This is a genomic window from Streptomyces sp. SP18BB07 (assembly GCF_036322545.1).
GTDB lineage: Bacteria > Actinomycetota > Actinomycetes > Streptomycetales > Streptomycetaceae > Streptomyces > Streptomyces deccanensis.
In genome coordinates this window covers 1-55361 of record NZ_JAQYWT010000280.1, presented here as the reverse complement: position 1 = coordinate 55361, position 55361 = coordinate 1, and the positions used below count along the sequence as shown (strand labels likewise).

General features: G+C 71.7%; 55 protein-coding genes and 3 pseudogenes. 25 read left to right on the top strand and 33 right to left on the bottom strand.

The annotated features are described in order from the left end of the window. The first annotated feature begins 25 nt into the window (after positions 1 to 25). Positions 26 to 1093, top strand: a complete 1068-nt coding sequence (mraY, locus tag PUR53_RS14450) for a phospho-N-acetylmuramoyl-pentapeptide-transferase (RefSeq protein WP_033526147.1) — start codon at positions 26 to 28, stop codon at positions 1091 to 1093. Positions 1094 to 1209: 116 nt separating this feature from the next. On the opposite strand, the gene PUR53_RS14445 is transcribed toward mraY, so the two are convergent. Both PUR53_RS14445 and PUR53_RS14440 read right to left on the bottom strand, forming a co-directional pair. Then, complete coding sequence (locus tag PUR53_RS14445) at positions 1210 to 1761, bottom strand: DUF6624 domain-containing protein (protein WP_329900881.1); 552 nt, start codon at positions 1759 to 1761, stop codon at positions 1210 to 1212. Positions 1762 to 1775: 14 nt separating this feature from the next. Beyond that, entirely contained in the window at positions 1776 to 2195 is a 420-nt protein-coding gene (locus tag PUR53_RS14440) for an ATP-binding protein (protein WP_329900880.1), read from the bottom strand. Positions 2196 to 2501: 306 nt separating this feature from the next. Here PUR53_RS14440 and PUR53_RS14435 point away from each other — a divergent pair, with 306 nt between their 5' ends. Beyond that, on the top strand, positions 2502 to 3389 hold the full coding sequence (locus tag PUR53_RS14435) for an SDR family NAD(P)-dependent oxidoreductase (protein WP_329908491.1): 888 nt from the start codon (positions 2502 to 2504) through the stop codon (positions 3387 to 3389). Positions 3390 to 3417: 28 nt separating this feature from the next. Here the strand turns inward: PUR53_RS14435 and PUR53_RS14430 are convergent, their stop codons facing one another. Further along, the gene (locus PUR53_RS14430; protein ID WP_329908490.1) at positions 3418 to 4830 is read right to left on the bottom strand and encodes a hypothetical protein; all 1413 of its coding nucleotides are present in this window, start codon (positions 4828 to 4830) and stop codon (positions 3418 to 3420) included. Positions 4831 to 5133: 303 nt separating this feature from the next. Between PUR53_RS14430 and PUR53_RS14425 the strand changes: the two genes are divergently transcribed. The 5 genes from PUR53_RS14425 to PUR53_RS14405 all read left to right on the top strand — a co-directional run bounded on the left by PUR53_RS14425 (position 5134) and on the right by PUR53_RS14405 (position 8359). After that, a complete protein-coding gene (locus PUR53_RS14425; RefSeq protein ID WP_329901069.1) occupies positions 5134 to 5955 on the top strand; it encodes a helix-turn-helix domain-containing protein in 822 nt (273 codons plus the stop codon). Between the two features lie 3 nt (positions 5956 to 5958). Then, complete coding sequence (locus PUR53_RS14420; RefSeq protein ID WP_316731284.1) at positions 5959 to 6210, top strand: DUF397 domain-containing protein; 252 nt, start codon at positions 5959 to 5961, stop codon at positions 6208 to 6210. A gap of 269 nt (positions 6211 to 6479) precedes the next feature. Beyond that, positions 6480 to 6986, top strand: coding sequence for a hypothetical protein (locus tag PUR53_RS14415; RefSeq protein WP_329908489.1), 507 nt, complete (start codon positions 6480 to 6482; stop codon positions 6984 to 6986). Positions 6987 to 7020: 34 nt separating this feature from the next. Next, a complete protein-coding gene (locus tag PUR53_RS14410) occupies positions 7021 to 7830 on the top strand; it encodes an SAM-dependent methyltransferase (protein ID WP_329900876.1) in 810 nt (269 codons plus the stop codon). 103 nt (positions 7831 to 7933) lie between these two features. Further along, a complete protein-coding gene (locus tag PUR53_RS14405; protein ID WP_329900875.1) occupies positions 7934 to 8359 on the top strand; it encodes a MarR family winged helix-turn-helix transcriptional regulator in 426 nt (141 codons plus the stop codon). Here PUR53_RS14405 and PUR53_RS14400 read toward each other — a convergent pair. The 6 genes from PUR53_RS14400 to PUR53_RS14375 are packed head-to-tail and all read right to left on the bottom strand — an operon-like array spanning position 8352 to position 14186. After that, positions 8352 to 10097, bottom strand: a complete 1746-nt coding sequence (locus PUR53_RS14400) for a PP2C family protein-serine/threonine phosphatase (RefSeq protein WP_329900874.1) — start codon at positions 10095 to 10097, stop codon at positions 8352 to 8354. The genes PUR53_RS14405 and PUR53_RS14400 overlap by 8 nt on opposite strands. Next, complete coding sequence (locus PUR53_RS14395; protein ID WP_329908488.1) at positions 10094 to 11164, bottom strand: SpoIIE family protein phosphatase; 1071 nt, start codon at positions 11162 to 11164, stop codon at positions 10094 to 10096. The genes PUR53_RS14400 and PUR53_RS14395 overlap by 4 nt, the downstream gene beginning before the upstream one ends. After that, positions 11164 to 11604 carry an anti-sigma regulatory factor gene (locus tag PUR53_RS14390; RefSeq protein WP_329901068.1) on the bottom strand — a complete coding sequence of 147 codons (441 nt, stop codon included), beginning with the start codon at positions 11602 to 11604 and terminating at the stop codon, positions 11164 to 11166. Before PUR53_RS14390 ends, PUR53_RS14395 begins: the two co-directional genes overlap by 1 nt. Continuing rightward, positions 11604 to 12044, bottom strand: coding sequence for an STAS domain-containing protein (locus tag PUR53_RS14385; protein ID WP_329908487.1), 441 nt, complete (start codon positions 12042 to 12044; stop codon positions 11604 to 11606). Before PUR53_RS14385 ends, PUR53_RS14390 begins: the two co-directional genes overlap by 1 nt. Then, a complete protein-coding gene (locus tag PUR53_RS14380; protein WP_329900871.1) occupies positions 12041 to 12940 on the bottom strand; it encodes an STAS domain-containing protein in 900 nt (299 codons plus the stop codon). The genes PUR53_RS14385 and PUR53_RS14380 overlap by 4 nt, the downstream gene beginning before the upstream one ends. 58 nt (positions 12941 to 12998) lie before the next feature. Continuing rightward, positions 12999 to 14186, bottom strand: coding sequence for a PP2C family protein-serine/threonine phosphatase (locus PUR53_RS14375; RefSeq protein ID WP_329908486.1), 1188 nt, complete (start codon positions 14184 to 14186; stop codon positions 12999 to 13001). Positions 14187 to 14249: 63 nt separating this feature from the next. Between PUR53_RS14375 and PUR53_RS14370 the strand changes: the two genes are divergently transcribed. Beyond that, positions 14250 to 14723: a MarR family winged helix-turn-helix transcriptional regulator gene (locus tag PUR53_RS14370; RefSeq protein ID WP_329908485.1), complete on the top strand. Its 474-nt coding sequence runs from the start codon at positions 14250 to 14252 to the stop codon at positions 14721 to 14723. Positions 14724 to 14905: 182 nt separating this feature from the next. Here PUR53_RS14370 and PUR53_RS14365 read toward each other — a convergent pair whose 3' ends face one another. Together PUR53_RS14365 and PUR53_RS14360 are read right to left on the bottom strand one after the other, a co-directional pair. Then, the gene (locus PUR53_RS14365) at positions 14906 to 15310 is read right to left on the bottom strand and encodes an STAS domain-containing protein (RefSeq protein ID WP_239750242.1); all 405 of its coding nucleotides are present in this window, start codon (positions 15308 to 15310) and stop codon (positions 14906 to 14908) included. A gap of 114 nt (positions 15311 to 15424) precedes the next feature. Continuing rightward, the gene (locus PUR53_RS14360) at positions 15425 to 16252 is read right to left on the bottom strand and encodes an RNA polymerase sigma factor SigF (RefSeq protein WP_329901067.1); all 828 of its coding nucleotides are present in this window, start codon (positions 16250 to 16252) and stop codon (positions 15425 to 15427) included. 381 nt (positions 16253 to 16633) lie between these two features. On the opposite strand from PUR53_RS14360, the gene PUR53_RS14355 reads away from it, so the two are divergent. From PUR53_RS14355 to PUR53_RS14345, 3 genes are read left to right on the top strand one after another with little or no spacing between them, the layout of a single operon-like run. Beyond that, positions 16634 to 17473: a SigB/SigF/SigG family RNA polymerase sigma factor gene (locus tag PUR53_RS14355; RefSeq protein ID WP_329900868.1), complete on the top strand. Its 840-nt coding sequence runs from the start codon at positions 16634 to 16636 to the stop codon at positions 17471 to 17473. A gap of 21 nt (positions 17474 to 17494) precedes the next feature. After that, a complete protein-coding gene (locus PUR53_RS14350) occupies positions 17495 to 17797 on the top strand; it encodes a DUF5133 domain-containing protein (RefSeq protein ID WP_329900867.1) in 303 nt (100 codons plus the stop codon). Positions 17798 to 17845: 48 nt separating this feature from the next. After that, complete coding sequence (locus tag PUR53_RS14345) at positions 17846 to 18304, top strand: ATP-binding protein (protein ID WP_329900866.1); 459 nt, start codon at positions 17846 to 17848, stop codon at positions 18302 to 18304. A 39-nt stretch (positions 18305 to 18343) separates the two neighbouring features. On the opposite strand, the gene PUR53_RS14340 is transcribed toward PUR53_RS14345, so the two are convergent. The 3 genes from PUR53_RS14340 to PUR53_RS14330 form a co-directional block, all read right to left on the bottom strand. After that, positions 18344 to 18778: an ATP-binding protein gene (locus PUR53_RS14340; protein WP_239750236.1), complete on the bottom strand. Its 435-nt coding sequence runs from the start codon at positions 18776 to 18778 to the stop codon at positions 18344 to 18346. 164 nt (positions 18779 to 18942) lie between these two features. Then, positions 18943 to 20670 carry a SpoIIE family protein phosphatase gene (locus PUR53_RS14335; RefSeq protein WP_329900865.1) on the bottom strand — a complete coding sequence of 576 codons (1728 nt, stop codon included), beginning with the start codon at positions 20668 to 20670 and terminating at the stop codon, positions 18943 to 18945. A gap of 224 nt (positions 20671 to 20894) precedes the next feature. Further along, positions 20895 to 21983 carry a glutamate--cysteine ligase 2 gene (locus PUR53_RS14330; protein ID WP_329908484.1) on the bottom strand — a complete coding sequence of 363 codons (1089 nt, stop codon included), beginning with the start codon at positions 21981 to 21983 and terminating at the stop codon, positions 20895 to 20897. A gap of 184 nt (positions 21984 to 22167) precedes the next feature. On the opposite strand from PUR53_RS14330, the gene PUR53_RS14325 reads away from it, so the two are divergent. The 4 genes from PUR53_RS14325 (at position 22168) to PUR53_RS14310 (ending at position 25383) form a co-directional block, all read left to right on the top strand. Continuing rightward, positions 22168 to 22401: a hypothetical protein gene (locus tag PUR53_RS14325; protein WP_329900863.1), complete on the top strand. Its 234-nt coding sequence runs from the start codon at positions 22168 to 22170 to the stop codon at positions 22399 to 22401. A 297-nt stretch (positions 22402 to 22698) separates the two neighbouring features. Then, on the top strand, positions 22699 to 24147 hold the full coding sequence (gene rox, locus PUR53_RS14320; RefSeq protein ID WP_329900862.1) for a rifampin monooxygenase: 1449 nt from the start codon (positions 22699 to 22701) through the stop codon (positions 24145 to 24147). After that, positions 24144 to 24764: a GNAT family N-acetyltransferase gene (locus tag PUR53_RS14315; RefSeq protein WP_329900861.1), complete on the top strand. Its 621-nt coding sequence runs from the start codon at positions 24144 to 24146 to the stop codon at positions 24762 to 24764. The genes rox and PUR53_RS14315 overlap by 4 nt, the downstream gene beginning before the upstream one ends. Positions 24765 to 24990: 226 nt before the next feature. Further along, complete coding sequence (locus PUR53_RS14310; RefSeq protein WP_329900860.1) at positions 24991 to 25383, top strand: hypothetical protein; 393 nt, start codon at positions 24991 to 24993, stop codon at positions 25381 to 25383. Positions 25384 to 25390: 7 nt separating this feature from the next. Here the strand turns inward: PUR53_RS14310 and PUR53_RS14305 are convergent, their stop codons facing one another. The 4 genes from PUR53_RS14305 to PUR53_RS14290 form a co-directional block, all read right to left on the bottom strand. Next, a complete protein-coding gene (locus PUR53_RS14305; protein WP_329908483.1) occupies positions 25391 to 26320 on the bottom strand; it encodes a squalene/phytoene synthase family protein in 930 nt (309 codons plus the stop codon). Between the two features lie 62 nt (positions 26321 to 26382). Beyond that, positions 26383 to 27828 carry a serine/threonine-protein kinase gene (locus tag PUR53_RS14300; protein WP_329908482.1) on the bottom strand — a complete coding sequence of 482 codons (1446 nt, stop codon included), beginning with the start codon at positions 27826 to 27828 and terminating at the stop codon, positions 26383 to 26385. A 324-nt stretch (positions 27829 to 28152) separates the two neighbouring features. Further along, the gene (locus PUR53_RS14295; RefSeq protein ID WP_329908481.1) at positions 28153 to 29190 is read right to left on the bottom strand and encodes a glycoside hydrolase family 5 protein; all 1038 of its coding nucleotides are present in this window, start codon (positions 29188 to 29190) and stop codon (positions 28153 to 28155) included. Positions 29191 to 29325: 135 nt separating this feature from the next. Beyond that, the gene (locus tag PUR53_RS14290; protein WP_329908480.1) at positions 29326 to 30576 is read right to left on the bottom strand and encodes an LmeA family phospholipid-binding protein; all 1251 of its coding nucleotides are present in this window, start codon (positions 30574 to 30576) and stop codon (positions 29326 to 29328) included. Between the two features lie 191 nt (positions 30577 to 30767). Between PUR53_RS14290 and PUR53_RS14285 the strand changes: the two genes are divergently transcribed. Then, on the top strand, positions 30768 to 32102 hold the full coding sequence (locus PUR53_RS14285) for a cytochrome P450 (protein ID WP_329900855.1): 1335 nt from the start codon (positions 30768 to 30770) through the stop codon (positions 32100 to 32102). Positions 32103 to 32525: 423 nt separating this feature from the next. Then, the gene (locus PUR53_RS14280) at positions 32526 to 34124 is read left to right on the top strand and encodes an AMP-binding protein (RefSeq protein WP_329900854.1); all 1599 of its coding nucleotides are present in this window, start codon (positions 32526 to 32528) and stop codon (positions 34122 to 34124) included. A 420-nt stretch (positions 34125 to 34544) separates the two neighbouring features. On the opposite strand, the gene PUR53_RS14275 is transcribed toward PUR53_RS14280, so the two are convergent. The 4 genes and pseudogenes from PUR53_RS14275 to PUR53_RS14260 form a co-directional block, all read right to left on the bottom strand. Further along, positions 34545 to 35618: a glycoside hydrolase family 5 protein gene (locus tag PUR53_RS14275; protein WP_329908479.1), complete on the bottom strand. Its 1074-nt coding sequence runs from the start codon at positions 35616 to 35618 to the stop codon at positions 34545 to 34547. 177 nt (positions 35619 to 35795) lie between these two features. Beyond that, a pseudogene (locus PUR53_RS14270) lies at positions 35796 to 36020 on the bottom strand (RNA polymerase subunit sigma-24); the annotation flags it as partial. 21 nt (positions 36021 to 36041) lie between these two features. After that, on the bottom strand, positions 36042 to 36944 hold the full coding sequence (locus PUR53_RS14265; RefSeq protein ID WP_329900852.1) for a UTP--glucose-1-phosphate uridylyltransferase: 903 nt from the start codon (positions 36942 to 36944) through the stop codon (positions 36042 to 36044). 128 nt (positions 36945 to 37072) lie between these two features. Next, positions 37073 to 37767 (bottom strand): annotated as a pseudogene (locus PUR53_RS14260) (SDR family oxidoreductase). Here PUR53_RS14260 and PUR53_RS14255 point away from each other — a divergent pair. Beyond that, on the top strand, positions 37766 to 38356 hold the full coding sequence (locus PUR53_RS14255) for a GNAT family N-acetyltransferase (RefSeq protein WP_329900851.1): 591 nt from the start codon (positions 37766 to 37768) through the stop codon (positions 38354 to 38356). The pseudogene PUR53_RS14260 and the gene PUR53_RS14255 overlap by 2 nt on opposite strands. A gap of 7 nt (positions 38357 to 38363) precedes the next feature. Here the strand turns inward: PUR53_RS14255 and PUR53_RS14250 are convergent, their stop codons facing one another. The 9 genes from PUR53_RS14250 to PUR53_RS14210 form a co-directional block, all read right to left on the bottom strand. Next, positions 38364 to 38855 (bottom strand): group III truncated hemoglobin, encoded by a 492-nt coding sequence (locus PUR53_RS14250; RefSeq protein ID WP_329908478.1) that lies wholly within the window; start codon positions 38853 to 38855, stop codon positions 38364 to 38366. Then, entirely contained in the window at positions 38852 to 40057 is a 1206-nt protein-coding gene (locus PUR53_RS14245) for a globin domain-containing protein (RefSeq protein ID WP_329908477.1), read from the bottom strand. Before PUR53_RS14245 ends, PUR53_RS14250 begins: the two co-directional genes overlap by 4 nt. A gap of 136 nt (positions 40058 to 40193) precedes the next feature. Further along, positions 40194 to 40634 carry an RrF2 family transcriptional regulator gene (locus tag PUR53_RS14240; RefSeq protein WP_329900848.1) on the bottom strand — a complete coding sequence of 147 codons (441 nt, stop codon included), beginning with the start codon at positions 40632 to 40634 and terminating at the stop codon, positions 40194 to 40196. An 81-nt stretch (positions 40635 to 40715) separates the two neighbouring features. After that, positions 40716 to 41708: a BtrH N-terminal domain-containing protein gene (locus tag PUR53_RS14235; RefSeq protein ID WP_329900847.1), complete on the bottom strand. Its 993-nt coding sequence runs from the start codon at positions 41706 to 41708 to the stop codon at positions 40716 to 40718. A 21-nt stretch (positions 41709 to 41729) separates the two neighbouring features. Then, positions 41730 to 42650 carry a hypothetical protein gene (locus PUR53_RS14230; RefSeq protein WP_329908476.1) on the bottom strand — a complete coding sequence of 307 codons (921 nt, stop codon included), beginning with the start codon at positions 42648 to 42650 and terminating at the stop codon, positions 41730 to 41732. 70 nt (positions 42651 to 42720) lie between these two features. Continuing rightward, positions 42721 to 43380: a nucleoside deaminase gene (locus PUR53_RS14225; RefSeq protein WP_329908475.1), complete on the bottom strand. Its 660-nt coding sequence runs from the start codon at positions 43378 to 43380 to the stop codon at positions 42721 to 42723. 149 nt (positions 43381 to 43529) lie between these two features. After that, positions 43530 to 44408: an SDR family oxidoreductase gene (locus tag PUR53_RS14220; RefSeq protein WP_329900844.1), complete on the bottom strand. Its 879-nt coding sequence runs from the start codon at positions 44406 to 44408 to the stop codon at positions 43530 to 43532. A 117-nt stretch (positions 44409 to 44525) separates the two neighbouring features. Beyond that, positions 44526 to 46157: a phytoene desaturase family protein gene (locus PUR53_RS14215; RefSeq protein ID WP_329900843.1), complete on the bottom strand. Its 1632-nt coding sequence runs from the start codon at positions 46155 to 46157 to the stop codon at positions 44526 to 44528. After that, positions 46150 to 46677, bottom strand: a complete 528-nt coding sequence (locus PUR53_RS14210; protein ID WP_329900842.1) for an SRPBCC family protein — start codon at positions 46675 to 46677, stop codon at positions 46150 to 46152. The genes PUR53_RS14215 and PUR53_RS14210 overlap by 8 nt, the downstream gene beginning before the upstream one ends. A 244-nt stretch (positions 46678 to 46921) precedes the next feature. Between PUR53_RS14210 and PUR53_RS14205 the strand changes: the two genes are divergently transcribed. From PUR53_RS14205 to PUR53_RS14190, 4 genes are all read left to right on the top strand, one after another. Beyond that, a complete protein-coding gene (locus PUR53_RS14205; protein ID WP_329900841.1) occupies positions 46922 to 48367 on the top strand; it encodes an eCIS core domain-containing protein in 1446 nt (481 codons plus the stop codon). 2 nt (positions 48368 to 48369) lie between these two features. Then, positions 48370 to 49263: an amidohydrolase family protein gene (locus tag PUR53_RS14200; protein WP_329908474.1), complete on the top strand. Its 894-nt coding sequence runs from the start codon at positions 48370 to 48372 to the stop codon at positions 49261 to 49263. 65 nt (positions 49264 to 49328) lie between these two features. Next, on the top strand, positions 49329 to 49634 hold the full coding sequence (locus PUR53_RS14195) for an ArsR/SmtB family transcription factor (protein ID WP_329900839.1): 306 nt from the start codon (positions 49329 to 49331) through the stop codon (positions 49632 to 49634). Continuing rightward, complete coding sequence (locus PUR53_RS14190; RefSeq protein WP_329900838.1) at positions 49631 to 50023, top strand: VOC family protein; 393 nt, start codon at positions 49631 to 49633, stop codon at positions 50021 to 50023. The genes PUR53_RS14195 and PUR53_RS14190 overlap by 4 nt, the downstream gene beginning before the upstream one ends. A gap of 102 nt (positions 50024 to 50125) precedes the next feature. On the opposite strand, the gene PUR53_RS14185 is transcribed toward PUR53_RS14190, so the two are convergent. Further along, complete coding sequence (locus tag PUR53_RS14185; RefSeq protein WP_329908473.1) at positions 50126 to 51844, bottom strand: cellulase family glycosylhydrolase; 1719 nt, start codon at positions 51842 to 51844, stop codon at positions 50126 to 50128. A gap of 193 nt (positions 51845 to 52037) precedes the next feature. Here PUR53_RS14185 and PUR53_RS14180 point away from each other — a divergent pair, with 193 nt between their 5' ends. Together PUR53_RS14180 and PUR53_RS14175 are read left to right on the top strand one after the other, a co-directional pair. Beyond that, positions 52038 to 53114 (top strand): LacI family DNA-binding transcriptional regulator, encoded by a 1077-nt coding sequence (locus PUR53_RS14180; protein WP_443080303.1) that lies wholly within the window; start codon positions 52038 to 52040, stop codon positions 53112 to 53114. Between the two features lie 79 nt (positions 53115 to 53193). Beyond that, positions 53194 to 54717 carry a glycoside hydrolase family 43 protein gene (locus PUR53_RS14175; RefSeq protein ID WP_329908578.1) on the top strand — a complete coding sequence of 508 codons (1524 nt, stop codon included), beginning with the start codon at positions 53194 to 53196 and terminating at the stop codon, positions 54715 to 54717. Here the strand turns inward: PUR53_RS14175 and PUR53_RS14170 are convergent. Then, positions 54696 to 54995 carry an ABC transporter ATP-binding protein gene (locus PUR53_RS14170; RefSeq protein ID WP_329908472.1) on the bottom strand — a complete coding sequence of 100 codons (300 nt, stop codon included), beginning with the start codon at positions 54993 to 54995 and terminating at the stop codon, positions 54696 to 54698. The genes PUR53_RS14175 and PUR53_RS14170 overlap by 22 nt on opposite strands. 89 nt (positions 54996 to 55084) lie before the next feature. On the opposite strand from PUR53_RS14170, the pseudogene PUR53_RS14165 reads away from it, so the two are divergent. Continuing rightward, a pseudogene (locus PUR53_RS14165) lies at positions 55085 to 55361 on the top strand (2,4-dihydroxyacetophenone dioxygenase); the annotation flags it as partial.

Below are 55361 nucleotides of genomic sequence, written 5' to 3'. Positions count from 1 at the left end.
CGACCGAGGGGGAGACCACCGTCCGATGAACCAGATCCTGTACGCCGGAGCCATCGGTCTGTTCCTGACGCTGATCGGCACACCGCTGCTGATCAAGCTGCTGGCCCGAAAGGGCTACGGCCAGTTCATCCGCGACGACGGCCCGCGCGGCCACGCCGGCAAGCGCGGTACCCCCACCATGGGCGGCATCGCCTTCATCCTGGCCACGCTGGTCGCCTACGCCGCGACCAAGGTCATCACCGGTGAGAGCCCGACCTACCCCGGTTTCCTCGTGCTGTTCCTCATGGCGGGCATGGGTGTGGTCGGGTTCCTGGACGACTACATCAAGATCGTGAAGCGGCGGTCGCTCGGGCTGCGGGCCGGCGCCAAGATGGCCGGCCAGCTGATCGTCGGCATCGTGTTCGCCCTGCTCGCCATTCGGTTCGCCGACGACCGGGGCCAGACGCCGGCCTCCCTGAAGGTGTCGTTCGTCACCGACTTCGGCTGGACCATCGGGCCGGTGCTGTTCGTCGTGTGGGCCCTGTTCATGATCCTGGCCATGTCGAACGGGGTGAACCTGACCGACGGTCTGGACGGCCTCGCCACCGGCGCGTCGGTCATGGTCTTCGGCGGCTACACCTTCATCGGCCTGTGGCAGTTCCAGAACTCGTGCGCCAACGCCCTCGAACTCACCGACCCCGCCTCCTGCATAGAGGTGCGCGACCCGCTCGACCTCGCCGTCGTCGCGGCCGCGCTGATGGGCGCCTGCTTCGGGTTCCTGTGGTGGAACACCTCGCCCGCCAAGATCTTCATGGGTGACACCGGGTCCCTGGCCCTCGGCGGCGCCCTCGCCGGCCTCGCCATCTGCTCCCGCACCGAACTGCTCCTTGCCGTCCTCGGCGGGCTGTTCGTCCTGATCACCATGTCGGTGGTCATCCAGGTCGGCTCGTTCAAGCTGACCGGCAAGCGCGTCTTCCGGATGGCCCCGCTCCAGCACCACTTCGAACTCAAGGGCTGGTCCGAGGTCCTGGTCGTGGTCCGCTTCTGGACCATCCAGGGCATCTGCGTGATCGCCGGCCTGGGCCTGTTCTACGCGGGCTGGGCGGCGAGCTGATCGGACGGCAGGCGACGCCCGGCGTACCGAGCCCTCCGAACTGGGTGACGTCGGGCGTCACCCGGAACACCACGCCGCGGATCCAGCCCGGCGAAGCCGATGACGCACACCGTCGTTCACAGTCCGCCGCTCGCCCCCAGGTCGAGGCGCACCGCTCGCAGGTGGTCGGTCAGGGGGCCTAGGCCCACGTCGTGGCGGCGTTCGTCGACGGACTCGGGGTGGCGGATGGGGTACGGGAAGAGGGTGCCGGGGTCGATGCGGGTGCCGTAGAACTGGGGCTGGTTCAGTGCGACGGCGCAGTGGTCGGCGATGTAGGCGTGGTGCACCGCCGGACAGCGCCCGTCCGCGACGGCCTCGGCGATCAGATCGCGGCAGGTGAGCTGGAAGCCGAGGTCGGGGGAGTGCAGCAGGAGCGTGAGGGCCGCCGTCGAGGCGGGTTCGCCGACCGCCTCGGCGGTGGGCCAGCCGTGGCGGGCGACGATCGCCCGTAGCGCGTCGCCGTTGCCGGCGTGGCACGCGGCGATACGGTCCCGGGCCCCGGCGGTGGGCGCGGACCGGGCCTCCCGGGCCAGCCGCCGTACGTCCTCGGCCCGGCGGATCAGCTCGGCGGCGAGCACCCGCTCGCGGGGCTGCCCGGTGCCGGGCGCGGGTTCCGACGTGGGTTGCATGGCCGGGGCGCCCCTCATACCGGCTCCCGCACGGCGAGCGAGAACCACACCTTCTTGCCCGTGTCACCCGGCTCCGGCGGCTCGGTGCCCCAGTCGTCGGCCAGCGTGGAGACGATGGACAGCCCCCGCCCGGACTCGGCGGACGAGGTCACCGTGCGGGGCCGGGGCGGCACGGGCGAGGGGTCGGCGAGCGTGACGCGCAGTTCGCTCCCGGAGTGCTCGAGGACCACGGCGATGGTGTCGGCGGGATCGGTGCTCGCGTGCCGGACCGCGTTGGCGAAGAGCTCGTCGGTGGCGAGGACCGCGTCGTCGAGGATCGCGGAGAGTTCCCAGCGGGCGAGGTGCGCCGCCACCGTGCGCCGTACTCCGGCGGCGCACGACGGGTGCGCGGGTACCGCCATCCGGAAGAGGCGGGACCTCTCGACGGAGATCAAGGCAGCCTCACCGCGCCCGGGGGTCGCCCCGCCCCGCCGGACGGGGCGTCGTGGACGCTCCACCCGGGGTCGTGCGCCGGCGCGGCTGGGTTCCGTCGGCGGGACCTGCCGACACTGACCGCCGTCATCGAGTTCCTCCACATCCTCGAAGGTGGTTTTCCCGGGGGTGCTGTCGCGTGCTGTGCGGTGCTGTTTCTGGGGGTGCTGTTGTCGAAGACAACAGCACCGGGCACACGAAACGCCAGGTGGTGGAGGGGTTGTGCAGTTGCGGGCGGGTAGTGGCGCCCGCTGTGTAGGTTCCCCACCATGGTGAACGTCGACGGGAGCCCGTCCTCGCGGGAGCGGTACGTCCCCGCCGGGTGGCCCGGTATGCGGGGCAAGAGGGTGGTGGTCACCGGGGGCACCCGGGGCCTGGGCGAGGGCGTCGTACGGCTGCTGCTCGCCGAGGGAGCCCGGGTGGCGACCTGTGCGCGCCGGGAAGCCGGACTGACGGCGTTGGGTGACTCCTTGACGGGGGAGGAACGGGACCGACTGTTCACCGAAGCGCTCGACGTCACCGAGCCCGGACGGCTGGAGGAATTCGTCACTGCTGCGGCGAAACGTTTCGCCGCGCCGGGCCGCACCCCGGACCTCCAGGCCCTGCACGCGGCCTCGCCGGTGGCCGGTCTCGACGGCCTCGTGGCCTGTGTCGGTGGCTCCCGGGGCGGCACGTTCGAGCAGACGGACGGTGCCGACTGGGCGGCCACCTGGGAACTGAACGTCGGTCATGCCGCCCGTCTCGTCCGTGCCGCGCTGCCGCGTCTGCGCGCGGCCGGCGGTGGCTCGGTCGTGCTGATCGGTTCCGTCTCGGGCTGGAAGCCGGGGCCGCCCGCCCCGTACGGGGTGGCGAAGAGCGCCCTGATCCAACTGGCCGCCTCCCTGGCCCGCGAGTTGGGCCCCGACCAGATCCGCGTCAACACCGTCTCGCCCGGTTCGATGCTGATTCCGGGCCGCCGCTGGGACCGCATGCGCCGGGAGGATCCACGGGCGTACGAGGCGTTCGTCGGGGCGGAGCTGCCGACCGGTGCGCCCGTCACCCCGCACGAGGTGGCCCGCACGGTGGTGTTCCTGCTCTCCGACTGGGCGACCGGCGTCTCCGGCGCCCACCTGCCGGTGGACCGGGCCCAGAACGCGCCCTCGCCGGACGGCTACTGAGGCGGACGCCCGCTGTGACGCTCCCACCTCAGGCGGCCGCCCCCAGCACCACACGCGACCGGCGTTCGAAGTCCTGTACCAGGGGCTCGTGGCGACGGGACGCCAGTCGGCCCCGGAAGTCACGCAGGGCCTGGATGGACCGCTCGCTGTGCACACCGCTGAGCGCTTCGAGCGCGTCCGTGGCCGTGGCGACGGCCTCGTCGAGGCGGTTCTGCTGGAGATGGGCCGTCGCGAGCACGGAACGGCTGATGGCCTGACGCCGGCGGCGGTCGGCGTGGGCGCGCACCGACGCGCTCGCGGTGTGCTCGGCCTGCGCGGCGAGGCCCAGGTCACGGAAGCAGAGCGCGGACTCGGCCTGGAGGTAGTGGTGGTCGAGGAACCGCACCCAGGGCGACTCCTCGGCGGCGCCCCGGCTCGCGTCGAGCTGTTTCTCGGCGGTCCGCAGCGCCTCGGCGGTCTCGCGGGGCCGGCCGAGCGCCGCGTGGCCGCGCGCGGACATGGCGTGCAGCCGCATCAGACCCAGGGGGCTGCCCGAGTCCTTGGCGGTGGCGACCCCGGCCCTGGCCAGCGCCACACCCTCGTCGGGGCGGCCCAGGCTGGTCGCCAGATGCGAAAGCCCCGCCAGGATCTGCCCGCCGAGCACATGGTCGCGGCCCTCCGCGCAGAGCCTGAGCCCCTGTGTCATGTACCGCTGGGCCAGGCCGTACTCCCCGGCGTCGTACGAGCTCCACCCCGCCATGGCGGCCAGCCGGGCCGCGGCGGCGAACAGCTCGCGGCGGTGGTGCGGGGTGACACCGCGCTGCTGGAGCAGGGGGATCACCTCGGTGGTGAGGTACTGCACGATGCTCGTGCGGATCCCACCGCCCCCGTAGTGGTTGTCCATCTCGTCGAACATGCGGAGCATCGCGTGGACCTGCTCCACCGGCCCGCCGCCCGACACCGGCGCGAGCCGGGGCGCGTCACGGCTCTCCACCAGCCAGAGCAACCAGGCCCGTTGGGGGTTCGTCAGGGCACCCGGCACGAACGGCACCGCACCGAGCAGACTGCGCCGCGCGATGTCGGTGGAGCCCAGTTCGGCCAGGGTGTGCAGGGTCTCGGCCACGTTCTCGACGTACATCAACGCCCGTCCCGTCACCGGTCGTCCGCGATCGAGCGGAAAACCGAGGTCGGCCGGAGTGAGCGCGCGGCCCAGCCGTTCGCCGAGGACCGCGGCGATCAACTCCGGTGTGTTTCCGCGTGGTTGCTGGCCCTGGAGCCAGCGGGTGACGGAGGCCTTGTCGTAGTTGGTCTCCGCGCCCTGACAGCGGCCCAGTTCGTTGACCCGCAGGGCGAGGGACGCGTACGAGCAGCCCGCCTCCTTCAGGGCTGTGGCCAGCGGCTTGTTGGGCCCGCCGGCCCCTTTGACCGGGCTCCTTGGTAATCCGTTCGTCACGGCGGCCATCCAGGTGTCGCATCGTGTCGGCGCGTGGCTTGACTCCTGCCCGCCGTGGCGCCAACTCCTGGGCGGGCCGGAGGAGTTCGAGGGACCTTGCGCAGCGTGTGCGGTAGGTCACTCGATCACTATGGTGGCCGAACGGCTCAGCCCGCAACCTGCGTTCTGATAATTTCAGAATGAACCGCGCGGACCTGTCCGTGTCAACGGATCGCGTGGCACACTGCACGCTGTGAATCCCGCCTTGGGAGGTTGCACGTGAGTGAGACCCGCTCAGGAGGGAGTGCTCCTGCGGCGCCCACGGTCCTGCGCATGGTCCTCGGCAAACGGCTCCGCCAGCTCCGGGAGCGGGCCGGGGTCTCGTTCGACGACGCGGCCCGCGCCATCGAGGTCACCGCACTGACGGTCCGCCGTATGGAGAAGGCCGAGGTCGGCCTCCGCATCCCCTACGTGAAGGAGTTGCTGCGCACCTACGGGGTCTCCGGCACCGAGATCGAGGGCTTCCTCTCCCTCGCCCGCGAGGCCAACCAGCCCGGCTGGTGGCACAAGTTCCGCGACGTGCTGCCCGAGTGGTTCAGCGCGTACGTGAGCCTGGAGAGCGAAGCCGCCGTCATCCGACTCTACGAACCCCAGTACGTGCCCGGCCTGTTGCAGACCCACGACTACGCGGCCGCCCTCATCCGGGTCGGCTTCCCCAACGCGAGCCCCGAGGAGGTCGAACGGCATGTCGCCCTGCGCCTGAGACGTCAGGACCTGCTGGTCAAACCCGAGGCGCCCGCCATCTGGGCCATCCTCGACGAGACCGTGCTGCGCCGCCCCGTGGGCGGACCCGAGGTGATGCGGGAGCAGATCGACCGGCTCGTCGAGGCGACGGAACGGCCCAAGATCAGGATCCAGATCATGCGGTTCGCGGCCGGGCCCCACCCCGGGGCGTACGGCCCCTTCCACTACTTCCGGTTCGGCTTCTCCGAACTCCCCGACATCGTCTACACCGAGGGTCTCGCGGGCGCCCAGTACGTCGACCAGCCCGTGGACGTCGTGACCTATCTGGAGGTCCTGGACCGGATGTCCGTGCAGGCGGAACCGGTGGCTCGGACCAGGGACATCCTGGCGGCACTACGCAAGGAGTTGTGACACATGGCAAGGACACCCGACGGCCCCGTCCACAGCGGCATGCCCGCTCCCGAACTCGGCGCGGAGGGCTGGCGCAAGCCGTGGAGCGGTACGAACGGCGGCTCCTGTGTGGAGGCCAAGCGGCTGCCCGACGGCCGGGTCGCGTTCCGGCAGTCCACCGATCCGGAGGGGCCCGCGCTCGTGTACTCGCGGGAGGAGATGGTGGCGTTCCTGGAGGGGGCGAAGGCGGGGGAGGCGGACTTTCTGATCGCCTGAGCCCATTGGGTGCGTTGTCGGGTGCGGGTCCGGTGGGGCTTCTCGCGCAGTTCCCCGCGCCCCTGAAAAGCAGGGGCTGCGCCCCGTGCTTTTCGGCCCCGCCGCCCGCGCGGATCACTACGCCCCCGCGGATCACTACGCCCGCACAACCGGACAACCCCCGCGCGCACTCCCGTCGCCCCCCGGCTCCGCCCAGACTGGGGGCACCTCCGGGCCGGGTGCCGGTCCCGGGAGGTCGACATCCGCCGCGTACCACCCGAAGGGGAGGGATGACACCGTCGCCCGCTCCCGCCCCCGCCCTCAGCCGGTACCGGACCCTGATCGTCGAGGGACACGAAGGACGCAGCCGCGCCCGTCTCGTCGCCGAGCTGGCGCACCTCGGGTTCGAGGTCCGGCGGTTGCCGTCCGCCCTGCACCACCTGGACCCCGCCCTGCCCTGCCGTGAACTCCTCGCCGGGCCCGGCCGCCTGGCCGTCGACGGCAACCTCATCGCGGAACTCGTCCACGGCCCGCTGCGCCGGGGCCGCTCCCGGGTCACCTGGATACAGGCCCTGGACCTGGCCGACGCCGTGGCCGAACGCGACGGAGCCATGCTCCACCTGACCACGCCCGAGGTCACGGAGGCGGCCACCGCCTACGCCCGGGTGTTCCGCACCCTCGCCCAGCACGTACCCGTGCTGACCGTCGATGTCGGCGAGCCCGGCGGCCCCATCCGTGCGCCCGCTGCTCGCTCGCACCAACTCTGGCGTGAAGCAGGGCAGTTGACGATAGGTTAGCGACGACCACGCGATGTGAGGCAGGAGAGTCCCCATGGCAGACGGCCACCCCACTCCCGATCAGGAAGCCCTGTCGAAGATCGACACCACGGTGCCGCACTCGGCTCGTATCTGGAACTACTGGATGGGCGGCAAGGACAACTACGAGGTCGACCGTGAGGCGGGCGACGCCTACCGCGAGATCGCCCCCAACATCGAGACGATGGCCCGCGCCTCCCGCGTCTACCTCATCCGTACGGTCACCTTCGTGGCCCGCGAGCGCGGGATCCGCCAGTTCCTGGACATCGGCACCGGCCTTCCGACCTACGACAACACCCACCAGGTCGCCCAGAAGGTCGCCCCCGAGTCCCGCATCGTCTACGTCGACAACGACCCGCTCGTCCTGCGGCACGCGCAGGCACTGCTCACCAGCACCCCCGAAGGGGTCACCGACTACGTCGACGCCGACCTGCACGACCCGGACACCATCCTCGAGGCCGCCGGCAAGATCCTCGACTTCGACAAGCCGGTGGCGCTGATGCTGATGGGCATCCTCGGCCATATCCAGGACTACGAGGAGGCCAAGGAGATCGTCCGCCGCCTCCAGGCCGCCCTGCCGTCCGGCAGCTACTTCGTCCACTACGACAGCACGGACACCGACGCCGAACTCAAGCGTGCCCAGGACGGCTACGACGACACCGGCGCCGTCCCCTACGTGCTGCGCAGCCCCCGCCAGCTGCACGCCTACTACGAGGGCCTGGAGCTGCTGGAGCCCGGCATCGTCTCCTGCCCGCTGTGGCGCCCGGAACCGGGCACCGCCCCGGAGCCGACGGACGTGTACGGGGGAGTGGCCTACAAGGCGTAGCGACACCGGTCGGCGCGCTCGGGACGGGCCGGCCGGTCCGGTCGGCGCCGGAGGGCGCGGAAACGGCCGTGTAGTCCGGGGCACTTCGGGTAGGCCCCCCGCTATGACCGGCCCCGCCGACTTCGACCGGCAGGTTCTCGACGCGGTGGAGAACCTGGTGCCGCTCTGGTTCTCGGCAGTGGAGGAGGTCACCCCGAGACTGTCCCCGAGACAGATACTGGCGCTGCGTGCGGTGCGCGGGGTGCCCGAGCTGAACCTGACCGGTCTGGCGGAAAGGCTCGGTGTCGGTCTGCCCACCGCCAGCCGGCTCTGCGACCGTCTCGAAGCGGCCGACCTGCTGCGGCGGTGTGCCCGGCTCGACGACCGGCGCGAGGTCCGCCTGGTGGTGACGGAGCGTGGACACCGGTTCCTCGCGGACGTCACCGAACACCTGTCGGTACGGCTCGGCGACGCCCTGGCGGCTCTGCCGCCGGCGGAACGCGCACGGGTGGAACAGGTGTTGCGGTCCCTGGGCGGAAGCCTCAGTTGAGGTGCGCCGTGGCGCGCCCCGCGGCACTGTGCACATGGCAGAGCAGCAGGCAGACGTCGTCCTCGTGTTCCTCGTCCAGCAGGGGGGCGAGCAACTGGTCGGCGGACTCCTGGAGGTCGTCGTCCAGGGTCCGCGACGGGAGCCCGCCGAGCGCCGTGGCCAGCTGTTCGATGCCCGGGTCGATGCCCAGGGCACGCCGCTCCACCAGCCCGTCCGTGTAGAGCGCCAGGGTCGACCCCGGCGGCAGTGGCACGGTGTGGTCGGCGATCTCCTGGTGCAGCGGGATGCCGAGCATCGCGCCGGGCTTGGCGTCCAGGATCCGCACGCTCCCGTCGGGCGAGCGCAGCACCGGCGGCGGATGGCCGGCGGCGGCCCAGGTGAGGGTGGGTTCGTGCGGATGGAACCGGGCGATGACGGCCGTGGCGTAGAGGTCGGGCTGCAGATGGTGCAGGAACAGATGGAGATGGGTGAGGAGCTGCCCGGGGGTCTTGCCGTCGACCGCGTACGCGCGCAGCGCGGTCCGCAGCTGGCTCATCATCACCGCCGCGCGCAGACCGTGCCCGGTGACGTCACCGATCACGGTGATCAGACTGCCGTCGGGCTGCCGGAAGGCGTCGTACCAGTCGCCGCCGATGTTCAGGCCCCGCGTCGCCGGCAGATAACGCGCGGCCAGCCGCAGCCCCGGTGTGGTGGGCAGCTCGGTGAGCAGGGCCCGTTGCAGGGTCTCGGCGATGTCGCGGTTGTGCTCGAAACGCCGGGCGTTCTCCAGCGCGACACCCGCCCGCCGGGCCAACTCGATCAGCATGAAGACGTCGTCGGCGTCCCACCGCTCGTCGTCGGGCGGTGACAGCGTCAGCACGCCCAGCGGCGCGCCCCGGGCCACCAGGGGCACGCACAGCAGCGGCCGGGTCGGGTCGAGCGCCGAGGGCGGGTGGTCGTCGACCCCGGGCAGCTCGCCGGGATGGTCGGCCGCGTACTGGGGACGCCCGCGGCGCGCCGCCACGACGGCCGCCGCCGGACGCGGGCCGCCACCGGTCACCTCGCCCTCCCCGTCGAACAGCCAGACGTCGGCGCTGCGGGCGTACCGGGGCACCAGCAGGGACGGCAGCAGACGCACGATCGCGTCCGGGTTGAGCGACGCGGTGAGCGCGGCGCTGGCGTCGGCGAGGAGCGTGAGTCTGCCGCGCGCGTTCTCGGCCTCCCTGCGGGCCTTCTGCTCGGCGGCGAACAGCTCGCGCTGCGCGCGCCCGGCCGCGTCCAGCTCGGCGTGCAGCGCGAGGACACCCTGGTTGGTCTGGTGCAGCTCCTCGCGGTGGAACGCGACCAGCGCCTCCTGCTCGTCGAGCTTCTCCAGCAGCAGTGCCGCGTCCTCGTCGGCCCCGAAGAGGGCCTCCGCGAGCGTCGTCGGATCACCGGACACATACTCGCTGTCCGGCAGCCGCACCTCCTCCGAGCAGGCGACCGTCAGCCGCCACGGCTGCCGGTACTCGCCCGGCCGCCCATTCGCCGACGTCACCTCGACCAGGAACCGGCAGCCACCGGGCCTCGGCGTGACGGCCCGCGCCGTCAGCAGCCACGCGCCGCCCTTGGTCAGGCACTGCCGCAGCTGCGCCGAGAGCACGGACACCAGCCGCGCCCGGTCGGTCGGCGACACCCCGTGCGCGGTGGCCAGCCGCGCGGTGGCGATACGCGCGCGGGCGGCGTCGGTGACGGAACGGACGGTCCAGGTACGGGTCATGGGAGGTGGTCCGGCGGGGAGGGGCTCAGTACGGCGACGGTGGTGTCGTCGCGGACCGGCCGGGCGGGGCTGCTCGCGTCGCGCACGATCACGGAGGCGATCACAGCGGGGTCGAGGGAGGTGCTGTGGGCGGCGGGCCCCGGGCTCCAGCGGCTGGGCAGACCGTCGCTGTGCAGCACGAGCAGGCGGTCGTCCCCCCAGGCCACCTCGTGCTGCGGAAGATGCGCGGCCCGGTGGGCGCCCACTATGCCGGGCCGGGACAGCAACGGCTGCCAGTCCGCGCCGACGCGCAGCCGCGCCCCGATGTTGCCGACCCCCGCGAACAGCAACCGGCCTGCGGCGAGGTCGAGTTGGGCGACGGCGACCGCCGCGCCCCGGGTGTCGCGCAGCGCGCCCTCCAGCCGCCGCAGCAGCTGCGCGGGAGGCAGTTCGGGCGCGCGGTAGAGCTGCTCCACGGCAGCCGAGGAGGCGCGGGCCGCCGCCAGACCGTGGCCCAGGCCGTCGGCCAGCATGAGGGTGGTGAGGCTGTCCGTCCGGACCCAGGCCCAGGCGTCGCCGCTGAACTCCGCCCCGGCGAAGGGGACGTTGACGCCTCCGGCCCGCACGGAGGGGGTGGGGGAGGGGGCCCGGCCCGCCCGGCGCGTCGGCCGGGCGCCGAGCCGGGCCAGGGCGATCGTGCCCCGGCCGACCGTGCTGTGCAGGTCGAAGTCGTCGGCGACCCGGCGACAGGTGCCGAGGCCCGCGCCGAGCGAGGACGTCGTCGAGTAGCCGTCGCGCAGCGCGCCCGCCACATCGCGCACCCCCGGCCCGTGGTCGATCGCCACGATCTGCACCATGGGGGCCGCGCCGTCCGCCCGGTCAGGGGCGGGGCGGGACACGACCTCCAGCAGTATCAGCCCGCCTCCGGCGTGCTTGAGCAGATTGGTCGCCAGCTCGGTGGCCACCAGCGCACACCCCGCGGTGCGGGCCGCGTCCAGCCCGGCCCGAGCCGCGGCCGCCTCGGCGGCCACCCGGGCGTCGCGCACCCGGGTCGAGTCGTGCACCGGAACCTCCCAGACGCGTGGCATCACCGCTCCTCGCGCGGGCGCGGCGCACCCGAAAGCCAGGACGTCACCGTCACCGAGGTGCCCGAGCCGGGCCGGCTGTCGATCGCGAACTCGTGGACCAGCCGCCGGGCGCCGCCCAGCCCCATCCCCAGTCCCTCGCCGGAGGTGTAGCCGTCGATGAGGGCCTGGTCGAGGTCGGCGATGCCGGGCCCCTCGTCGCTGAACGTCAGCCGCAGCCCTCGGGCGCCGCCCTTGTCCACGGGCTCGCACTCCATCTGGCCCCCGCCACCGTGGACCAGGGTGTTGCGGGCCAGCTCGCTGGCCGCGGTGACCAGTTTGGTCTGGTCGACCAGACCGAAGCCGAGCTGGGCGGCCGCCTGCCGCACATGCTGACGTACCCACACCAGATCGAGATCCGAGTGGATCGGCAGGCAGGCGGAGATGCCGCCGGCGGTCTGCATCACGGACTCTCCTGGCGGGCGGGGACGCGGCGGGGGAAGGTCGGGTCCGTTTCGCCGAGGAGGCGCAGCGCGTCCTCGGTGCTGAGCGCGGTGCGGAGCCCCGGCAGGGTCAGACCCAGCTCCACCAGCGTGATCGCCACGGCCGGACGCATCCCGGCCACGACCGTCCCGGCGGCGAGCAGACTCGTCTGGGCGGCGATGTCGCCGAGCACCCTGCCGAGGAAGGAGTCGACCATCTCCACACCGGACAGGTCGATCACCACCCCCGTGGCACCGCTGCGCGCGACCGTGTCGCTGATGTCCTCCTGGAGCTGCTCGGCCGCCCCGTCGTGCAGATCGCCCTGGAGCGACACCAGGAGCACGTTGCCGAGTTTGAGCACGGGCACGGGCGCCCCGTACGCGGACGGGCCGCCGTACGCGGCGAAGAGCTCGCCGCTCACCTGTGCCCCGAACCGGCGCCGTCGCGGGACACGATGTCCGTGCCCAGCTGCCCGAGCGCGTAGGCCAGGGCGTCCGCGAGGCTCGTGCGGGTCAGCACCGAGCTGAGGTCGATGCCCAGATGGACGATGGTCTGCGCGATCGGCGGCCGGATGCCGGAGACGATGCACTCGGCGCCCATCAGCCGGGCCGCCGCCACGGTCTTCATCAGGTGCTGCGCCACCAGCGAGTCCACGGTGGGCACCCCGGTGATGTCGAGGATGGCGAACCGGGCGTGCTGTTCGACGATGGAGTCGAGGAGCCGCTCCATCACCACCTGGCTGCGGGCGCTGTCCAGCGTGCCGATCAGGGGGACGGCGACGATGCCCTCCCACAGTTTGATCACCGGGGTGGCGACCTCCATCAGCTGCAGCCGCTGCCGGTGGATGAGCTCCTCGCCCTCGTTGAGCGCCGTTTCCAGCACCACCAGGCGCAGAGTGCCCATCAGCACCGTCAGGGTCGTGGTGCACTCCCGCAGGTGCGCCGCCGGCGCCGCGGCGAACTCGGCCAGCAGCAGATCGGTCACGGGCGGCCGCAGCGCGTCCACCTCGGCGGAGATCTGGGTGACCGTGGAGCCGGCCCGCGCCCGGGCGGCGGCCGTCCGCGCCAGCTGCTCCCGGACGACGTGGAAGCCGCCGGACTCCGCGTCCTCCACGCTCTCCGCGGCGGCCACGGCGGCGAGCGCGTCCACCACGGCCCGGCCCGCCTCCACCGCCTCGTCGCGGGAGTGGGTGAAGACGGTGCGGAACAGCGCGGCGTCGGCCCAGCGCTGGGCGATCTGTTCCTGGCGGTCGCGCAGGAAGCGCGCCACCTCCTGCGTCGGTGTCAACTGCCGGTCTGCCGTGTCCTGTTCCGGCACGGGTGTCTCCTTACTCGCTGGGGCGCCTCCCCGCTCCGGGGAACGACTGCTGGTCGGTTCATCGGTGTGGCCGGTCGTCGGCACCCCCTCGGCCGAACCAGTCGAGACAGACCACGAGCGCGTCGTCGTCCGCCACGGGTGTGCCGCGGTGACCGGAGAGCTCCCTGAGCACCGCGCCGGGGACGTCGGCGGCGGGCAGCAGCCGGGTGGCGTTGATCGCCCGGGCCAGCGCCCGGTCCCCGTACGCCTCCCCGCCGGGTGTGGCGACGGAGTAGACCCCGTCGCTGACGAAGACCAGCCGGTCGCCCGGTTCGAGCCGCACCTCCTGGGCGAGGTACTCGGTCTCCTCGAACATGCCCAGCGGCAGCTGTGCCTCCAGGTCGACGGCGGCAACGCTCCGGTCGCGCAGCAGCAGCATCCGAGGCGAGCCCGCGTCGACGATCTGCAGGTGTCCGGTGACCAGGTCCAGGTCCAGCAGGAGCACCGACAGGTGCTGGGCCCCGCCGTACTGGGCGTGGACGGCCTGGTCGGCGAGGGCCGCCTGCTCGGCGATGGAGACGCCGGCCCGGCGGGCGTTGCGCAGCGCGTTGATCCCCAGCTGGGTCAGCAGGGACGCCTCGATGCCCTCGCCCATGCCGTTGGTGATGTACAGCATCAGGTGATCGGCGTCGGCGGACCAGTCGAAGTTGTCGCCGAAGATGGCGTAGGCGGGCTCCAGTTGGCCGCCGAGCGCGTACTCGGCACGGGTGGAGGAGCGGCCCGGCAGCAGCTGCCACTGCATCTCCGCCGCCAGGGTCAGCCGGCTGGAGCGGCGTGCCCGGAGGTACACGTCGGTGTCGCGCTCCGCGACCACCAGCTCGTGTCCCAGCACCTGGGCGAGCTCGGTCAGTTCGGCGAGGCATTCCCCGGCGTGCGCGGCGGACGGCAGCGTCAGCCGCAGCACGCCCAGCCGGTCACCGCGCACGGTGACCGGCAGATGGAGCCGCACCTGGTCGTCACCGTGTTTCTCGACGTACGGCTCCTGCGCCCCGAACGCCCGGCCGGCCGGGCCGTCGTGCATGGGCAGGGAGTCCGGTGGGTCCGGGCGCGTGGACGCCGGCCGGAGCACGGTGAGCGAGTAGTCGGCCAGGTAGAGCTCGACGTCCCGGGCCGACCAGTGGTCGGCCAGTACGTCTCTCAGAGCGTCCACCAGGTGGTGCGGAGCAGCGGAACGAAGGGCTCGTTCGGCTGCCACGAATCTGTTCACGATGTCGGATACGCCATTCTTGCCAGAGCTGACAGTGTTCGAGATGCCTGGAAGAGTGGGCCTGTGACTTCCTCCTCCAACCCGCGGCCGGACGAGGTGGCGCGTGTGACCTCCGAGGCGGCAGAGTTGCTGGAAGTCGTGTGGGGACGCGCCTCGACGGCACCGGTGTCCGCCTCCCAGCTCCGCGTGCTGTTCATCCTGGAGCACAACGACGGGATCAACCTGCGGATGCTCGCCGACGCCCTCGGCTCCACGCCGCCCTCCACCAGCCGGCTGTGCGACCGGCTGGAGGCGGTGGGCTTCGTCGAGCGCCACGCCAGCGCGGCCAGCAGGCGCGAGCTGTGTCTGCGGCTGAGCCGGCGCGGGCGGTCGTACCTCGTGGACCTGCGCGCCCGACGTGAACGCGCCCTGCGGTCCGTGCTGGAGCAGATGCCGGCCGCGAAGCGGACCGCGCTGGTGGAGGGGCTGGAGGCGTTCTGCGACGCCGCGGCGGCGCAGTTCCACGAGGGCGACGCCACGGACGCGCGGAGCGCCTGACCGCCGCCGACCCGGTTCCGGTTCGACAGCCTCATTCCAACCCTTCCCACTCTCGGCCCCCGGCTCACTCTGTTGCCTTCCGGCCATAGTTGTCAAACGACAACCATTGGCCATGGGTGCGTGCCGCCGCGCCGACGGGGAGAGCCAAGCGGCGCTGCCCGTCGGCGCGTTGACGGTGACGGCTACTCCTGTGCCGGCGGCTCGTCCGGAAGCGGGGCGACCTGCCCGGAGTCCACGGCGGCCAGTGCCTCGTCCACGCTGTCCACCGTGGTCACGGTGAGACTGACGCCGGTGAGGTCGAGTATGCGTCGCACGGCCGGAGCCGGGGCGATCACATACACACCGCCCGGGATCTTCCGCACCTCCTGATACGTCCGCAGGATGATGTTCATACCGGACGAGTCCATGAAGGGGACGGCCGACACGTCCAGCAGGAAATGCCGTCGGCCGTGCCGCAACTGGTTCGCCAGGTGATGCTGCAGCTCGGTCGCCGTGTCGATGTCCAGTTCCCCTTCGATCGTGAGCAGCACGGCGTCGTCCCGGGGCAGATCGACCTTGATCGACAGGGGGTTGTGGGCAACGGACACGAGAGCCTCCAAGAGAGCCGACCGGGGTGGGTGCCCCGGTTCACGGATTCGACGCATCGCCCGGCGATGCGCCCGTGCGCATACCCGCGAATCGTGCGGGCACACGGGCCCCGATCAGGCGACTCCGGGTTCCAGCAGGCCCGCGCGCAGCCGCTTGATGATGCGGCTGATCAGCCGCGACACATGCATCTGGGACACCCCGAGCTGCTCGGCGATCTGCGACTGGGTCTGCTCCTCCACGAACCGCAGATGCAGGATCCGCCGCTCACGCTCGTCGAGTTCGGCGATCAGCGGCGCCAGCGAGTGGAAGTCCTCCACGAGTTGCATCGCGTGGTCCTCCTCGCCGATGAGGTCGCCCAGCACGGTGTCGCCGTCCTCGCCGCCGTCGGAGGTGAGCGCCGCGTCGAGCGAGGAGGTGTTGTAGCCGTTGGACGCCTTGCGCGCCTCGATGACCTCCTCCTCGGACAGCGACATCAGCTCCGACAGCTCACGCGTCGTCGGCATCCGGCCCAGCCGGGACTGCAGCTCGTCCGTCGCGCGGGCCAGCTCCACCCGCGCCTCCTGCAGCCGCCGTGGTACGTGCACCGCCCAGCTGGTGTCCCGGAAGAACCGCTTGATCTCGCCGACGATGTACGGGACGGCGAACGTGGTGAACTCCACCTCCCGGGACAGCTCGAACCGGTCGATGGCCTTGATCAGCCCGATGGTCCCGACCTGGACGATGTCCTCCAGTGAGTCCTCACGCCCGCGGAAACGCGAGGCCGCGTACCGGACGAGCGAGAGGTTCATCTCGATGAGCGTGTTGCGTACGTATTGATAGGTATGGGTGCCTTCTTCCAGCATGGCCAGCCGGTCGAAGAACTGCCGGGACATCTCCCGCGCGTCCTTGGGCCTCACCTGCGACGGGTCCTCGATCAGGGGCAGGTCCACCCCGTCCGCCATGACCCTCCCCCGTGCCGTGGCCGTTGTACGTGCCGTCACGGCTGCCATGCTGTCCACCCCTCTCGCCCGAAGCGTTGTTGCCATCCCACGCTTGCCCCGCGAGCCGCGTCTCAGTCCACCGAATTCGTGAAAGGGACCGTGGCGCTTCCCACTCTGGCCGGAAGTCGTCGCCGACCCGGGTGACGCGGACCACCGGCCTGGCGATCCGTCACCGAGAATGCGCGCACCGTTGTTTGCCCACCGGGTCGTGGGGCAAGCGGAGTTCCACGCCTCCGTAGTGGAGGCACCCCGGCGGAAGCGGTGTTCCGCGCACGGGCCTCGGCGCCCGCCCACCGCTCCCCGTCACAAGTCCCTGAAAGCGTCGTTCAGGAGCGATTTCCCATGCTGGTCAATGCGTCCGCACACGCCACAGACACCACCGTCCGCCCCGGTACCCCCGACAGGAGGACGCACGACGACGCCCCCGACACCGCCAACGACTTCGCCCGGCTCGCGGCGATGGACGAGGGACCCGAACGCGACCATGTCCGGGACGAACTCGTCCGCGCCTGGCTGCCCATGGCGCACCGCATCGCCGGCCGCTTCCGCAACCGCGGCGAGTCGCTCGAGGACCTGCGCCAGGTCGCCGCGATGGGCCTGGTCAAGGCGGTGGACCGCTACGAGCCCGAACGGGGGGCGTTCGAGAGCTACGCCGTGCCCACCATCACCGGAGAGATCAAGAGGCACTTCCGCGACCGGATGTGGACGCTCCGCGTCCCCCGGCGGGTGCAGGACCTCCGCAACAAGGTGCGCGTGGCGCGGCGCGAACTCAGCCAGACCTCCGGCGGCGCCGCCGAGCCCTCCGTCGCCGACATCGCCGCCCTCGCGGGTCTCACGGAGGAAGAGGTCCACGCCGGGATGGAGGCGCTCGACAGCTTCAGCGCGCTCTCGCTGGACGCCGAGATGGCCTCCGGCGACGACGGCTACAGCCTCGCCGACACCCTCGGCGCCCCCGACGCGGCGTACGACACCGTCGTGGACCGCGAGTCGGTCAAGGAAGGACTGCGCCGACTGCCCGAACGCGAGCGGGCCATCCTCTACATGCGCTTCTTCGAGGACATGACCCAGAACCGCATCGCCGACCGCCTCGGCATCTCCCAGATGCACGTCTCCCGCCTCATCAGCCGCAGCTGCGCACGCGTCCGCGAAGAGGCCCTCGGCCGCACCACGCCCTCCGTCTGACAACCCCCAGGAGCGAAACAGATGCTGATGCCCCACCCCGCGACCCTGCGCCGGCTCGTCGAGGAGTACGAGTCGGTCGTCGCCCACGAGGGCGAGCGAGGCGACCCGCAGAGCGCTCGCCGCGCGCAGGACCTGGCGTACACGTTGTGCGTGTCCACGGGCACCCGTGACGTCCGCCGGGCCCTGGACGCGGCGCGCGCCCAGCTCGCCGCCGCGCAGGCGACCGCGACCGCCGAGCTGTGCGGGAGCGGGACGACGGTCCCGGGAGATCTCGGCGGCCATGGTCCGGGCGGGAGCGGGTATGCGGCGCTTCATGAACACTGATGAACCCAGCTGTCCCGAGTCGTCGACCCCGCATCTGACATGACACCCATGGAACGCCACCCGCTCGTGCACCACGACACCGCTCCCGCGGCCGGGCCCCCCGCCCGGCCGCCGGGACCGCCGGTCGCGATCACCACCGCCGCGGCGGCCCGCCGTCATGTGCGGTCGTTCGTGGGGGAGCGGTGGCGTTCCTCCGCCGGCCCACCGACCGAGCAGTCGATGATCGACCTCATCCTCGTCGTCTCCGAACTGGTCACCAACGCGGTCCGGCACGGCGGCGGCATCGCCGGGTTCGACGTCGCCCTCACCCCCGAGGGTGTGCGGCTCCGCGTCCGCGACCACAGCGCCGCCGTGCCCGTGGGACTCCACGGGCCCGGCGTGCTGCCGCGCGCCCACGAGGGCAACGGCTACGGATGGCCGCTGATCAACAAGCTCTCCAGCCGGGTCGACGTCGAGCGCCGCGCGGCCGGCGGCAAGACCATCAGCGTGCTGGTGCCGCTGACCTGAGGCCGACCAGGACCGTCCCGAGGGCCTGCCCCAGGGCCCTCACCAGGGCAGGAAGACGTGGACGTCCTTGCCGTGGTCGTGCACCACCACGCTCACCTCTTCGCAGAGCGTCTGGATCAGATACCAGCCGATACCGCCGCCGCCCTTGCTGGGATGGAAGGGGCGCGGCGCGGGTGACGTCGTGCTCGTGTCCCCGACCGTCACATGCACACCGTCCAGGGTGCGCCGCATCGTCAGCTCGAACCGCCCCGGGGCGTACTGCACCGCGTTCGCGGCCAGTTCCGTGACCACCAGCAGGATGTCGTCCCAGTGCTCGACAGCGGCCGGCGGCGACGTGCGCGAGAGGACACCCAGGAACCCCTCCGCGGCCGTACGAGCCCCCGTCACGTCGCCGAGTTCTCCGTCGAAGGCGGCGTGGCTGTCGTAAATCTCCTCGGCAGGCAGTTTGTCGTCCCTACGTGGCTCTGTTGACATCTCGTCGTCCCCGGTTCGGCTTCTTGAGGCGGACGCGATGGCGCGTGCCTCTCCGACGCTCGTGTTTCCCGTGCGCAGAGCCGCTACGCGTGCGAAAGCGTAGGGATGTGTGGGGCCTTCGGGAAGACCGTGGCCTTCCGGAGCCCCCGGCCCGCGTCGGCGCTCTACCGGTCACCCGCCTCACCGTCCTCGGACGGCGTGCGGAAGACCAGCAGGGCGACGTCGTCGTCGTTGTCGACGGGACGGGCACGCTCCAGCAGCAGGTCGCAGAACACGTGCAGCGGCCGGTGCGCGAGGGCCGCCGCGTGCTGACGCAGCCGGGCCAGGCCCCGGTCGAGGGTGTGCCCCGGCGACTCGATCAGACCGTCCGTGTAGAGCACCAGCGTGGACTTCGGCGGCAGCGGGGTGAGCGTGTCCGTGCGGGCCCGGGTCAGTCCGGTGCCGAGCAGGTGGTCGTGCTCCTCGTCCAGGAACCGGGACCTGCCGTCGTGGGTGATCAGCAGCGGCGGCGGATGCCCCGCGTTGGTCCACCGCAGGGCCCAGGTGTCGTCGCCGCGCTCGACCCGGCCGAAGATCAGCGTCGCCATGGACGCCTCGGTCACGTTCACCACGGCTCGGTCCAGCCGCTCCACGATCATGCTCGGCGGCTCCTCCAGCGCCCAGGCGTAGGCCCGCAGCATGTTGCGGACCTGCGCCATCCCGGCCGCCGCGTCGATGTTGTGTCCGACGACGTCCCCGATGGCCACCGCCGTGGACCCGTCGGCCAGCGGGAACGCGTCGTACCAGTCGCCGCCGACCTGGGAGGACTTCGACGCCGACTCGTAGCGCGCGGCCATCCGCAGCCCCGGCACCTCCGGCATCTGGGGCAGCAGATGGCGCTGCATGGTCTCCGCGATGTGCCGCTGCCGCTGGTACAGGCGCGCGTTCTCCAGTGCCAGCCCGGCCCGGCGGGCGATGTCGTCCAACAGGGACAGCTCCGCGTCGGTGAAGGCCCCCGGCCGTTCGCTCAGGCCCAGGGTGAGAGCGCCGAGCACCGCGCGCGGCCCCCGGATGGGCGCGATGGCCGCCGAGCGCAGCCCGGTCTCCTTGAACAGCCTCTGCTGGGCGACCGTGATCCCCGAGTCCGCCGGGCCCTGGTAGGTCTCCGGCCCGGCCAGGGTCGACGCCGCGCCGCGCAGCGCCCGGGACAGCGGCATCAGCGACTCCTCGTGCACCGGCGGGAGCGGGCCCTCCAACTCCTCGCGCCGGACCACCACACCGTCGCGGTGGGTCGCCACCGTGGTCCGCCAGACGTCGTCGCTCTCGGTGATCAGGTCCACGATGGCCCAGTCCGCCAGCCGAGGCACGACCAGCCGCACCAGGCGGGCCACCGCCTCCTCGGCGTCCAGGGTGGAGCTCAGCCGGGTCGTCGTCTCGGCGAGCAGCGCCAGCCGGTCCAGCTGCGACATGGCCGACGGCTCGCCCTCCGGCACGACGCCGGCCTCCGGGGCGCCCTCGTAGAAGAGCACGGCCGCGCCGGTCGCGGGCCCGTCGAGCCGGCACGGGGTGACCAGCCACGTCACCGGCAGCAGCGTGCCGTCGCCGCGCAGGAACCACTCCAGGTCCCCGCTGCCCGTGCGGCCGCTGAGGAACGCGCGCATCATCGAGCACGCGGCCCGCGGCACGGTGTGCCCGAGCAGGTCCCGGTGCAGCAGCTCGTGGGCGTCCTGCCCGATGAGGCCCTCGGCCGGGCGGCCGAGCAGCTCCTCGGCCCGGGGATTCACCGCGACGACGAGGCCGTTGTCGTCCACCACGTACATACCGGCGTGCAGGAGGTCGGGCAGCCCGTCCGATGAACGCACCGCCGGTCCCGGCGGCCGCCGATCGGTGTGATCCGGACTCCACGCGCTCATGTTGGGGGCTCCTCCGACTCCGGTCCCGGTCGAGGACAGGACGGTCGTAGACGTAGACGGACGGTTCCGTCGTGTGTGTTGCACGCATTACCCCGTCCCCGACGACCTACGCGCACGAGGTCCCGGACCGCAGGTGGGAGCGGGTGCCGGGGCCCCGGGCGCCGTCCCGCGCGGTGCACGGACGGCGATCCCCCGGACACGGTTCGCGCACCGCGCCCAGGATGTCAGGCCTGGGTGTGCCGTACGCAGGCCGCGACGACCTCCCGCAGACTTCCCGTCCGGGCCATCACCTCGCGCTGCACCCGGGCTCCGTTGCCGCGCCCCGTCAGCTCGGCGACGGCGTCCCGGGCCAGGTCGGCGTCCCCGTGGTCGACGAGGGCCTCCTCGACGTGGTGGAGCAGCGAGCGGACGACGTCCAGGGCAGGCCTGGGCCGCATCGTGACGGGGTCCAGGAGGTTCTCCGACAACCCGGAGCGGGCGGCCCGCCAGGTGGCCAGCCGCAGCAGCCCGGCACTGTGGCCGAGCGGCTCCACGCCGGCCCGCCACTCACGGGCCGCGGTCTCCACGAGCCCCCGGGCGAGGGCGGCGACGAGGACGGCGGTGTCGGGGTGCAGACAGACGTCCGCGACGCGGATCTCGACGGTCGGATACCGCTGGGACAGCCGCGCGTCGAAGTAGATCATGCCCTCGTCGCGTACGACCCCCGTGGCGATCAGGTCCGTGACGCACTGGTGGTACCGCTCGGCCGAGCCGAACAGGTCCGTCGGCCCGGCCATCGGCCACATGTCCCACACCTGGCTGCGGTAGCTGGCGTACCGACTGTCGTGTCCCTGCCAAAAGGGGGAGTTCGCGCTCAGCGCCGTCAGCACGGAGAGCCACGGCCGCATCCGGTCCAGGACGGCCACGCCCTCGTCGTCGGACTCGACGGACACATGAACATGGCAGCCGCAGACCAGCTGCACCTGCGTGTGCAGACCGAACTCCCGCGCCATCCACCGGTACCGGCTGTTCATGGTGATCGTCGGACTCACCGGCAGCGGCGACGTCGCCAGCGCCGCGACGGCGCTGCCGAGCCCCTCGGCATGGCGGGCCGCGTCCTTGCGGCAGCGGACGATCTCGGCACCCAGATCCGTCATCGAGGACTGCGGGTGCGTGGCGAACTCCACCTGCTCGTCGTGCAGCTCCTTCTCGAACACGTCCTGGTCCGTGCCCTCCAGGGCGACCCGCGCGAGCACCGCCGCGGCCCGCGCCTGGGGCTCGCCGGTCTCAGGGTCGACCAGGAGAAGTTCCTCTTCCACTCCGACGGTACGCACGTCATCCGGCCCTTCTGCGCTAGGTGGTGAGAGCCGTGTGCCCTCGGACGACGCCGGGACACCTCACCGGACGGCGTACGGACCGTACCCGTGTACGCGGCGACGGCCCGGGTACCCGTGCGGCGCTTCGGGAGCCGCGCCCGGCAGGCGCGGAACCCCAGTCCACGACACGGAGGAGGAGAACGTGACCAGCACCACCGAGACGGGCCGCGTCACCGGTACCGCCGACAAGGACTACAACCTGATCTGGTACGTCGAGGCCTGCCTGAACAACGCGCTGCGCCTCGAGTCGTACATCGAGGACGCGGAGCGGGAGAAGGACACCGAGGTGGTCGAGCTGTTCCGCAAGGCACAGGCCGACAGCCGCAAGGGCGCCGACTTCGGCAAGGAACTCCTGCGCCGGCGTCTGGGCGACTGACGGCGCTCCCGGGCCGCGCGCGGTCCGGGAGAACATCGCACGCTCCGTCCCCGGCACAGCGCCATTGTGGGCACGGCCCTGGCCGTCACGCGAACGGAGACGGGCCGTCACGCGAACCGGGGGACGGGGCTGTCGTGCGAACCGGGGGACGAGAACGACAAAGGCAAGGAGGTCCAGTCCTCCTTGCCTGTCTCAACGTATAGCGCACCGGGGGGCTTGCGGCAAGACCCTCCCCGTGCCGCAGAATCGCCGACCGAAGCGAGAAGCAGCGGCGAATCGGCGCACATGGGGGTTGAGATGATCGACGTGATCGTCGTCGGGGGCGGACCGACGGGGCTGATGCTGGCGAGCGAGTTGCGGCTGGCCGACGTGGGCACGGTCGTGCTGGAGAGGCTGACCGAGCCGACCGGGGAGTCCCGGGGACAGGGCCTGCACGCGCGCAGTGTCGAGGTGATGGACCAGCGAGGTCTGCTGGAGCGGTTCCTCGAGGTCAGCGAGAAGTTCCGGGTAGGCGGCCTCTTCGGCGGCATCATGAAGCCCTGGCCGGAGAGCCTGGACACGGCACACGCGTACGGGGTCGCCACCCCGCAGCCGGTCACCGAGCGCATCCTCCAGGAGCGCGCCCTGGAACTCGGCACCGACATCCGGCGCGGCAGCGAACTGGTGGGACTCGACCAGGACGCGGACGGTGTGACCGCCGAACTGGCGGACGGCACGCGGTTGCGCGCCCGCTATCTCGTCGGCTGCGACGGGGGCCGCAGCGTGGTGCGCAAACTCCTCGGCGTCGGCTTCCCCGGCGAGCCCGCCACCGTCGAGACCCTGCTGGGCGAGATGGGGGCGACCGAGGACCCGGCGACGATCGCCGCGGTCGTCGAGGAGGTCCGCAGGACCCAACTGCGGTTCGGCCTCGCCCCTCTCGGGGACGGGAACTACCGCGTGCTCGTACCCGCCGAGGGGGTGGCCGAGGACCGTACGACCCCACCGACCCTGGACGAGTTCAAACAGCGGCTACGGGATTTCGCGGGCACCGACTTCGGTGTCCACTCCCCGCGCTGGCTCTCCCGGTTCGGCGACGCCACCCGGCAGGCCGAGCAGTACCGGGTCGGCCGGGTGCTGCTGGCCGGCGACGCGGCGCACATCCACCCGCCGACCGGCGGCCAGGGGCTCAACCTCGGTGTGCAGGACGCCTTCAACCTGGGCTGGAAGCTGGCCGCCGAGGTCAACGGCTGGGCGCCGGAAGGGCTGTTGGACACCTACCACGCCGAACGGCACCCGGTCGCGGCCCGCGTGCTGGTCAACACCCGCGCGCAGATCACCCTGCTGGGGTCCGAGCCGGGTCCGACCGCGCTGCGTGAACTGCTCTCGAAGCTGATGGACTTCGAGGAGGTGAACCGGTACGTGACCGGGATGATCACCGGGGTCGACGTCCGCTACGACCTCGGCGACGGTCACGAGCTGCTCGGCCGGCGGATGCGGGACCTGCGGCTGAAGCGGGGGCGCCTGTACGAGCTGATGCACGACGGTCGCGGCCTGCTGCTCGACCGGAGCGGCACGCTCTCGGTGGAGGGCTGGGCGGACCGGGTCGACCACGTCGTCGACGCCGCCGAGGGCCTGGACGCGCCCGCGGTCCTCCTGCGGCCCGACGGCCACGTGGCGTGGGCCGGCGAGGACCAGCGGGAACTGCTCGACGCACTCGCTCGGTGGTTCGGGGCCGGGCAGCCGGCGGCGCGCGGAACGCTGCGATGACCCCGGCCCCCGAAGTCCGTCCCTTCCGGCCCGAGGATCTCGACGCCGTCCACGACATCTGCGTCCGCACCGCCCACAACGGCGGCGACAGCCGTCCCCACTACGCGGACCCCGACGTCTTCCCGGCAACCTTCGCCACCCCCTACGCCCGGCTGGAACCGGAGCTGACCTTCGTCCTGGACGACGGCCGCGGCCGAGCGGTCGGCTACATCCTCGGCACCGCGGACACCCCCGCCTTCGTCGAGGCCTTCCGCAGGCAGTGGCTGCCGCTGGTGAGCGAGCGCTTCCCGCCGCCGGTCGGCCCGACGACCACGCCCGACGCGGAGATCGTCCGGCTGCTGCACCACCCCGAGCGCATGCTCCTGCCCGAACTCGCCCCCTATCCCGCCCACTTGCACATCGACCTGCTCCCCGCCTGGCAGGGCAGGGGCCACGGCCGGGCCCTCATGCGCACCTTCCTCCGTGCCCTGCGCACCGGCGGGGTCCCGGCCGTCCACCTCTCCATGCTCACCAGCAACACACCGGCCCGCGCCTTCTACGACCGCCTGGGCTTCCACGAGATCAAGGTCCCGGACCCCGGCCCGGTGACCTACCTCGGCCGCACGACACGGGAGTGACAGCCCGGCCACGACACCGGTCCACGCCCGGCCGCGAGGCCGACAGGAGGTTCGGCATGGGTCGTCCGGGTCCGAAGATTCCGCCGTTGTCAGTGGCCGATGCCCAGCGGGCCGTGCTGGTCACGCCGGCTACGGGTCGCTTCGGCCACGGTCCGCACCCGAGGGCGGCGCAGAGGCCCGGCCTCGCGGTCCTCCTAACCGCCGTCCGGTCATCCCAAGGACGCCCGTGCGGGTCCGTGAAGCCGCCATTCGTAAGCGCACTGCCAAAGCCGTGTGCGGCTTCGCGCTCTGCGGTGCCCTTGCCACGCCCGCGGTCATCGAAGCGGCCTCGGTCGTGGCCGAGAGCGGACAGACCCAGGTCGACGCGGAACAGAATGGTGAAGAAGCCGAAGAAGCCGAAGAAGGTGCACTAGCCCCGGTGCCGCTCGTCACTGTCCCACCAGGGCTTCCTCCGGCGCGGGATCGTCCCGAACTGGTCACGCCCAGCGTGCGCACCTCAACACCCTTTGGGGCGGGCCCGCACCAGACCCGCGTGCCCGGTGGCGACCGCGTGGATGCCTGGGTCGGGGCCGAGATGCCGCCCGCGAGGGACACTTCGGCTCTCCGCTGGGACAACTGATGTGCCCTCAGGTGTCCGGCGTGCGGCTGCCGTGCTCCTCGCGTGTCCGTCGGCGAGCGCGCAGCAGCACCCCCAGAGTGCTCGCCACCGGCGGGGACGCCGAACCGCGCAACAGCCGGGCGCCGCGGGCCGACGCCGCGTCCGCGGTCAGCAACTCGATCCTGATGACCGACTCCAGGAGCACCCCGCCGGGACCCTTCCCGAGGACGGGCAGTTCGCCGGCCGCTCGCAGACAGACGCGGGCCGCCTCGACCTGGTCCTCCACCAACTCCCGTACGCCCGCCGACTCCCGGCCCGCCACGAGGTCCTCGACCGTGACCGAGAAGCGTGCCAGCGTCTCGGCCGGGATGCCCAGGCGGCCCTCCGGCAGGTCCTCGGCAAGGTCGTTGACGAAGTCCAGCCGCTGGCTGCCCTCCATGAGCGTGCGGCAGGCCGCCCGGTACCGTCCGTCGTCGGACTCGGGGCCCAGCAACGACGCGATCAGCATGAAGGCGGGCAGCGAATAGGCGTCCACGTAGGCCTGGTAGTCGGCCTCGGTGGCGAAGCCGGTGAATTCCAGATCGGTGGTGGCGGTGGACAGATACTCCTCGACCGTCTCCCGCAGCCGTGGATACGCCGCCGTGGTGTGCAGCAGAGCGCGGATCAGCGGATCGTCGCTCGTCCGGGTGTCCAGCGCCTTGCGCACCTCCTGCTCCCACGCAGCCCACGCCGCGACCCGCTGCGGCTTCGGGCCGGTGTCCAGCAGATCGTCCCCGTGGTGCATCACCGCCGTCGCCACCACTACATGGGGCAGCAGCCGCCGTGGCAGCAGGAGTCGAGCAGCGAGATACGAGGTGCGCCGGGCCCGTGCCACCAACTCCCGCTGCTCGTCGTAGTTTTTCCGCAACCCCGGCTCCCGGACCCCCGCCGCGTCCAGACTCCGTTTCCACACGCTCATGTGTTGATCGTAGAGAACGCGGAGCCTCGTGATCGCCCGCGCCCGTCCCGGCTCCCTCCGCGTCAACTCTGGCGCGTGATGCTCACCTGCACGGTCAGGGTGCCTCTGTTGTCCTCGGAGCAGGCGCCGGCGGCGTCGTTCATGCCCAGGTGCAGCGTGCCGTTCCCGGTGGCCTTGAAGGCCACCTTCCGTCCGACGGTGTGGACGGGGAACTTCCTGTCGCCCGTGAGGACCGCGAGGAGCGTGCCGAACGGGGCCGCGGCCTTGACCTTGCAGTCCTTCGCACCGTCCAGCGACGCGTCGGTGGCCGCGTCGTAGCCGGCCGGTCCGGTCATGGGGATGTTGCGGTGGTCGACCGTCCACTCGCCCGAGACGAAGCGCACCGCAACCCGGTCGCCCCGCCGGATGGTGACTCCGGTGACCGGCTGCCAACCCGTCGCCGACTGGACGACGTGACTGACGGTCGTGGTCGTCGCTTCCTCGTCGAACGGCAGCACTCCGGCCAGGAACAGACCGCCCACGGCGGCCGCCGGCGTCACCGCTGTGGCGGCCAGGGCCCACCACAGCGGCTTCCGTCGCGCCGACCGCAGTGCCCCGCCGCTCGCCGACGGCCCGGTGCGGTTCGCCGTCGGCGCGGTCCGCCCGGCCCGGACGGGGCGCTCATGGCCGCTGGTCACGGTGTCCGCGTAGGCCGCGGGGTCCGACGGCCGGGGGACACGCACCGTGGCCGAGGGCAGCGGGCCCGCATCCGACTCGCCCTCCGCCACACGCCGCAGCGCGGTCCGCGCCGCGGCGGCCGAGGGGCGATCCCCGGGCGCCTTGCGCAGCAGCGCCTCGACGACCGGTCGCAGCGGGCCCAATTGTTCCGGCAGGTCGGGTTCCTCGTAGGCGACCGCGTGCAGCGTCGCGGGTCCTCCCTGCCTGCGGAAGGGTGACCGGCCGCAGCAGACCGTCGCGAGGGTCGCACCCAGCGACCACAGGTCGGAGGGCGGTCCGCTCTCCGCCCCCGTCACCCGCTCGGGCGCCATGGACTCCAGGGACCCGACCAGTTGGCCGGTGCCGGTGAGGAACTCGCCGTCGTCCAGGGCGGCGATACCGAAGTCGGTGAGGACGGCGTCGCCGTCGCGGCGCAGGAGGACGTTGGCGGGCTTGACGTCACGGTGCAGGGCGCCGGCCGCGTGCACCGCCTCCAGCGCGTCCACCAGCTGCAGCCCGAGGATCGCCGTGTGGCGTGGGGTGAGCGGGCCGGCCTCGGCGATCCGGTGGGCCAGGGAGGGGCCCCCGACGAGTTCCATGACGATCCACAGCCGGTCCTCCGACTCGACCAGGTCATGGACACCGACCACGTGCGGGTGCGGCACGCGGGCAACCGCGCGCGCCTCGCGGACCGCCCGGCGCATCCGGACACGGTGCTCGTCGTCGCCCTGGGTGAGCAGATGCAATTCCTTGGCGGCGACCGGACGGTCCAGCAACCGGTCGTGGGCGCGCCAGACCCGTGCCCATACCACCCCTGCCGAGCATCTCGTGGAGCAGATACCGGTCGGCGATCAGCCGTTCCGTGCCGCGCCGCGCACGCGTCGCCGTCTGGTCGTCGTCCTCGCCGGGTGCCATGTGCTCTCTCACGGTTCCTTCCCGGCGGGCGGGCCGCGCCGGTCATCGCTCGTTCGGTCGTTCGTCATTTGTTCGAACCGCGCCGAGCGTAGCGGAGCACGTGGTGGTACGTCGGTCGCCAACTGCCGTGTGCCGCAGAGGATTTGCCGCGAGGAACGCGAGAAGGGGAGCCGCCCCGACCCTCGGTCGTGGCGGCTCCCCGGCCCCTCGGCGTGAGGCTGTTACTTCTGCTTCCACGCCCAGTGCAGCCGGTCGAGGCCGCTCTGGTTGTTGACCTTCAGGCTGAGGCGGGTGCCGGTGCCCTGGAGGGTGGTGAGGGAGTAGGTGTCACCGTTGCGCAGACCCGGCCAGTAGACCGAGCCCAGGCGCAGCTCCCGGATGATGTCGGTCGCGGCCTGGATGTAGGCGACCTCGTTGGAGCCGTTGACCGGGCCGTTGTAGTCCAGACCGGTGGTCATGGAGGCGCCGAACTCGTCCAGGATCGTGCGCGAGGCGCAGGTGCCGATGCGCTCCTTGAAGTCCGCCTTCCACTGGTCGACGCTGGTCCAGTCGGTGTGCCAGAAGCCGTAGTTGTGCAGGGCGATCCGGGTGCCGTCGAGCCGGCTGTCGGCGCAGATCGGCTTGACGTCCTCGCTGTACTTGTAACCGCCGATGAGGACCCGGTCGCGGGGGATCGAGCGGTGGGTGGCCAGCCAGCGCGCGGCCACGTCGCGCCACTCCTGCGAGGTGTAGCCGAACGGCTCGTTCATCGGCTCGAAGTACACCTTGCCGTTACGGCCGTACGCGGAGGTGATCCGTGCCCACATACGGTCCCAGGAGGCCTGGTCGTCGATCTTGCCGTCCTTGGCGTTGTCGGCCTCCCAGTAGCCCAGGACGACCTTGAAGCCCTTGGCGGTGGCGGCGTCGATCGCGGCCCGGTACGACTTCCAGAACGAGCCGTTCACGGAGGTGGGGTTCACCGGCAGGCGGACCGTGTTGGCGCCCAGCTCGGCGAACCCGCTGACGATCGCCCGGGACTTGGCGTACGTCGTGGCGTAGTTGTCGCCGGTGGACAGGCCGGAGGGCACGACCGCGTCGTCGGCGTAGTTGTCGCGCGGGTCGGCCCAGTTGACACCGCGGAAGTCACTGACCGGCGGCGGTGAGGCGTGGCGGGAGGCGGGAGCGGCGGACGCGGGGGAGGCGAGGACTCCGCCGAAGGCCGTGACACCGGCCAGCGCTGCCGCGAGGCAGGCTGTCCCGCGATGGTTCTTTCGTGGCACCAGATCCCTTTCTGCGCAGTTGCGTCCGCGAAACCCGGCTGCGCAGGTCGGCGGCTCTGTAGCTCCCGCAACGTAGAAGAGATCTCGAACAGAGGTCAACACATCTGCACACCAAATTTCATCAAGAACAGAGAATCACTGGCTGCCGAAGGCCAGTTGGGAGCCCGTGAGCCGGACCCGGATGCCGTCCTCCTCCACGCGTACGTCCCGCAGCCGCACGTTCCCGCGCTCCGGTTCCGGCAGTTCGAAGGAGAGGGCCAGCCGGTCGGCGAGCACCGGCCGGGTGAGCCGGGACAGGGCATCGAGGAGGTCGGGATCGAGGCCCAGACTCCGCAGGACGGCGGGGTTGTCCAGGGCCAGATCGACGAGGTTGAGGCCCTGGGCCTGGCGGGCGAAGCGCGGTGATCCCGTCAGTTCGGTGAGTGCGCCCTCGTCGGAGAGGGCCTCGCGGGCGGTGGCGTCCGACATCCCCAACCGCCGTACGATCGCCGGCACCGACAGCAGGGCCTTCGCCCTGCGCGTCTCCCGGGCGAGGTCGGCGGCGGCCTTCGGGGTCAGATGCAGACCGTCCGAGGCGCGCGTGCCGGGGCGGTACGTGGCCAGGTCCCCGATGTCCAGGCGCATGCCACCGATCTCCGTGGCGATGCCCCGCTCGCCCTGCCGCTGGATCGTGGCCTCGGCACGCAGCCGCAGATCACGCCCGGCGACCGGCAGCGTGCCACGCGCCCGGACCCGGTCACGGCCCTCGCCGGTGAACGTCACCTGGGACGCGCCGAGTTCGCGGTTGAGATCGGCGAAGGACAGCAACACGTCACCGTCGAGCCGCGGGATGTGGGCGCCGCGCACGGAGGTGAGGCCGTCGGCGTCCAGCCGCACGTCATGGGCCGTCGCCGACACCTTCGCCAGTGACACCCGGTCGGCCGCGACGTCCGGCACGGTCAGCCGCACCGAGTCCAGCCGCTTGTCGGCGAGTTGGGTGAGGAAGGGGAAGCCGCCGATCTCCACCTCGGGCGCCGCGGCCAGGTCCAGCCGGTCCTCCAGGGCGTCCGCCGCCCGGTGCTCCGCGTACAGCACCGCCCACCGGTCCGCGAGGCCGGCGAACGCGGCGAGGACCACCAGCCCCACGACCGCCTTCACCGCGAGCGGCAGCCCCGCGAACCGCCCCCGGCGCCGCCGTCCGCCCCGCCGGTGCACGGGCGGAGACCACTCCGGCTCCCGCTCCTCCTCGTCACCGCCTCCGGTGGTGTCCTCGTCGAAGAACTCCTCCAGGGAGGTCACTTCCAGAGGACCGTCGTCGAGGGCGCCGAGCTCCTCGTACGGGTTGCGCGGCGCCTCGGAGCCATCGGCGGAGAACTGGTGCGGATCTGTGCGGTGGGGGGAGCGCATCGCCTCATCCGAACATGTCCACCACCCCCGCCCGCAACCTGAACCCCGGGTATGCGATGTAGTTCACGATCGCGACGAGTGCCGTCGCGGAAGGCACGCGAAAGAGCAGGCGCGACCGCTGACCGACTGTCACCGATGGTGCCCGCTCCCGTACAGTCCGTGCTGTGAGCGGTCGATCAGGGGGAGGACACATGAACACCGAGGCCGGACCCGGCTCTCATCCGCACGCTCCCGGGACGCAACGGCCCGTCCCCGAGGCCGAGCCGGAGCTGGTGGCGCGATGGCGGTCGGACGGCGGCGAGCTGCTCGATCTGCTGACGCAGGTGCGCGAACGGCTCGGCGGGGTCGCGGCGTTCCGCCTCGGCCCGAGGCCCACCGTCCTCGTCACCGACCCGCAGGCGGTCCGACACGTCCTCGTCACGCGCCCGGAGCGCTACGTCAAACGCTCGCACCGTGCCCGTGTGCTGATCGGCGACGGCCTCCTCGCCGCCGACGGTGCGGCGTGGAAACGGCAACGCCGTCTGCTGCAGTCCCAGTTCACCGGCACCGGGATGCGCCGCTACGAAGAGCGGATCACCGCCGCCGCCCGCACCACCGCGCGACGCTGGGACGCCTACGCCCGCACCGGGCAGACCTTCGACCTCGGCCAGGAGATGCGCCGCTTCGCCCTGGACACCATCTGGCGCTCCCTCACCGGCCACCCCCTCGACGACGAGACCCAAAGCGAACTGGCGGCCGTGGAAGCCGTGGGGGCCGCCCTGCCGGCCCTGCCCGCCGACGCGGACGCGGCCCGGGACGCCGTCGCCGCCGACCTCGCACGGATCGACACGGTCGCCCGGCACGCCATCGACGCCGCCCGCGGCGGGGCGGCGGGCCCTCATGGCCCGGGACTGCTGCACGTGCTGACGGACGCCTCCGCCGAACACCCCGAGTACACCGACCGGTTGATCCGCGACGAGTTCGTCACCCTGCTGGCCGCCGGACACGAAACCACCGCCACCACCCTCACCTGGCTCCACCTGCTCCTCGATCGGCACCCGGAAGCCCGCGCACAGGCCCTGTCCGCCGGTGACGAGGGCTCAGCGCAGCGCCGACAGGCCGTCCAGGCGCTGATCCACGAGACGCTCCGCTTCTACCCGTCCGCCTGGATCCTGGCGCGCCACGCCGCCGAGGACGACGTCCTCGCCGGTCACACCGTCGAGGCGGGCTCCGACCTCCTGGTCTGCCCGTACCTCACCCATCGCGATCCCGTCCTGTGGCCGGACCCCGAGCGCTTCGACCCTCGGCGCTTCACCTCCCCGGGCGGCCGCCCCACCCAGCCGGGCGCGTACTACCCCTTCGGCATCGGGCCCCGCGCCTGCCTCGGCCTCCAGTTCGCCCTGCGCGAGTCGACCGTCCTCCTCGAACACCTGCTGCCCGTCCACCGGCCGGTCTTCCACTCCGCCGCGCCGAAGGCCGTCCACGGCATCACGGTCCGCCCCGACGGCCCCACTCCCGTGAGCCTGAAACCGTCACGGGACCACTGAGGAGGCGCCCATCGGCCGGGCTCTGGCGTCGGCCGGGCCGCAGAGGGCCGCCGTCGTGCCGGTGTGCAGGGTCCCGCAGTGGTCGCCGTAGGACCCATGCCACCACTGCGTGGGGTGGCGTCGACCGGGCCGAGCAGTCGGTACTCCAGGCTCAGGGCGCCCCCGTTTTCGCAGCGTTGCGCGTGCATGCCAAGTGTAGGCAGCTCGGCATCGTACGCATCCGGTATATCGGGGGGGTCACGGACGACATGCGAGTCTCTTCCAGACCTGCTGCCATTCCGTCGCATCCCGCAGGGCCCTCCCGTTGCCTCGGGCAAGAGGCCCTGATGCGCGAATTCCGCACGGACTCGCCTGCGGCCTCGGCGCGTGGCCCGCGTCGACGGCGTAGCCTGCGGCGGGCCGACGCCTGACGAGGAGCCGCTCGTGACCACCCCTGAAGCGACGACACCCCACCCGCGCAACTCGGGCCTGCGGGTCGACCTCAACCCGGCCGCCGCCGTCGCACGCAACGCCCGCTACCAGGGCGCCTCCGTCGTCGTCCGCTACCCGGGCGGTGACCTCACCTACGCCGAACTCGACGACCGGGCCGCCCGCCTGGCCACCGTGCTGGCGCACGGTGGCGTCGGCGACGGGGACCGGGTCGCCCACCTCGGACTCAACAGCAGTTCCTTCCTCGTCACCCTGCTGGCCGCCCATCGACTGGGGGCCGTCTTCGTCCCGGTCAACTTCCGGCTGGCGGCCGCCGAGTTGGAGGCCGTCCTCGTCCGCAGCGGCTCCACCGCGCTCGTCTGCGAGGAGGGGCACCGGGCGAGCGTCGACGGGATCCGCGACCGGACCGCCCTCACGCGGTTCCTCCTGGTGGACGACGACCCCGAGGTGCCGACCGGGGGCGCGCCCGGCTGGGAACCCTGGGCGTCCCTCCTCGCCGACGCCCCGCCCACGACCTCAGTGGCCGCGAAGGCCGCCGACGACCCGGCGATCCTGATGTTCACCTCCGGCACCACCGGCACGCCCAAGGGCGTCCTCCTCACCCACGGCAACGTCTGGTGGAACGGGGTGAACGTCGACCTCCAGCTCGACACCCGCCGCGGCGACGTCACCTGTGCCGCCGCCCCGCTGTTCCACATCGGCACCCTGAACAGCTTCGTGATCCGGACCCTGGTGCGCGGCGGCACGGTGGTCATCAGCCGGGGGTTCGACCCGGGGCGGTGCCTCGACGACCTGGTCACCCATCGGGTCAACTCCATGTTCGGGGTCCCCCACATGTTCGCCGCCATGGCGAGGCAACCCGGCATGTTCGACCGGGACCTGAGCCGTCTGCGGTCGATCGTGGTCGCGGGCGCGCCGGTACCGCCCTCGCTCATCGAGCTCTACGCCCGGCACGGCATCCTGCTCCAGCAGGCGTGGGGCCTGACCGAGACCGCGCCGTTCGCCACGCATCTGCCCGTGGAGCGCACCCTGGAGAAGATCGGCTCCGCGGGCATCCCCATGCCGTTCACCGAGGTCCGGGTCGTCGACGTGGTCACCAACGCCCCCCTGGGACCGGGGGAACCGGGGGAGATCGTCGTACGCGGCCCCAATGTCACCGCCGGCTACTGGAACGATCCGGGGGCCACCCGCGCCGCCTTCGACGAGGAGGGCTGGTTCCACTCGGGAGACGTCGGCCACCTGGACGAGGACGGCTGTCTGTACATCGTCGACCGCCTCAAGGACATGATCATCAGCGGCGGTGAGAACGTCTATCCCGCCGAGGTCGAGCGGGTCCTCACCGCGATGCCGGGAGTCGTGGACGTCGCCGTCGTGGGCGTCCCCGACGAACGGTGGGGCGAGACGGTCCAGGCCGTCATGAGCGTGGACGGCACGTCGGAGATCACCCTGGAGACCGTCCACGCCCACGCGGCGAACCGGTTGGCCCGGTACAAGCTGCCCAGCCGTCTGACCATCGTGCCGGCCGTCCCGAGGAACGCCTCGGGAAAGCTGGACAAGGCCGGCGTCCGCCGCCTGGTCGAGGAGGCAGACTGAGAACACACCCGGTCAGAGCATGCGGCCCAGCAGGTGGTCACGATCGACCAGTTGATGCTTGAGCACCAGCCCGACGTGCGCCGCGAGTGCCGCGTAGAAGTGACCGGGACGGCGAACGTGACCGCGTACAGGGTGGTCCCGGTGGCGTGGGCGAGCCGTCGCCGAAGGGCCCGTAGCCGTCCTCGTCGAGGAGGTATCCGACGGCGAACTGCACGGCGAGGGCCGCGGACACCGCCCAGTGGAGCGCCTTCGTGACAGGCCCCGTAGCCGTGCGGGCCATTGGGGGGAGGAGCACACGCGACCACAGTGCCCCACGGCCGGTGCCCCGCCCCACGCCGACACGACGGGAGCCGGGGTCGGTCGGGCGGCCCCCGTCGTGTTGTTGGCCACCGGTTCAGAAGTCGTCCGGCTGATCACCGGTCAGAAGTCGTCCGGTGTCCTGACGCGGTCGCGGATCCAGACGCCCGCGGGCTTGAGGGGGGACGTGCCGGCCCACGGTCCGTTGCCGGCGCAGGTGCCCTGCTTGAAGACGGCGCCACTGCGGTGGTCGTCGGAGAAGTTCCAGTTGACCCAGCTGATCTTCTTGGCCGCCAGGAGATCGAGATAGCGCTGCGCCATGGCGAAGTCGTTCGCACCCTCGCCCGCGTAGTTCTGGGTGCCGAACTCGGTGACGAAGACGGGTATCCGGTCGGCGGCCCGGGAGAGGGTCTGGAGGTACTCGTCCCGGTGCGAGTACGCGTAGAAGTGGAAGGTGTACATGATGTTGGCCGCGTTCACCGGGTTGGCGACCACCTCGGACTCGTTCGCGCCCTCCGACACACCGAGCGAGGACCAGGCGCGGGTGCCGACCAGGATCGGCGTGTCCGGGTCCTTGGCCCTGATCACGGGGATGAGCTGCTCGGCGTAGCTCTTGATGCGGGACCAGCTCACGCCGCTGGGCTCGTTCGCGATCTCGTACAGCAGGTTGTTCTTGTCGCGGTGGCGCTGGGCGATCTCGGAGAAGAAGGTCTTGGCGCGGGCGAGGTTGTGGTGCGGGTCGCCCGGGTCGAGCATGTGCCAGTCGACGATGACGTACATGCCGCGGGCCGTGGCCTGCTCGATGGCCGCGTGGACCAGGTCGGTGAAGCGGCGCGGATCGGTCTCGTAGCCGTCCTCCTGGATGTACATGGAGACGCGCAGGACGTCCGCCTTCCAGTCGGTGGCGAGGGCGTTGAGCGAGCCGCTGGTGACGCACTGGCTGTACCACTGCAGACCGTGCGTGCTCATCCCTCGGAGCTGGAACGCTTTTCCTTGCTGGTTGCAGAGCTTGGTGCCGCAGACCTTGAGCTGTCCGTTGGAGGCGACAGGGCTCGCCGCCGCGGTCGGGGCCGTCGGGGCGGAGGGGGTCGTGGGTGTCCTGGATGTGGTGGGGGCGGACTGCGCGGTCGCGGGGGTGAGGACGAGGCCGAGGAGCAGCAGCGCGGCGACGAGCAGAACGGATCGTGCCGGTCTCATGGGGGACTCCTGCCAACTGGTAGGAAACTTTCCTAACAGAAAGGGAATTAGCAGTTGGTCCGGACCTTTGCAAGGGGCGCGGCAGCCCACATGTCACATCCGCACCGCGGCGGTCTCCAGGGGGAAGCGCGGGAGGACCTACCTGAAGGCGGCGAAACTTCGGATAAGCCGCGTCCTGGCCACGCGAGCCCGGCCCGTCACGGGAACGCGGGCGCACCCCCGCAGCCCGTTGCCGTCGGACAGACTGACGGCGTCGGGCGCCAGCAGGGCCTCCAGGGCGGCCACGTCCCCCGTCCGGGCCGCCGAGACGAAAGCGCCGAGCAGACGCCGGTGCTCGGCCGTGTCCACGCTTCCCCGCCGCTCCTCCGCCAGATGCCGGCGCGCCCGGCTCACGATCTTCCGGCTCCGCGGCGCGGGGCCTTGTCAGTTCGCGGGGGAGTCCAGGCCGTTCACCAGGCCGCGCAGGACAGGGCCGTACTCCGGGTGGGCCAGGGCGGAGGCCATCTGGGCGACCAGGTAGTCGGCCGGGTTGCCCGTGTCGTACCAGCGGCCCTTGATGACCTGCCCGTACACCGCGCGGGTCGCGGCGTAGGCGTTGATCGCGTCGGTCAGGTACACCTCGCCCGTCCGGTGCTCGTACCAGCGACGGGTCTGCTCGCGCAGTTCGTCGATGATGCCGGGGGTGACGACATAGCCGCCGATGGCCGCGTACGCCGAGGGCGCGGCGGCGGGCTCGGGCTTCTCCACCAGGCCGGTGATGCGCAGCTGGCCGTCGCCGAGATCCTCCTTGACTATGGGCACGCCGTAGCGCTGGGACTCGGTCGGGTCCATCGGCAGGAGTGCCAGCACCGGGCAGCCGGTCTGCTCGTAGGCGCGGATCAGCTGCTGGGCGCGGGGGACCTCGGCCACGAAGACGTCGTCGGGCCAGAGCACCAGCACCGGCTCGTCGCCGAAGGAGCGGGCGGCGTTCAGCACCGGGGTGCCGTTGCCGTACGGCCCGTACTGGTCGAGATAGGTGATGTGCCCCCGGCGGGCCAGCTCCGCGACCTCCTCGACCGCGTCCGCGTAGGCCGTCTTGCCATCCTCGCGGAGCTGCTCGACGAGGGCGGGGTTGGGCCGGAAGTGGTCCTGGATGAGGCTCTTCCCGCCGGAGACCACGATGGTGATGTCGGTGATGCCGGAGTCCACCAGCTCACGCACGGTGTGCTCGACGACCGGCTTGTCGCCGACCGGCAGCATCTCCTTCGGAATCGCCTTGGTGAGGGGCAGCAGACGGGAACCGAGGCCGGCGGCGGGGATCACAGCCCTGCGAATCGTCGGGGACATCACGTCTCTCCTGGTCGAGCGGCACACCGGACCGGTTGGCACGGCGACCTGGACACACACGGTCGCGCGGCCCCGCCGGAAAGCCTACCCAGGAGGGTGTCCACCCGTGCGTCGGGTCGGTGCGGCCCTCACCGCTGCCGCACGAGCCAGTCGGTGAAGCGGGTCTCCGCGATGTGCGCGTCCGGGCCGGGGACGAGGGTGTTCTCCCTCACCTGGGCGCCCGAGTACAGGGCGTTCGGGTCGGTGACGATCGTGCGGGGGTCGTTCGTGGCGGCGAGTGCCTCGCGGACGAGTGCGTCGAGCTGGACGGCTGGATCCCGACCGGGGCCAGACGCACGGTGTCGCCCTCGGTCGACATGTCGGCGATCGCCTTCACGAACTCGAAGAACTGCGTGGCGTGCACGATCGACCAGGGAATCCCCGACGCCTAGATCAGCTCCTCCTGGACCTGCTTGGCGTGGAAGTGGCCACTCTCCTGGAGGCGGTCCGTGCCGACCACGGAGAGCGCGACATGGTGGGTCACGCCGGCCTCGTTCTCGGCCTTGAGGAGGTTGGTCGTGGAGGTCCGGAAGAAGTCCATGACGGCGTCGTCCGCGAAGGAGGGGGAGTTCGAGACGTCGACCACCACCGACGCCCCCTCCAGGACCTCGGACAGGCCCTCGCCCGTCAGGGTGTTGCCGCCGGTGCCGGGCGCGGCCGCGACGGCCTCGTGCCCGTCGGCGGCGAGCCTGCTCACCAGGTTCGAGCCGATGAGCTCGGTTCCACCGATCGCTGGGCTTATTCGATTGCCGTCGGCTCGTTCGGCCCGGTAGGAAGCTCGCATGCTGAGAGGTGCCAAGGTCGGGCTGAGGGCTCGGCACGAGGAAGACATTCCGATTCTGGTGGCCGAGCTCTACAACGACGTGGTCAATGCCGCGCGGTCCGAGGGGCGGCCGTGGCGTCCGCTCGCCCCCGACTCGAAGGACGCGCGGCCCGTGGATGACGGCACGGCGCAGGACCGCGTCCCGTTCTCCGTCGTGGAGTCGGAGGGCGGGACGCTGCTCGGCACCGCGGCGCTCTGGGGCATCGACACCCACCACCGGACCGCGCACATCGGGCTGGGGCTGCTGCCGGCCGCCCGGGGCAAGGGCTACGGCACGGACGTGGTCGCGGTGCTGTGCCACTACGGTTTCGTCGTGCGCGGCCTGAACCGGCTGCAGATCGAGACGCTGTCGGACAACGCCGCGATGCTGGGCGCCGCCGAGCGCAACGGCTTCGTCCGCGAAGGCGTGCTGCGCTCCTCGGCCTGGGTGATGGGCGAGTTCCTGGACGAGGTGGTGCTCGGGCTCCTCGCCCAGGACTGGAAGCCGGACGCGACGGGCCAGGAGTCGCCCGGGCGCGGGGCCGGAGGTGTCGAGTCCGCGCGGAGGTGACCCGGTCTCACCCCTCGCTTCCCGGCCGGTGTCCGTCCGGGCCCGCCCGTCCGTGGTCGGCCGACGGCTCGATGGTGACGAGGACGGGGCCGGGCTCCCGGCGGGGCCGCCCGTCTCCCGCGGTGTGGTGCAGCAGGGGGCGGGCCACGGCGTGTGCCTTGACGATCGCCCGCTCGGACACCGGTCCCGCGTGCCGTCGACGTACCACCGCCGACCACAGCTCCAGCCAGCGGTCGAAGTGCTCGGCGCGCAACGGGCTCTCGGCATGCAGGTCGCGGTGCGCGCGCAGGGCGTTGCGGCGGTAGACGCCCGGCGAGAGCAGGGCGCTCTCCCAGAAGTCGGCCATCACGGGCAGGTGGACGGCCAGGTCCACACGGGCCACCTCCGTGAAGAGCCGGCCGATGAGGGGATCGCCGAGGACCTCGTCGTAGAACGCGCCCACCAGCCGCTCCACGTCCCTGCGGTCGCGGATGTCGGGAAGGTGTCGCGTCCCGCTCACTTGCCGAGCCAGAGGTCGGGGCCGAACACCTCGTAATGGAGGGCGGCGGGACGCAGCCCCTTGGCCAGCAACTCGCCCCGCACCGCCCGCATGAAGGGCAGCGGCCCGCAGAGGTAGGCGGTGGTGTCGGGGCCCGGGGCGAGGTGGTCGAGTGCGGCGAGGCCGGTGAAGACATGGGTGCCGGGGGAGCGGTGGGCGTCGCGCTCGTACCACAGGTGGAGGTCGGCACGGGGCAGACGGCTGACGAGGTCCGCCTGCTCGTCGCGGTGCACATGGTCGCGCGGGGAGCGGTCGGCGTGCACGACGGTGACGGGGCGCGAGGAGGAGGTGAGGGCGAGGTGGTCGAGCATCGACAGCATCGGGGTGATGCCGATGCCGGCGGAGGCGAGCAGGAGCGGGGTGTCGCCCTCCGGCAGGACGAGATCACCGGCGGGCACCGAGACGTCCAGGACGCCGCCCACCTCGGCGTGGGTGTGCAGCCAGGACGAGACCTCGCCGTCGGGCACGGTGCCGTCGGCGGCCCTCTCGCGCTTGACCGTGATGCGCCAGGTCTTGTGGTCGGGGGCCGTGGACAGGCTGTACTGGCGGATCTGGTGGGCGCCGTCGGGCAGCTCCACGCGGACACTGACGTATTGACCGGGGCGGAACGCGGGCGTAGGACGCCCGTCGGGCCGGCGCAGGACCAGGGACACGGCGTCGGCGGACTCCTGACGGCGCTCGGCCACCTCCATCGGCCGCCAGACCTCACCGTCCGGCACACCGGCCTCCGTGTAGAGGCGGGCCTCGATCGCGATGAGGGCGTTGGCCATCAGCCAGTAGACCTCGTCCCAGGCGGCACCGACCTCGGGGGTCACGGCGTCACCGAGGACTTCGACGACCGCCGCGAGCAGGTGGCGTCCCACCAAGGGGTACTGGTCCGCGGTGACACCGAGGGAGACGTGCTTGTGGGCGATGCGCGCGAGGACGGCGTCCGGGCGTTCGTCGGGCCGCTCGACCAGGAGGGTGGCGAAGGCCGCCACGGCACCGGCCAGGGCCTCGCGCTGGGCGCCGGATGCCTGGTTGGCGCGGTTGAACAGGTGCCGCAGCAGCTCCGGACGCTCCTCGAACAGCCGCCGGTAGAACACTTCCGTGATCGTGGTCAGCGAGGCTCCCACCACGGGAAGCGTCGCGCGTACGACGGGGGCCGACTGCGCGGAAAGCATCAGAGACACTCCTGTTGCCGAGGGTTGATTCGTTAATTGGTGCGGGAGACTCGTATTTTTGGCCGTGGTGGTCGGTGGCCGTGATGGGACGGCCGTGGTGGTCGCTCGACGGTCGCGATCCGGTACCACGTGGCGGTCAGCCCGGGGGAGCGCCGAGTGCCAGCAGCACCGGTCCCGTCGGTGACGTCACCAGATCGGCCACGGTCACGCCGTTCAGCGAGGAGTAGAAGGCGTCCTGCGCCTGTCGCAGGGCCCGCCGCAGCCGGCAGGCGCCCGAGAGGGGGCACGGGGCGTCGCCCTCGCACACCACGGCTTCCCGGTCGCCCTCCAACGTCCGGACCAGATCGCCCACTTGAGTGCTCCGGCCCGCGGCGGTGAGCGTCAGCCCGCCGTTGCGGCCGCGCCGCGCCTCGATCACGCCCAGGTGCTGCAACTGCGCGATGGCCTTCGCCATGTGCGTGTAGGGGACGTTCATGGAGTCGGAGATCTGGCGTGTGGTCAGCAACTCCTCGCCGTCCACCACGGCCAGGCGCATCACTGCCCGTAGTGCGAGATCCGTGTATCTGGTCAGCCTCACGGCGGCAGCCTAGCAATGTTGCATCAAAGATGCGTATTTATGGGCCCGGCGGGGAGGAGTGGCGTACGTCTCGTCGCTCGACTACGGCTCCAGGCGGCTCAGTTCCCCCATGGCTTCGCGCTCGATGCGTGCGAGATCGCCGAGAACGGTGCCCGCCTGCCGCAGGCACTCCTCCTCGCCCGACGTACCCGCCTTCCCGATCAGCGCCGCCACCTCCGTCCAGAGGCCGGCCGCCTCTGCGTACAGCGTGTGGCCCGCGCGTACCCGGTCGCTGTCGAGCAGTTCGGCGCACTCGGCGAGGAAGTCACGGTAGAGATTGCGGAACAGGGCGCCGCCGGTGCCGGCCTTCTCCATCAGGAGGGCGGCCTGCGGCAGATCCCGTCCTGGATCGTCGGTGCGGCGCGACCATGTCGGTACGAGCTTGCCGGCCTTCTCGATGCCCCGGTGCCCCAGGTTGGCGATGGGCGGGTGGAGGAAGGCGTCGGCGCAGGCGGTGATGGCCGGGACGATCCGGTCCGTCAGGGCGGGTGTGCCTCCTGCCGGCGCGGTGAGGGTGAACGAGCGGTGCCTGGCACTCATGGGACCCCGCGCGGCCCGGGCCTCGGCCAGGCTCGTCAGGCTGGTGGACACCGCTCCGCCCTGCTGGTCGGTGTCCACCAGGTGGGCGTCACGGTCGTCGTAGCCGTACAGGGCGACCACATGGCCGCCGAAGTGCACCTTCGAGGAGAAGTACTCCAAGTGGTAGCTGTCGAGCTGAAGTCCGACCGGTCGGCCCGCGTCGAGGGGAGCCTGCACGTTCTCCCAGGCCTTGCGGGGTGAGCCGGTCTCCTCGACCACCAGGTCCAGGCCGAGAGCGGCGGCCAGGTTCCTGGTGAGTTCGAACGGCTTGACCCGCCCGCCGAGGAACGGGAAGTCCATGTTCTTGCTGTCCCAGTAGATGAAGGACAGGCCGGAGCCGAGGCCGAAGAGCATGGGCTCGGACAGGTCGAGCCCCTGGTGCCGCAGCAGCACCCCCAGGGTCGTCGTCTCGCAGTGGTGCGTACCGCGAGCGTCGATGCCTTCCACTGTCGTCATGCGCACCATCTAACCGGTTCGCTACGTGCCGCGTCCTGACAGTCGCTTCACTTCGGATGCGGCGTCCCGGGCTTCCCGTTCGGCCCGGGAGACGGCGTCGGCGGCCTCCTCACGCTGTTTCTCCGCCGCACGCTGCTGCCGCTCCGCCCGCCGGAGGTCGTCCCGCGCCTGCCGCAAGCGCTGATCGGCGGCCCGGGCCGCCTCCCGCGCCCGGCCGAGGCGTTCTCGCTTCTCCTGAGCCAGCTTCTCCCGCTGCTGTCGAGCCAGCCTCTCTTGCTCCTGCCGGGCCAGCTTTTCGTGCTCCTGCCGAGGGAGCTTTTCTTCCTTCTGCTGAGCGAGTCGCTCCTGCTTCCGACGGCGCCGTTCGGCGACCTCGTCCTGCGTGCGCGTCGGTGTGGCTGGCCTCCGGGGGCGATCGGACCTCGCGGTCGTGGTGCTGGGAAAGTCCGACGGTGGGGTGAGGGCGCTCTCCAATCGGCCGGTCGCCCATCGGTCGGCCGCGTCCTGGTCGGCGAGGACGGCCCGCAGGGTGGCCTCGACCTCGCGCAGTACCGGGTCCGAGAGCCGGTGCCCGGCCTCGGCGGCGAGCTCGGCGGCCTGCCGGGACAGCGCGGCGACGACGCTCCTGCGCTGCTCGGACAGTTCCTTGACCCCGTCGGCGTCCAGGCTCCGGTAGGCGTCGCGCAGCGCCCGCCCGAGGTCCAGGAACGTCCGGCTCTCCTCCGGCCGGGAGCGCAGCAGCAGGTTCGCCGCCCAGGCCGCGAGCGACGGGCGTCGGGCGGCGCGGATCCGACGGGCGTCCGTCACGCGTCCGGCCGCTTTGGCCTCGGTCGCCAGGCTCTCGCGGCGCGAGACGAACGCGGGCGGTGGCGTGACGTAGAGCTCGTCGAGCGCCGATTCCACGGCACCGCCGCCACCGTCTGGTTCACCGTCGCGCCGCATGATCATCAGGTTCGCCCGGGCCGGGCCGCGGCGCACCTCGGGCCGTGCCCGAAGCCTCGGGCGGACCGGTTCAGATCGGTCGGCGGCTCCCCGCCCCTTGCCGGGACGTCTCGTCGTGGGCGGCGCCCGCACCCTGGCGCAGCCGTTGGGCCTCCCGGAAGAGCTGGTTGGTCCGGTCGGACAGGACGCCGCCGAGGAGCAGTTCGGGGGTGTAGAAGGACCGCGCGGCGGCGGCCACCTGCCGTGCGGTCAGGGCGATCTGGATGATGTCGGTGCGACGGATCTCGTCGATCGAGCTCGCCCAGACGACCCGCCGCACATCCGCCCACGCCAGCGCGCTCATACACATCGAGCAGGGCTCACCCGTCGTGTACAGGGTGGTCCCGGCCCAGCCCTGGTTGCCCTGCCGCCGTACGTAGTCGTTCATGGCGACCACCTCGCCGTGCAGCAGCGGGCTGTCCGCCCCCTCGTTGACCCCGCTCCCCAGCACCTCGCCGGTGCGGCTGTCGACGATCACCGCGCCGAACGGCCACTCGGGGTTGCGCCGGGCCTGCTCGATGGCCAGCCCCATGAATCGCTCGTGCTCGGTGCGGCCGCGGTTGCGGCTGTGCAGGTCGAAGGGTCGGGCGTGGCTCTCCTGGAGCACGGGCCGGGGGAGGGTGAGGGGTGCCGCGGCTCCCGCCACCACGACTCCGCACCTGCCGAGGAACTGCCGCCTGCCCGCATCCATACGTCTCTCCTCACGTCGTGTCGACGATTCCGGAGGGTATCGGTTCGAGTTCGCTGAGTAGTCGCATCCGCGCGTGACGCGACGGGCCGCGCCGGGACGTCAGGACATGCGGTCAGGTCATGCGTCAGTACGTGCCGTCAGGTCAGGCGTCAGTACGTGCCGTCACGACGTTCCGGCGGAATGGCGCCGGGGCCCAGGAAGCCCGTGGGGTGCAGGGGGCGTTCGGATTCGAGGCGCGGGAGGGTGCGGCGCGTCGCGCGGAGTACGAGGGGTGGGATCGCGGCCCGGGTCAGCTGGGTCAGGCGGAGCCAGCGGGGGATGTAGACGACGGTCCGGCGCTGCTCGACGGTGTGTGCCAGGCGGACGGCGACGGTCTCGACGGGCTGGACGCGTCCGGCGGGAGGCGGCATGTGGGCGCGGAGCTCCCGCATGGTCCTGTACTGGTTGGCGTCGCGGATCAGTTCGGTGTCGGTCCAGCCGAGGTAGGCGATGCCGACGGCCACGCCGTGGTGTGCCGTCTCGGCGCGCAGCGTGTGGGCGAACGCCTCGACACCGGACTTGGAGGCGCAGTACGCGCTCATCAGGGGTGCGGCGCCGATGGAGGCCAGGGAGGCGATCTGCAGGTGGTAGCCGGCCGTCCGGATCAGGTCAGGCAGGAACGCCCGGGCCGTCTGGGCGCTGCCGATCAGGTTGACGTCGATCACCCGGCGCCAGGTGGCGGGGTCCGACCGGGCGAAGGGGCCGCTCTCGGCGATCCCCGCGTTGGCCACGACGACCGAGGGCGGGCCGAGGCGACTGCGGACGGTCGTGGCGGCGTCGTCGAGAGCCGCGTCGTCGGTGACGTCGACCCGGAGGGCCAGCGTGGTGCCGGGGAGTGCGGCGGCGGTCGCCCGCAGCGCCGGTTCGTCGTGGTCGAGCAGGGCCAGGCGTGCGCCCCGCCGGGCGAGCTGGTGGGCGAGCGCCGCCCCGACGCCGCGGGCCGCTCCGGTCACCACGACGACGCGGTCCTCGAGTGGGCTGTCGTCCACGGCGGGCCCTCCTTCTCTCCGCCCTGCTTCTCTCCGCCCTGCGCGGGTCCGTTCCTCGTGCGGGGCGCCGGGTCCCCGCGCCATCCGGCTGCCGTACGGCCACGGATGCGTGCGGCGTCAGTGGCGGGGGCCGGGTTTTCGGCCGGTGCGGTCCCGGTGGGCGAGGGCGCGTTGGGCGCGGGTCAAGCCCGGCAGTCGGTGCCGGCGCAGTGCGGCGCGGGCGGCGTTGGCGCCGGGGGCGCCGTGGACCCCGCCGCCCGGGTGGGCGGAGGCGGAGGCGAGGTAGAGGCCGTCCACGGGGGTCTCGGGGCGGCCGGTGCCGGGGGAGGGGCGGAACACGAGCTGCTGGTGCAGGGCCGCGGTGCCGCCGTTGAGGGCGCCGCCGTACAGGTTGCGGTCGAGGGACTGGAGGGTGGGCGGGGCCAGCACGCGCCGCGCGCGGACACGGGAGCGGAAACCGGGGGCGAACCGCTCGACCTGGCGTTCGATGCGATCGGCCATCAGCTCCTGCTCGGCACGGTTCCACTTGCCGGTCAGACCCTCGTCGCCCGCGTCGGACTTGATGACGTGCGGCACGTGGGTGTAGGCCCAGGCGGCTTCGGTGCCCTGGGCCGAGCGGGAGGGGTCCGCCGTCGTCATCTGCCCGAACAGGGCGAAGGGGCGGTCGGGTACCTGGCCCATGGCGATCTGGGCGGCACAGCGGGTGAGTTCGTCGACCCCGTCGGCCAGGTGGACGGTGCCGGCGCCCGCCGCCGCCTCGGCCCGCCAGGGCACGGGCCCGTCACAGGCCCAGTCGACCTTGAACGTGGCGAAGTCCCACTGGAAGCGCCTGAGGTCGGCCAGCACCTGGGAGGGGAGGTGTTCCGGGCCGACGAGGTCGCCGTAGAGGGCCGGTGCGGACACGTCCGCGAGGACGGCGTTGCGGGCGGTCACCGTCTCGCCCTCGGCAGTGAGCACCCCGGCGGCCCGTCCGTCGCGTACCAGGACCCGGCTCACGCGCTGCCCGCAGCGGATGGTGCCGCCGCGCGCCCGCAGCCTGCTGACGAGGGCCGCCGTCAGGGCTCCGGCGCCGCCGGCCGGCACGGGGAAGCCGTACGTCTGTCCGAGCATGCACAGCAGCCAGCCGTAGCCGCCGCTGCCCGCGGCCTCCGGCGCGAGGTCGGCGTGCTGGGCGTTCCCGGCCAGCAGCAGTTTGCCGCCCTCCCCCCGGAACTCCTCGTCACCCATCCGGCGCACCGGTGTCGCCAGGGTGCGGGCCATCCGCAGACCCCCGGCAGCCCTCAGCCGGACGGCGAGGCGGGCCGTGGCGCGCAGCGGCGGGAAAGGGGTGAACAGCGCGTCCACGATGTCGGGGCCGAGGCGTTCCCAGGTCGCGTGCAGGCGCCTCCAGGCGTCCCCGTCGCCCGGGTGGAAGGCGTCGAGGGACGCGGCGGTGACGTCGATGTCGCGGGAGAGCACCGCGCACCTGTCGTCGCCGAGGGGGTGGGCGAGGACATGCGGGGCGTGGCTCCAGCGCAGACCGTGCTCGTGCAGACGCAGGCCTGCGAGGACCGGTGACGCGGCGGCGAGGGGATAGAAGGAGCTGAAGAGATCGTTGACGAAGTCGGGGTCGACCTCCCGGTCGTGGCGCACCGCGCCGCCGGGTTCGGGCTGTTCCTCCAGGACCTCGACGCTCCAGCCGGCGTCGGCCAGCAGATTGGCGGCCACCAGCCCGTTGGGACCGGCCCCGATGACGACGGCGTCAGCCATGGCCGCCGGCGGTGCGGTGCGCCGCCACCCCGCGCGGCTTCCTCGGTCGTTCCGCCTCCGCCTCCTCGGGGCTCTCCCGCTGGGGCGTGCCCTCGGCCTCGCACAGCCGGGCGAGCCGGGCGAGCATCGTGCGGTGCCGCAGTTGGATCAGCGCCTCCACACCCACGTTGTGCAGCTGTCCGCCCATGCCCTGCAAGGGGTGCTCGTCCGCGATCACCAGGCAGTACGGTCCCCAGGGCCGCAGCTCGACGGAGATCCGCGCCGTCCCCAGCACCCCTGCCCGAGCCTCCAGGCCCAGCTCGGAGCCCTCGTCGCAGTAGCGGACGACCGTCTCGTTGCTCAGCCGCCAGGGGCCGACCCGGATCTCGTAGGCGATGGCCGAGCCGACCTGCGGCCACTGTCCGCGCACCGGTTCGGAGGCCGAGGTGCCCACCACCCACTCCGCGTACCGGGTGCCGTCCGCGAGGACGTCCCACACGGTCTGCGGGCTCACTTTGATCAGCCGATGCCGTACCGCCATCCCACACCTCCAGGCCGTCCCGCCTCGGTCGACGCCCGAGTGCCCGGCCCGGGCCGAACCACACCAGGCACGCGCACCGCTCGGTCGCCGCGGAGCTACGACCGCCGTCCCGCGCGCTGTCTCTCGCGTCGTCCCACGGTGTTGCCCGATCGGATGCCGAGGTCTGCCCCTGAGGACCTCGTCGAACGGGGCGATGCCGGTGTAGCAAGGAATTTCACGCGTCGATCATGGGAGAGGGCTGTCAGTGCGGACACGCAGGAGCGACAAGGCAGGCGACGACCGGAAGGAGAACCGGGGCTCGGCCGTCACACCGGCGGCGTCACCCGCTCGGCGGCAACCGGATCTGTCGTCGCCCCAGGGACTGCTCGCTCTGCAGAACGCCACGGGCAACGCGGCGGTCGTCCAGTTGCTCCGCCGGGCGGGCCACTCCTGGGCCCAGGAGGAACACCGGCACGGCGCCGGCTGCGGGCACGGGAGTGCCGTCGAGCCCAACGTGCAGCGCTCGGCCGTCCATGACGTCCTGCGCGCGCCCGGCCAACCCCTCGACGAGGCCACCCGCACGGACATGGAGGCGCGGCTCGGCGCCGACTTCTCGGACGTCCGCATCCACGACGACAGCGCGGCGAGAGCGTCCGCCGCCGAGGTCGGCGCCCGCGCCTACACCTCAGGCAGCCATGTGGTCATCGGTGACGGCGGAGCCGACAAGCACACGCTGGCCCATGAACTCACCCATGTCATCCAGCAGCGCCAGGGGCCGGTCGCCGGCACCGACAACGGCGGCGGGCTGAAGGTCTCCGACCCGTCCGACCGGTTCGAGCAGGCCGCCGAGGCCAACGCGCGCCGGGTGATGTCCGGCCCCGCCCGGCCCGAGGTGCAGCGGGCGGCCGACCCTGGGCGGGTCGCGGTGGACTCCGTGCGTGACCCGCGTCCGGCGCAGGCGGTGCAGCGGACCCTCGGCGATCCTCAGGAAATGCTCCAGGAGAAATACTGGAAGGACAAGATGACGGCTGCGGGCCATTCCCTTCTTCCGCCCAAGACGAAGAAGAAGAAGGCAGGGCCGGCACCGAAGCGGAAACTGGAGGACATTCTCCACACCGTCGGACCCCAGCTTCTGGAGGAACTGGCCGCCCTGGGCGACAAGGGCAAGGGCCGGCTGAAGCTCTACCGGACCATGTTCGCGAGCGAGGCCGTCGCGATCATGGAATGGAAGGGAAAGGCCGCGGCCACGGAGCAGTGGCTGACGACCGAGAGCAAGGACGGTACCGGGATCGCGAAGCGTTTCCGCGAAGCGGTCGCGGACGGCAGCGGCGACGTCGGAGTCATGCCCGTCAGCAACCACCTGGGTGACGCCGGTCAGGCCGCCGAGTACTTCCATGACGAGGACAAGCAGGTCATGGTCGAATTCACGCTCAAGGAGGGCGCGCACGAACGCCTCTTCTCTCCGGACTACATGGCGATATCCGGTGAGAAGGGAACCCCTTATCACATCAGGAAGACCCGCGAGGAGGAGACGGGAAGCACCTTCCCGACCGCCGCGGGCGGAGAGGGAAAACTCCCCGGATTCATCGGACTCAAGCCCGAGGCCAAGGAGCCGTTCAGCCTCTCCCTCGGGGACAGTGACATCACCCGCCTGCTCTTCCAGCTGTTCGTCGAGGACATCAGGCCGGTGAAGGGCGAGAAGAACGTGTAGCCATGAGTGACATGTCCGTGGGGGAGGAAGCCGCCGAGATCCGCCGTTTCTGGGCGGCGCTCGCCCTGCCCGGACTCGTCGACGTCCACACGCACTTCATGCCCGAGCGTGTCCTGCGCAAGGTGTGGGAGTACTTCGACGGGCTCGGACCGCTGACCGGTGGCATGGAGTGGCCGATCACCTACCGCCACGAGGAGGCCGAACGGGCCGCCCTGCTGCGGGAGTTCGGTGTGCGGGCCTTCACCGCGATGCTGTACCCGCACAAGCCGGGCATGGCCCGGTGGCTGAACGGCTGGGCGGCCGACTTCGCCGGCCGCACCCCCGACTGTCTGCACACGGCGACCCTCTATCCGGAACCGGGCGTCGAGGCGTACGTCCAGGAGGCCGTCGAGGCGGGAGCGCGCGTTCTCAAGGCGCATGTGCAGGTGGGGGCGTACGACCCCACCGACGAACTCCTCGATCCGGCCTGGGGGCTGCTGGCCGAGGCCGGGGTTCCCGTGGTGATCCACTGCGGTTCCGGGCCCGCCCCGGGCAAACACACCGGCCCCGAGCCGATCGCCCGGGTGCTGGCGCGGCACCCCAGGCTGCGGCTGGTCGTCGCCCATATGGGGATGCCCGAGTACGAGGAGTTCTTCGGCCTCGCCGAACGGTACGGGGAGGTGCGGCTGGACACCACGATGGCGTTCACCGACTTCAGTGAGGGGTTCATGCCGTTCCCCCGCAGGGCCCTGCCCCGGCTGGCGGCCCTCGGTGACCGTGTGCTGTTCGGCTCCGACTTCCCCAACCTCCCCTATCCGTACGTGCACCAGCTCCACGCCCTGGAACGGCTGGGCCTCGGCGAGGAGTGGCTGCGGGCGGTGTGCCACGACAACGCGGCGGAGCTGTTCGCACTGTAGAGGCGCCGGGCGGCGTGTCGGTCGGCCACTTGATAGGCAAGTGGAGACTTGCCTATGCTGGGGGCGTGGCCGACGACCTGTTCAAAGCCCTGGCCGACCCCACGCGCCGGATCATTCTCGACGAGCTCACCGAGAAGTCCGGGCAGACACTGTTCGAGATCTGTTCCCGACTGAGCATGAAGCACCGGCTCGGGATCTCGCGTCAGGCGGTCTCCCAGCACCTCGCCGTGCTGGAGTCCGCGGGGCTCGTCGCGACCAGACGGGAGGGCCGCTACAAGTTCCACGACCTCGACACGGCCCCACTGCGGCGGATAACCGAGCGGTGGCCCGTGACCGACACCCCCGGACAGCGGCAGGAGAACACCCCATGAAGATCCATCTGACCAGCGTCTTCGTCGACGACCAGGCGAAGGCCGAGCACTTCTACACCGAGATCCTGGGCTTCGTGAAGAAGCACGACGTCCCGGTGGGCGAGAAGGACCGCTGGCTGACCGTCGTCTCACCCGACGAGCCCCACGGCACCGAACTCCTCCTGGAACCCGCCGGTCATCCGGCCGCCAGGACCTACCGGGACGCCCTCGTCGAGGACGGCATCCCGCTCGCCCAGTTCGCCGTCGACGACGTGCGCGCGGAGTACGAGCGGTTGCACGGCCTCGGCGTGCGCTTCGTCCAGGAGCCCGTGGAGATGGGCCCCGTCACCACCGCCGTCTTCGACGACACCTGCGGCAACCTGATCCAGATCGCGACGCAGCCGAAGTAGAGCGTCCCTTCATCGCCTGGGCGGGGCGGGCGAGCTTTCGTGGCCGGATGCCGGTGCGGCACCCTCCCGGCGTCGACCGCCCCGCCTAGGCGATGACCGGCCTCAGGCGGGCGAACCGGTCGCGGTGCCCCCCGACTTGGTGACGTGGTACGTCGCCTTCGCGCCGCTCCAGAAGTGGAAGGTGAGCGTCACTCGGGAGTTCTCCCGCAGGGAGGTGAAGAACTCGGCGGTCAGCTTGATCGCGTCGTCGGTGTAGGCCGAGAACGCGGTGTCCCACTGCTGGTACGAGGTCCAGTTCGCCGGGCCCGCGTTGCTCCCGTCGTCGTACCGGGCCTCCATGGTGGCGAGCCGGTCGCCTCGGAACCGGGTCGGGATCGCCAGGCCGGTGGTGCTCCCGGAGGCGGCCGAGAGCACCGGGCTGTCGGCGGTGATCACGTCGATCCGCCAGGGCACGCCCCGGGAGAACCGTGCCTCCAGCGTCGCGTTGACCCCGTACGCCCGGTCACCGGCCAGCTCGGTCAGCGCGGTGGCCGTCAGGGTGAGCCGGTTGCCGGAGAGCGTGTAGTCCCTGCCCTGGAGGAGGTTGCGGGAGCCGTGCCGCAGCCCCTGGAAGTCGGTGCCGTTCGGGTTGAGGGTGAGTTCCTCGGCGGTGATGGCACTCGATCGCGGCAGGAACACCTCGTCGCTGGAGGCGGTCCCGGAACGGGTGCTCCAGCTCGACTTGATCTGCCCGAACAGCTCCGCGTCGCGCCACTGGAGGGTGTTGCGGTTCAGGAACTGACCGGCGTCCCACAGCATGGTGGTGAAGTTCTTACGGCGGGCGTAGTCGCCCAGGAACTCGAAGTACTTGCGCTGCTCTCCCCGTTGGATGATGCCGGGCCGGTTGTGGTCGTAGGCCAGCAGGGCGTACTCGCCGATGACGACGGGGATGCCGCGCGCGGTGAACGCTGCGTGCACACGGTCGAAGGTGGCGGTCAGATCCTGCTCCGAGGTCGCGTCGAACCGGGTGTACCCGGCGATGTTCACACTGAACGGCCACCAGCCGTAGAAGTGGACCGTCGTGGCCACCATGGGGTCGCGCAGCTCCGCCAGCTCGGCGGCCAGCGCGTCGAGGCGGCCCTGGTCGGCGTTGGTGTACAGGGTCGGCAGCACGAGCAGCCGGTTCGCGTTGCCGCCGCCGGAGTCGCGGACGATGCGGTGGAAGACCCTGTTGAGCTCGGCCAGCAGCCGGTAGTTCTCGTCGTCGCCGGAGGTGCCGGTGAACGTGGGCTCGTTGATGCTCTCCAGCGCCAGCCGGGGCGACCTGTCGCGGAACTCCGCCGCTATCTGCGTCCAGGTCGCGCGGTAGCGGGCGAGGACGGTGTCGTGGTCCGTGGGGAGGGTGTTGACCCACATCCAGGAGTCGTGGTGCATGTTCAGCAGGACGTAGAGGTTCTCGTCCAGGGCCAGGTCGACGACCTGGCGCACCTTCGCCATCCAGGCCGCGTCGATCGTGTAGTCGGGGGCGCCGCCCTGGTGGATGCCCCAGGTGACGGGCAGGCGGATGCTCTTGAAGCCCTGTGACCTGACCTTCTGGAAGAGGGCCCGGGTCACCGGGGGGTTGCCCCAGGACGTCTCGTCGGGGATGGCGTCGTAGGTGTTGCCCAGGTTCCACCCGGGCTGCATGGCCGCCACCGCGCTGCGGGCGGCCGGGGAGCTGGCCGGGGGGACGGGGGGATCGGCGGCCCGTGCGGTGGCCGGCATCAGCGGGAGCAGGACGAGCGCCAGCAGCAACGCCGTCAGTCCGCTTGCGAGTCGTCCGCTTGCGAGTCTTCTCGTCATCACGTGCACCTTCTGAAGTGGGGGTGTGCGACGCGTGGGATCGGCCCGGAGGCCGGGAGATGCGAACTCGGAGAGAAGGAAACTTTCTCTCTCAGCGGCGGAGAAATTAACATGACGACGCCTCGGAGGCCACAGTCGCGGCGACCCGAGATGCCAGAATGAAGCGGGACAACCAGCAGACGGGCGGGCGATCTTGGCGGACTACACGGCCGACGGGCCGGTGGACGGCGTCGACGGCGACGAGGGACGGGTCGACACGTCCCGGCCGGTCACGATCGCGTTCATCGCCGAGTCGGCGGGGGTGTCGGTCCCCACCGTCTCCAAGGTGATCAACGGCAGGTCCGGCGTCTCCGCGGACACCCGCGCCCGCGTCGAGGAACTGGTCGAGCGCTACGGCTACCGCAAGCCGACCGGCGCGCAGCGCAACAACGTCGTGGAGCTGGTGTTCCGCGAGCTGGAGCACCTGTGGGCGGCCGAGATCATCCGGGGGGTCAAGCGGGTCGCCCGCCGCCACCGCGTCGGTGTCATGGTCTCCGAGTTCGGACTGCACGACTCGGACCCGCTCACCTGGGACGACACCGTCGCCCGGCGGCCGAACTGCGTCCTGTCCGTGGCCCAGCTGTCCGAGGCCGAGCGGGAGCAACTCAGGGCGAAGGGCATCCCGTTCGTCGTCTTCGACCCGGCGACGGAACTGCCCGACGACGTCCCGTTCGTGGGCGCCACCAACTGGTCCGGCGGCCGGGCCGCGACCCGCCACCTCACCGAACTCGGCCACCGCCGCGTCGCCATGATCGCCGGCCCGCGTGACCAGCTGTACTGCTGCGCCCGCCTGGACGGATACCGCTCCGCGATGGGGGCCGCCGGTCTGCCGGTCGACCCGGAACTCGTCGTGTACGCGCCCCTCACCGCCGAGGACGGACAGCGGGCGGCACGCTCCCTGCTGGCCCTGCCCGACCGTCCGACGGCGATCTTCACCACCAACGACCTCCAGGCGCTCGGCGTCTACCAGGCGGCACGCGAGGCGGGACTGCGGATCCCCGACGACCTGAGCGTCGTCGGATTCGACGACCTGCCGGTCGTGGCCTGGGTCGACCCGCCCCTGACGACCGTTCACCAGCCGCTGACCGAGATGGCCGCGGCCGCGACCGAACTGGCGCTCACGCTCGGCCGGGGCGAGGCGGCCCCCCAGGCCGGGCTGGAGATCGCGACGACTCTGACGGTCCGGGCCAGCACCGCGCCGCCCCCGGAAGCCGACCGGCGAGGCCATTGACCGCCGCGAAGGCCCTCACTAGCCTGATCGGGAAACTTTCCAAAGAAGCAGAGAAACTTTCGTGACTGCGAAAGGACCCCTGAGGGTGACCAGCGTGTCCGAGACGGACCCCACCGTCAGCAATCCGGTGATCCCCGGCTTCTACCCCGACCCCTCCGTCTGCCGCGCGGGCGACGACTACTACCTCGCCTGCTCCAGCTTCGAGTACTTCCCGGGCGTCCCCCTCTTCCACAGCCGGGACCTGGTGCACTGGACCCAGATCGGCAACGCCCTCGACCGCCCGAGCCAACTGCGGCTCCCGCCGGACACGGCCTCCTCGGGCGGGATCTACGCGCCCACCCTGCGCCACCACGACGGCCGCTTCTGGCTGATCGTCACCAACGTCAGCGGCGACGGCAATCTGCTGTTCACCGCCACCGACCCGGCCGGCCCCTGGTCCGACCCGGTCCGGCTGCCCGGGGTGCACGGCATCGACCCCGACCTCGCCTGGGACGACGACGGCACCTGCTGGTGCACCACTGCCGGAGTCGGGCAGATCGGCCTCGATCCCCACACCGGGGAGACGTCCGGCACCCGCCGGCAACTGTGGTCCGGGGCACCCGGTGCCAAGGCCCCCGAAGCACCGCACCTCTACCACATCGGCGACCACTGGTATCTCCTCATCGCCGAAGGCGGCACCGAGCGGGGCCACGGCGTCTCGATCGCCCGCGGCAGCAGCCCCACCGGCCCGTTCGAGCCCTGCCCGGCCAACCCGATCCTCAGCCACCGCGGCACCGACCACCCCATCCAGAACACCGGCCACGCCGACCTCGTGCAGGGACCGGACGGTTCGTGGTGGATGGTGCTGCTGGGCGTACGGCCCGGCGGCGGCACCCCCGGTTGGCACGTACTCGGCCGGGAGACCTACCTGGTACCCGTCGAATGGGTCGACGGCTGGCCCGTCGTCGGTGAACTGTCGACCACCATGCCCGCACCGCCCTGGCCCCTCACCCCACCCGCCGCGGCGCCGGAGATCCGGGACGACTTCGACGCCGCCGAACTGGCGCCGCACTGGATCTCGCTGCGCCGCCGCCCCCCGGAGGACTGCACCACCAAGGAACGGCCCGGTTCACTGACCCTGCGGGCCCGGGGCGGGTCCCTCGACGACGCCGACGTGACGTTCGTGGGACGACGCCAGCAGCACCCCTCGTGCCGGGTGCGCACCCTGGTCGACGTGACGGAGGAGCAGGGGCAGGGCGGCCTCGCCGTACGCCTCGACGAAGGGCACCACTACGCGGTCGAGACGAGCGACGGACAGGTGCGGGTCCGCGCCCGCATCGGCCCGTTGAGCACGGTCGTGGCATCCCGGCCCGTACCCCCCGGGCCCGTGGTGCTCCGCGCCGAGACGGTCCCCACGCCGGTCACCGACGCGCGGACCGGCCCCGACCACGTCTCGCTCGGCTACGAGGAACCGGACGGCACCTACGTCGAACTCGCCTCGCTGGACGGGCGGTACCTGTCCACGGAGGTCGCCGGAGGCTTCACCGGCCGGGTGTTCGGCATGTTCGCCTCCGCGGCCTCCGTCCACTTCGACTGGTTCGACTACGAGCCGCTGGACAGCTGAAGCGACCGCTGCTCCCGACGCCGCCGTTGCAGGTCCGGGTCGGGCACGGGTGCGGCCGCCACCAGATGGCGGGTGTACTCGTGCCGGGGCCGGTCGCACACGTCGACGCTGTTTCCCTCCTCCACGATGCGCCCGTGCTGCAGGACCAGCGTGCGGTCCGCGAACTCCTTGACGACGGCGAGGTCGTGCGTGATGAACAGATACGCACAGCCGAGCGTGGACTGCAGCTCGGAGATAGGGAGACGACCACCTTTCGTTCGCCCATGGGCATGTCCCAAACAGGCAAGCCGCGATGTCTGGCAGGAGAAAGACTGTTCTGGGCTTTCGAGGTTCACTGTCGGCCACCCACGACACAAGGGAGCCGAGCATGCCGGAGGAAGCCAGGTCCGAGTTCTGGAAGGGGCTGAAGCCGATCCAGAACTCGTTCAAGCCGGACGCGCTGCCGGAGGTGTACCTGTCCCAGGTGGCCACCGACGAAGACCGCTACTACGCGCCGCTGAGCCAGACCGTCGGATCACGACCCCTGTGGATCAACGTCAAGGACAACTCCTGGGCCGACATCCTGCGCGCCAAGGAGGCCGGACTCGTCAACCGGCACTACCACCCGCACGAGGTGTTCGCCTACACGATCTCCGGCAAGTGGG

Coding starts and splice junctions, on each gene's coding strand:
- PUR53_RS14215 (WP_329900843.1), bottom strand. CDS start 46,157: ATGGCTGACGCCGTCGTCATCGGGGCCGGTCCCAACGGGCTGGTGGCC.
- PUR53_RS14185 (WP_329908473.1), bottom strand. CDS start 51,844: ATGACGAGAAGACTCGCAAGCGGACGACTCGCAAGCGGACTGACGGCG.
- PUR53_RS14435 (WP_329908491.1), top strand. CDS start 2,502: ATGGTGAACGTCGACGGGAGCCCGTCCTCGCGGGAGCGGTACGTCCCC.
- PUR53_RS14255 (WP_329900851.1), top strand. CDS start 37,766: ATGCTGAGAGGTGCCAAGGTCGGGCTGAGGGCTCGGCACGAGGAAGAC.
- PUR53_RS14245 (WP_329908477.1), bottom strand. CDS start 40,057: ATGCTTTCCGCGCAGTCGGCCCCCGTCGTACGCGCGACGCTTCCCGTG.
- PUR53_RS14305 (WP_329908483.1), bottom strand. CDS start 26,320: ATGAGCGTGTGGAAACGGAGTCTGGACGCGGCGGGGGTCCGGGAGCCG.
- PUR53_RS14315 (WP_329900861.1), top strand. CDS start 24,144: ATGACCCCGGCCCCCGAAGTCCGTCCCTTCCGGCCCGAGGATCTCGAC.
- PUR53_RS14410 (WP_329900876.1), top strand. CDS start 7,021: ATGGCAGACGGCCACCCCACTCCCGATCAGGAAGCCCTGTCGAAGATC.
- mraY (WP_033526147.1), top strand. CDS start 26: ATGAACCAGATCCTGTACGCCGGAGCCATCGGTCTGTTCCTGACGCTG.
- PUR53_RS14415 (WP_329908489.1), top strand. CDS start 6,480: ATGACACCGTCGCCCGCTCCCGCCCCCGCCCTCAGCCGGTACCGGACC.
- PUR53_RS14360 (WP_329901067.1), bottom strand. CDS start 16,252: ATGGCGGACGGGGTGGACCTGCCCCTGATCGAGGACCCGTCGCAGGTG.
- PUR53_RS14355 (WP_329900868.1), top strand. CDS start 16,634: ATGCTGGTCAATGCGTCCGCACACGCCACAGACACCACCGTCCGCCCC.
- PUR53_RS14230 (WP_329908476.1), bottom strand. CDS start 42,650: ATGCGGCGCGACGGTGAACCAGACGGTGGCGGCGGTGCCGTGGAATCG.
- PUR53_RS14430 (WP_329908490.1), bottom strand. CDS start 4,830: ATGGCCGCCGTGACGAACGGATTACCAAGGAGCCCGGTCAAAGGGGCC.
- PUR53_RS14275 (WP_329908479.1), bottom strand. CDS start 35,618: ATGAGACCGGCACGATCCGTTCTGCTCGTCGCCGCGCTGCTGCTCCTC.
- PUR53_RS14190 (WP_329900838.1), top strand. CDS start 49,631: ATGAAGATCCATCTGACCAGCGTCTTCGTCGACGACCAGGCGAAGGCC.
- PUR53_RS14265 (WP_329900852.1), bottom strand. CDS start 36,944: ATGTCCCCGACGATTCGCAGGGCTGTGATCCCCGCCGCCGGCCTCGGT.
- PUR53_RS14200 (WP_329908474.1), top strand. CDS start 48,370: ATGAGTGACATGTCCGTGGGGGAGGAAGCCGCCGAGATCCGCCGTTTC.
- PUR53_RS14225 (WP_329908475.1), bottom strand. CDS start 43,380: ATGGATGCGGGCAGGCGGCAGTTCCTCGGCAGGTGCGGAGTCGTGGTG.
- PUR53_RS14290 (WP_329908480.1), bottom strand. CDS start 30,576: ATGCGCTCCCCCCACCGCACAGATCCGCACCAGTTCTCCGCCGATGGC.
- PUR53_RS14405 (WP_329900875.1), top strand. CDS start 7,934: ATGACCGGCCCCGCCGACTTCGACCGGCAGGTTCTCGACGCGGTGGAG.
- PUR53_RS14285 (WP_329900855.1), top strand. CDS start 30,768: ATGAACACCGAGGCCGGACCCGGCTCTCATCCGCACGCTCCCGGGACG.
- PUR53_RS14420 (WP_316731284.1), top strand. CDS start 5,959: ATGGCAAGGACACCCGACGGCCCCGTCCACAGCGGCATGCCCGCTCCC.
- PUR53_RS14210 (WP_329900842.1), bottom strand. CDS start 46,677: ATGGCGGTACGGCATCGGCTGATCAAAGTGAGCCCGCAGACCGTGTGG.
- PUR53_RS14340 (WP_239750236.1), bottom strand. CDS start 18,778: ATGTCAACAGAGCCACGTAGGGACGACAAACTGCCTGCCGAGGAGATT.
- PUR53_RS14425 (WP_329901069.1), top strand. CDS start 5,134: ATGGTCCTCGGCAAACGGCTCCGCCAGCTCCGGGAGCGGGCCGGGGTC.
- PUR53_RS14390 (WP_329901068.1), bottom strand. CDS start 11,604: ATGCAGACCGCCGGCGGCATCTCCGCCTGCCTGCCGATCCACTCGGAT.
- PUR53_RS14335 (WP_329900865.1), bottom strand. CDS start 20,670: ATGAGCGCGTGGAGTCCGGATCACACCGATCGGCGGCCGCCGGGACCG.
- PUR53_RS14345 (WP_329900866.1), top strand. CDS start 17,846: ATGGAACGCCACCCGCTCGTGCACCACGACACCGCTCCCGCGGCCGGG.
- PUR53_RS14400 (WP_329900874.1), bottom strand. CDS start 10,097: ATGACCCGTACCTGGACCGTCCGTTCCGTCACCGACGCCGCCCGCGCG.
- PUR53_RS14395 (WP_329908488.1), bottom strand. CDS start 11,164: ATGCCACGCGTCTGGGAGGTTCCGGTGCACGACTCGACCCGGGTGCGC.
- PUR53_RS14235 (WP_329900847.1), bottom strand. CDS start 41,708: ATGACGACAGTGGAAGGCATCGACGCTCGCGGTACGCACCACTGCGAG.
- PUR53_RS14350 (WP_329900867.1), top strand. CDS start 17,495: ATGCTGATGCCCCACCCCGCGACCCTGCGCCGGCTCGTCGAGGAGTAC.
- PUR53_RS14445 (WP_329900881.1), bottom strand. CDS start 1,761: ATGCAACCCACGTCGGAACCCGCGCCCGGCACCGGGCAGCCCCGCGAG.
- rox (WP_329900862.1), top strand. CDS start 22,699: ATGATCGACGTGATCGTCGTCGGGGGCGGACCGACGGGGCTGATGCTG.